The 57,215-nt window shown below is 67.5% G+C and carries 48 protein-coding genes and 3 tRNA genes (1 of these 51 running past the window's edge); 32 read left to right on the plus strand and 19 right to left on the minus strand.

The genetic code is table 11. The features are described from left to right. Positions 1-442 carry the 5' portion of an MmcB family DNA repair protein gene (locus tag EV666_RS12865; RefSeq protein WP_132008565.1) on the minus strand. It extends 47 nt beyond the left edge of the window, so 442 of the gene's 489 nt are visible here — the first part of the coding sequence; the start codon lies at positions 440-442; its stop codon lies off the left edge, out of view. 136 nt (positions 443-578) lie between these two features. Further along, complete coding sequence (locus EV666_RS12870) at positions 579-2,216, minus strand: GMC family oxidoreductase (RefSeq protein WP_132008568.1); 1,638 nt, start codon at positions 2,214-2,216, stop codon at positions 579-581. 331 nt (positions 2,217-2,547) lie between these two features. On the opposite strand from EV666_RS12870, the gene EV666_RS12875 reads away from it, so the two are divergent. The 8 genes from EV666_RS12875 (at position 2,548) to EV666_RS12910 (ending at position 10,761) form a co-directional block, all read left to right on the plus strand. After that, positions 2,548-5,115, plus strand: coding sequence for an ABC transporter ATP-binding protein/permease (locus tag EV666_RS12875; protein WP_132008571.1), 2,568 nt, complete (start codon positions 2,548-2,550; stop codon positions 5,113-5,115). A gap of 74 nt (positions 5,116-5,189) precedes the next feature. Then, positions 5,190-6,047 carry an MBL fold metallo-hydrolase gene (locus tag EV666_RS12880; RefSeq protein WP_245514405.1) on the plus strand — a complete coding sequence of 286 codons (858 nt, stop codon included), beginning with the start codon at positions 5,190-5,192 and terminating at the stop codon, positions 6,045-6,047. 486 nt (positions 6,048-6,533) lie between these two features. After that, positions 6,534-7,547, plus strand: a complete 1,014-nt coding sequence (locus EV666_RS12885; RefSeq protein ID WP_132008574.1) for an MraY family glycosyltransferase — start codon at positions 6,534-6,536, stop codon at positions 7,545-7,547. A gap of 153 nt (positions 7,548-7,700) precedes the next feature. Further along, positions 7,701-8,843: a polyamine ABC transporter substrate-binding protein gene (locus tag EV666_RS12890; RefSeq protein WP_376884996.1), complete on the plus strand. Its 1,143-nt coding sequence runs from the start codon at positions 7,701-7,703 to the stop codon at positions 8,841-8,843. 309 nt (positions 8,844-9,152) lie between these two features. After that, positions 9,153-9,515: a TIGR02300 family protein gene (locus tag EV666_RS12895; protein ID WP_132008577.1), complete on the plus strand. Its 363-nt coding sequence runs from the start codon at positions 9,153-9,155 to the stop codon at positions 9,513-9,515. Positions 9,516-9,606: 91 nt separating this feature from the next. After that, positions 9,607-9,682: transfer RNA gene (locus EV666_RS12900), tRNA-Ala, on the plus strand. Between the two features lie 320 nt (positions 9,683-10,002). Beyond that, positions 10,003-10,078 (plus strand) — tRNA-Ala (locus EV666_RS12905). 176 nt (positions 10,079-10,254) lie between these two features. Continuing rightward, positions 10,255-10,761 (plus strand): CinA family protein, encoded by a 507-nt coding sequence (locus EV666_RS12910; protein ID WP_132008580.1) that lies wholly within the window; start codon positions 10,255-10,257, stop codon positions 10,759-10,761. A gap of 164 nt (positions 10,762-10,925) precedes the next feature. Here the strand turns inward: EV666_RS12910 and EV666_RS12915 are convergent, their stop codons facing one another. The 4 genes from EV666_RS12915 to EV666_RS12930 all read right to left on the minus strand — a co-directional run bounded on the left by EV666_RS12915 (position 10,926) and on the right by EV666_RS12930 (position 16,336). Then, on the minus strand, positions 10,926-12,248 hold the full coding sequence (locus EV666_RS12915; protein WP_132008583.1) for a peptide ABC transporter permease: 1,323 nt from the start codon (positions 12,246-12,248) through the stop codon (positions 10,926-10,928). A 293-nt stretch (positions 12,249-12,541) separates the two neighbouring features. Then, complete coding sequence (mmsB, locus tag EV666_RS12920; RefSeq protein ID WP_280990840.1) at positions 12,542-13,483, minus strand: 3-hydroxyisobutyrate dehydrogenase; 942 nt, start codon at positions 13,481-13,483, stop codon at positions 12,542-12,544. 71 nt (positions 13,484-13,554) lie between these two features. Then, the gene (locus tag EV666_RS12925) at positions 13,555-14,709 is read right to left on the minus strand and encodes an isobutyryl-CoA dehydrogenase (RefSeq protein ID WP_132008589.1); all 1,155 of its coding nucleotides are present in this window, start codon (positions 14,707-14,709) and stop codon (positions 13,555-13,557) included. Positions 14,710-14,839: 130 nt separating this feature from the next. Beyond that, on the minus strand, positions 14,840-16,336 hold the full coding sequence (locus EV666_RS12930) for a CoA-acylating methylmalonate-semialdehyde dehydrogenase (protein ID WP_132008592.1): 1,497 nt from the start codon (positions 16,334-16,336) through the stop codon (positions 14,840-14,842). 368 nt (positions 16,337-16,704) lie between these two features. Between EV666_RS12930 and EV666_RS12935 the strand changes: the two genes are divergently transcribed. The 3 genes from EV666_RS12935 to EV666_RS12945 all read left to right on the plus strand — a co-directional run bounded on the left by EV666_RS12935 (position 16,705) and on the right by EV666_RS12945 (position 19,187). Continuing rightward, on the plus strand, positions 16,705-17,607 hold the full coding sequence (locus tag EV666_RS12935; RefSeq protein WP_132008595.1) for a LysR family transcriptional regulator: 903 nt from the start codon (positions 16,705-16,707) through the stop codon (positions 17,605-17,607). A gap of 145 nt (positions 17,608-17,752) precedes the next feature. Continuing rightward, positions 17,753-18,442 (plus strand): hypothetical protein, encoded by a 690-nt coding sequence (locus EV666_RS12940; protein ID WP_132008598.1) that lies wholly within the window; start codon positions 17,753-17,755, stop codon positions 18,440-18,442. Positions 18,443-18,593: 151 nt separating this feature from the next. Then, complete coding sequence (locus EV666_RS12945; protein WP_132008601.1) at positions 18,594-19,187, plus strand: TIGR00645 family protein; 594 nt, start codon at positions 18,594-18,596, stop codon at positions 19,185-19,187. Between the two features lie 66 nt (positions 19,188-19,253). On the opposite strand, the gene EV666_RS12950 is transcribed toward EV666_RS12945, so the two are convergent. After that, complete coding sequence (locus EV666_RS12950; protein WP_132008604.1) at positions 19,254-20,441, minus strand: CaiB/BaiF CoA transferase family protein; 1,188 nt, start codon at positions 20,439-20,441, stop codon at positions 19,254-19,256. A gap of 139 nt (positions 20,442-20,580) precedes the next feature. Next, the gene (locus tag EV666_RS12955) at positions 20,581-21,774 is read right to left on the minus strand and encodes an acyl-CoA dehydrogenase (RefSeq protein ID WP_132008607.1); all 1,194 of its coding nucleotides are present in this window, start codon (positions 21,772-21,774) and stop codon (positions 20,581-20,583) included. A 407-nt stretch (positions 21,775-22,181) separates the two neighbouring features. Here EV666_RS12955 and EV666_RS12960 point away from each other — a divergent pair, with 407 nt between their 5' ends. Next, positions 22,182-23,855 (plus strand): AMP-binding protein, encoded by a 1,674-nt coding sequence (locus tag EV666_RS12960; protein ID WP_132008610.1) that lies wholly within the window; start codon positions 22,182-22,184, stop codon positions 23,853-23,855. 198 nt (positions 23,856-24,053) lie between these two features. Here EV666_RS12960 and hmpA read toward each other — a convergent pair whose 3' ends face one another. Beyond that, a complete protein-coding gene (gene hmpA, locus EV666_RS12965; protein ID WP_132008613.1) occupies positions 24,054-25,262 on the minus strand; it encodes an NO-inducible flavohemoprotein in 1,209 nt (402 codons plus the stop codon). A gap of 242 nt (positions 25,263-25,504) precedes the next feature. On the opposite strand from hmpA, the gene EV666_RS12970 reads away from it, so the two are divergent. After that, positions 25,505-25,975: an Rrf2 family transcriptional regulator gene (locus EV666_RS12970; RefSeq protein ID WP_132008616.1), complete on the plus strand. Its 471-nt coding sequence runs from the start codon at positions 25,505-25,507 to the stop codon at positions 25,973-25,975. Between the two features lie 130 nt (positions 25,976-26,105). Here the strand turns inward: EV666_RS12970 and EV666_RS12975 are convergent, their stop codons facing one another. Further along, entirely contained in the window at positions 26,106-27,347 is a 1,242-nt protein-coding gene (locus tag EV666_RS12975) for an aspartate kinase (RefSeq protein ID WP_132008619.1), read from the minus strand. Between the two features lie 282 nt (positions 27,348-27,629). Between EV666_RS12975 and rplS the strand changes: the two genes are divergently transcribed. Then, a complete protein-coding gene (gene rplS / locus EV666_RS12980; RefSeq protein ID WP_132008736.1) occupies positions 27,630-28,010 on the plus strand; it encodes a 50S ribosomal protein L19 in 381 nt (126 codons plus the stop codon). Between the two features lie 250 nt (positions 28,011-28,260). Here rplS and EV666_RS12985 read toward each other — a convergent pair whose 3' ends face one another. Then, positions 28,261-28,665: a hypothetical protein gene (locus tag EV666_RS12985; protein WP_132008622.1), complete on the minus strand. Its 405-nt coding sequence runs from the start codon at positions 28,663-28,665 to the stop codon at positions 28,261-28,263. A gap of 330 nt (positions 28,666-28,995) precedes the next feature. Here EV666_RS12985 and EV666_RS18270 point away from each other — a divergent pair, with 330 nt between their 5' ends. From EV666_RS18270 to leuD, 4 genes are all read left to right on the plus strand, one after another. Beyond that, positions 28,996-29,169 (plus strand): hypothetical protein, encoded by a 174-nt coding sequence (locus tag EV666_RS18270; protein ID WP_165910013.1) that lies wholly within the window; start codon positions 28,996-28,998, stop codon positions 29,167-29,169. 221 nt (positions 29,170-29,390) lie between these two features. After that, complete coding sequence (gene leuC, locus EV666_RS12990; RefSeq protein ID WP_132008625.1) at positions 29,391-30,794, plus strand: 3-isopropylmalate dehydratase large subunit; 1,404 nt, start codon at positions 29,391-29,393, stop codon at positions 30,792-30,794. 101 nt (positions 30,795-30,895) lie between these two features. Further along, positions 30,896-31,258, plus strand: coding sequence for a metallopeptidase family protein (locus tag EV666_RS12995; protein ID WP_132008739.1), 363 nt, complete (start codon positions 30,896-30,898; stop codon positions 31,256-31,258). Between the two features lie 95 nt (positions 31,259-31,353). Further along, on the plus strand, positions 31,354-31,962 hold the full coding sequence (gene leuD / locus EV666_RS13000; RefSeq protein ID WP_132008628.1) for a 3-isopropylmalate dehydratase small subunit: 609 nt from the start codon (positions 31,354-31,356) through the stop codon (positions 31,960-31,962). A 103-nt stretch (positions 31,963-32,065) separates the two neighbouring features. On the opposite strand, the gene aroB is transcribed toward leuD, so the two are convergent. Together aroB and EV666_RS13010 are read right to left on the minus strand one after the other, a co-directional pair. Further along, positions 32,066-33,241 carry a 3-dehydroquinate synthase gene (gene aroB, locus EV666_RS13005; RefSeq protein ID WP_132008630.1) on the minus strand — a complete coding sequence of 392 codons (1,176 nt, stop codon included), beginning with the start codon at positions 33,239-33,241 and terminating at the stop codon, positions 32,066-32,068. Then, the gene (locus EV666_RS13010) at positions 33,238-33,858 is read right to left on the minus strand and encodes a shikimate kinase (RefSeq protein WP_132008633.1); all 621 of its coding nucleotides are present in this window, start codon (positions 33,856-33,858) and stop codon (positions 33,238-33,240) included. Before EV666_RS13010 ends, aroB begins: the two co-directional genes overlap by 4 nt. Positions 33,859-34,040: 182 nt before the next feature. Between EV666_RS13010 and EV666_RS13015 the strand changes: the two genes are divergently transcribed. The 6 genes from EV666_RS13015 (at position 34,041) to EV666_RS13040 (ending at position 43,505) form a co-directional block, all read left to right on the plus strand. Continuing rightward, positions 34,041-34,211 carry a histidine kinase gene (locus tag EV666_RS13015; RefSeq protein WP_132008636.1) on the plus strand — a complete coding sequence of 57 codons (171 nt, stop codon included), beginning with the start codon at positions 34,041-34,043 and terminating at the stop codon, positions 34,209-34,211. Further along, positions 34,201-35,235, plus strand: coding sequence for a site-specific tyrosine recombinase XerD (locus EV666_RS13020; RefSeq protein ID WP_132008639.1), 1,035 nt, complete (start codon positions 34,201-34,203; stop codon positions 35,233-35,235). Before EV666_RS13015 ends, EV666_RS13020 begins: the two co-directional genes overlap by 11 nt. A gap of 280 nt (positions 35,236-35,515) precedes the next feature. Next, positions 35,516-36,733, plus strand: a complete 1,218-nt coding sequence (locus EV666_RS13025; RefSeq protein ID WP_132008642.1) for an efflux RND transporter periplasmic adaptor subunit — start codon at positions 35,516-35,518, stop codon at positions 36,731-36,733. 128 nt (positions 36,734-36,861) lie between these two features. Continuing rightward, on the plus strand, positions 36,862-39,981 hold the full coding sequence (locus tag EV666_RS13030) for an efflux RND transporter permease subunit (protein ID WP_132008645.1): 3,120 nt from the start codon (positions 36,862-36,864) through the stop codon (positions 39,979-39,981). A 173-nt stretch (positions 39,982-40,154) separates the two neighbouring features. Then, on the plus strand, positions 40,155-42,842 hold the full coding sequence (locus tag EV666_RS13035; protein WP_132008648.1) for a DUF3772 domain-containing protein: 2,688 nt from the start codon (positions 40,155-40,157) through the stop codon (positions 42,840-42,842). 132 nt (positions 42,843-42,974) lie between these two features. After that, a complete protein-coding gene (locus tag EV666_RS13040; RefSeq protein WP_245514406.1) occupies positions 42,975-43,505 on the plus strand; it encodes a CAP domain-containing protein in 531 nt (176 codons plus the stop codon). Positions 43,506-43,522: 17 nt separating this feature from the next. Here the strand turns inward: EV666_RS13040 and EV666_RS13045 are convergent, their stop codons facing one another. Both EV666_RS13045 and EV666_RS13050 read right to left on the minus strand, forming a co-directional pair. Next, positions 43,523-44,005, minus strand: a complete 483-nt coding sequence (locus EV666_RS13045; protein WP_132008654.1) for a DUF805 domain-containing protein — start codon at positions 44,003-44,005, stop codon at positions 43,523-43,525. Between the two features lie 200 nt (positions 44,006-44,205). Then, complete coding sequence (locus EV666_RS13050; RefSeq protein WP_132008657.1) at positions 44,206-44,508, minus strand: BolA family protein; 303 nt, start codon at positions 44,506-44,508, stop codon at positions 44,206-44,208. A gap of 751 nt (positions 44,509-45,259) precedes the next feature. On the opposite strand from EV666_RS13050, the gene EV666_RS13055 reads away from it, so the two are divergent. The 3 genes from EV666_RS13055 (at position 45,260) to cobT (ending at position 49,555) form a co-directional block, all read left to right on the plus strand. After that, positions 45,260-45,856 (plus strand): J domain-containing protein, encoded by a 597-nt coding sequence (locus EV666_RS13055; protein ID WP_132008659.1) that lies wholly within the window; start codon positions 45,260-45,262, stop codon positions 45,854-45,856. A gap of 563 nt (positions 45,857-46,419) precedes the next feature. Continuing rightward, positions 46,420-47,406: a cobaltochelatase subunit CobS gene (cobS, locus tag EV666_RS13060; protein WP_132008662.1), complete on the plus strand. Its 987-nt coding sequence runs from the start codon at positions 46,420-46,422 to the stop codon at positions 47,404-47,406. 250 nt (positions 47,407-47,656) lie between these two features. Then, positions 47,657-49,555, plus strand: a complete 1,899-nt coding sequence (gene cobT / locus EV666_RS13065; RefSeq protein WP_132008665.1) for a cobaltochelatase subunit CobT — start codon at positions 47,657-47,659, stop codon at positions 49,553-49,555. A 425-nt stretch (positions 49,556-49,980) separates the two neighbouring features. Here cobT and rpmB read toward each other — a convergent pair whose 3' ends face one another. Continuing rightward, positions 49,981-50,271 carry a 50S ribosomal protein L28 gene (rpmB, locus tag EV666_RS13070; RefSeq protein ID WP_132008668.1) on the minus strand — a complete coding sequence of 97 codons (291 nt, stop codon included), beginning with the start codon at positions 50,269-50,271 and terminating at the stop codon, positions 49,981-49,983. 307 nt (positions 50,272-50,578) lie between these two features. Here rpmB and EV666_RS13075 point away from each other — a divergent pair, with 307 nt between their 5' ends. Beyond that, on the plus strand, positions 50,579-52,885 hold the full coding sequence (locus EV666_RS13075; protein WP_132008671.1) for an NADP-dependent malic enzyme: 2,307 nt from the start codon (positions 50,579-50,581) through the stop codon (positions 52,883-52,885). A gap of 56 nt (positions 52,886-52,941) precedes the next feature. Continuing rightward, positions 52,942-53,469: a hypothetical protein gene (locus EV666_RS13080; RefSeq protein WP_132008673.1), complete on the plus strand. Its 528-nt coding sequence runs from the start codon at positions 52,942-52,944 to the stop codon at positions 53,467-53,469. Positions 53,470-53,490: 21 nt separating this feature from the next. Here the strand turns inward: EV666_RS13080 and EV666_RS13085 are convergent, their stop codons facing one another. From EV666_RS13085 to trxA, 3 genes are read right to left on the minus strand one after another with little or no spacing between them, the layout of a single operon-like run. Continuing rightward, positions 53,491-53,709, minus strand: a complete 219-nt coding sequence (locus EV666_RS13085; protein WP_132008676.1) for a Trm112 family protein — start codon at positions 53,707-53,709, stop codon at positions 53,491-53,493. A gap of 43 nt (positions 53,710-53,752) precedes the next feature. Further along, positions 53,753-54,421, minus strand: coding sequence for an LON peptidase substrate-binding domain-containing protein (locus tag EV666_RS13090; RefSeq protein ID WP_132008679.1), 669 nt, complete (start codon positions 54,419-54,421; stop codon positions 53,753-53,755). A gap of 45 nt (positions 54,422-54,466) precedes the next feature. Then, the gene (trxA, locus tag EV666_RS13095) at positions 54,467-55,381 is read right to left on the minus strand and encodes a thioredoxin (protein WP_245514407.1); all 915 of its coding nucleotides are present in this window, start codon (positions 55,379-55,381) and stop codon (positions 54,467-54,469) included. A gap of 479 nt (positions 55,382-55,860) precedes the next feature. Between trxA and EV666_RS13100 the strand changes: the two genes are divergently transcribed. The 3 genes from EV666_RS13100 to EV666_RS13110 all read left to right on the plus strand — a co-directional run bounded on the left by EV666_RS13100 (position 55,861) and on the right by EV666_RS13110 (position 57,193). Further along, positions 55,861-55,935: transfer RNA gene (locus EV666_RS13100), tRNA-Gly, on the plus strand. Between the two features lie 289 nt (positions 55,936-56,224). Then, positions 56,225-56,491 carry a hypothetical protein gene (locus tag EV666_RS18275; RefSeq protein ID WP_164056794.1) on the plus strand — a complete coding sequence of 89 codons (267 nt, stop codon included), beginning with the start codon at positions 56,225-56,227 and terminating at the stop codon, positions 56,489-56,491. Between the two features lie 75 nt (positions 56,492-56,566). Continuing rightward, positions 56,567-57,193, plus strand: a complete 627-nt coding sequence (locus EV666_RS13110; RefSeq protein ID WP_132008686.1) for a peroxiredoxin — start codon at positions 56,567-56,569, stop codon at positions 57,191-57,193. Positions 57,194-57,215 lie beyond the last annotated feature (22 nt).

The raw sequence follows: 57,215 nt of genomic DNA on the forward strand, positions 1-57,215 counted from the left end.
GCCGGCCGGCCGCGGCGCGGGCGAAGCGCAGGGTGACCGCCTTGCGTCGGGCCGGGGCCAGCGGATGGGCCGGCGCGGCGCGCAGCATCTCGGCGCCAAAAGCATCAGCGACAATCAGGCCGGCGTCCTCCGGCAGCACTTCCAGCGGGAAGTCCGGCGCGACGGCGAAGGAAAAGCTGTCGCACCAGTCGCGATACTCATGCCATTTGCCGTCGGCGCGAAAATCCGCCAGCGAGGATTTGACCTCGACGATGGTCAACCGTCCGTCCGGCAGCAGCGCCATCACGTCGGCGCGCCGCCAGGAGGCCAGGGTCAGTTCGCACAGGGTGACGGCGCCAAGGCTGGCGAAATGCCGCCGCACGCCGCGCTGGATCGCCAGGGCCCCCGGCGACTGGCGGCCGTCCGGCGGCAGGATCAGGTCGGCGTCGGATAAACGGTCCATCGCTGTGGTTCCGGCACGTCAGGTTCGTCAATGCAGCCGGCATTGCCATGACATTGGGGCAATATGGAGAACGAACCATGAATTCGCGGAAGCCGCCGACGGCCGGCGGCTTCTTCGCCCACGTCTCCGCCCGGTTTCATTTGCCTCCGGCGTCCAGGATCATCGCCGCGCCCTTCTCGGCGATCATCATCGTTGGCGAATTGGTGTTGCCGGAGGTGATCGCCGGCATGGCGGAGGCGTCGATGACGCGCAGGCCATCGACGCCGCGCACCCGCAGCTGACCGTCGAGCACCGCCATCGGATCGTGATCCGCCCCCATTTTCGCCGTGCCCACCGGGTGGAAAATCGTCGTCCCCACGTCGCCGGCGGCGCGGGCCAGTTCCTCGTCGCTCATCAGGCCGGCGCCGGGCATGTATTCCTCCGGCTGGAAACGGGCCATGGCCGGGGCCTGGACAATGCGGCGGGTCAGGCGGATGGAATCGATGGCGACGCGCACGTCCGCCGGATCGCTGAGGTAGCGCGGGTCGATCGCCGGCGCATCGGCGGCGCTGGCCGAACGGATATGCACGGAGCCGGCGCTGGCCGGGCGCAGATTGGCGACGCTGGCGGTGATGGCCGGGAAGGCGTGCAGCGGCTGGCCAAACGAATCCAGCGACAGGGGCTGCACGTGGAACTGGATGTTGGCGGTGGCGTGCTCCGGCGAGGAGCGGGTGAAAATGCCCAGCTGCGACGGGGCCATGGTCAGCGGGCCGGAGCGCAGCACGGCGTATTTCAGCGCCATCTCCGCCTTGCGCAGCCAGTTGCGATAATCGGCGTTGAGGGTGCGCACGCCTGACACCCTGTAGGTGGGGCGCAGTTGCAGGTGATCCTGCAAATTCTCGCCGACGCCCGGCAGGTCACGGACGACGGGAACGCCTAGGTCCGCCAGCCGCGCCGCCTGGCCGACGCCCGACAGCTCCAGCAGCTGCGGCGAACCGATGGCGCCGGCGGACAGGATCACCTCGCCGCGCGTGGAGGAGAAGAAACTGCGGCCGTCGCGCCGCCACCGCACGCCAACGGCGCGGCCGTTTTCGATGACGACGCGTTCGACCATCACGCCGGTTTCCAGGCGCAGGTTGGGACGCGCCAGGGCGGGCTTCAGGAAGCCGCGCGCCGCGCTCCAGCGCCGGCCGCGCTTCTGGTTGACCTGGAAATAGGACGAGCCCTCATTGTCGCCGCGGTTGAAATCGTCGACCTTGGGAATGCCCACCTGCTCCGCCGCATCACGAAAAGCGTCGAGCACCTGCCAGCGCACGCGGGGATATTCCACCCGCCACTCGCCGCCGGCGCGCTGCAGGTCATTGGAGGGAGCCATGTGGTCCTGCATGCGCAGGAAATGGGGCAGCACGTCCTCCCAGCCCCAGCCAGTGAGGCCGCGCTGGCGCCAGCCGTCGTAATCCGCCGCCTGGCCGCGCATGTAGATCATGGCGTTGATGGCTGAGGAGCCGCCGATCACCTTGCCGCGCGGATAGTTGAGAGCGCGGCCGTTCAGCCCCGGCTGCGGCTCGGTGCGGAACATCCAGTCCGAGCGCGGATTGCCGATGGCGAACAGGTAGCCGACAGGAATATGGAACCAGATCCAGTTGTCGCGTCCGCCCGCCTCCAGCACCAGGACGCGATTGCGCGGATCGGCGGATAACCGGTTGGCGAGCACGCAGCCCGCCGAACCGGCGCCGACGATGATGTAGTCAAAATCCCCCAGGCCGGCGTCATCCGCCTGCGTCTGCGCGTCCATGCTCCAGTTCCTCCCGCGTCCTCTCCGGGCGCCCGATTGTCAGTTCGCCGCAGGTCACCGGACCTGGATCGCGCGCCGCCACGACAGACGGGCGCTGGGCCATTGCGGAGATCGCCGATATAAGCGCAGGGTTGGCGTCAGGGCAAAATTCGATCAAGCTGAAACAGATGACGGATGCAGTTTTCTGACGCATTTTCCCGTGCGGCGTATCCCCGCTTCACAAAAGATCGCTGTCGCCCGCAGGGCGCAAGAGGCCAACGGCCCCTGCCCGGAATGTTCGTTCCGGAAGCCGTGGCGTGTGGGACCCCGTGTCCCGGGAGTTTGACGGTCGATGGAACGCAATCCCATCCGTTTTGTCTGGCAGAACAGCCGTCTGTTGCATGTGGCCGCCCTGCTGGCGCTGCTGGCCATGGCCCCGGTGAACTGGCTGCTGCTTGAATTGCCGCGGATTCTCGTGGACGACGCGGTGCTGGGCGTGGCGTTCCGGGACCGCAGCATCGCCAGCTTCCTGCCGCTGTCGATCCCGCTGCCGGAACGGATGTTCCAGAGCGAGCTTCGCCTGTTCCAGGGGCTGGCGCTGGAGCGCAACGCCTATTTCATCGCCGGCTGCGTCGCCGTTCTCGGCCTGCTGGCAATCCGCAGCCTGCTGATCTCGCTGGTGGCGGCGTTGCGCAGCGTCATCGCCCGGCGCCTCGCCAGCCTGCTGCGGCTGCGACTGTTCCGGCGCATCGCCGGCTCCCGCGGCATGACCCAGGACGACGCCGATGAGGCCGCCCGGCTCTCTGGCGGCGGGCTGTCGGCGATCGCCTGGTTTTTTGGCGACGCGGTCATCGTGCCTGTCATGGCCCTGAGCCAGCTCGCCATCGTGCTGGCGTTCGGCGTGCATGTGGGCGTCCATTCCGGCGCCATGCTGCTTGGCCTGACCATCGCCAACGTCATTGTCATTTTGTGGGTCGCCCGCTCCGAGGCCCTGCTGGCCGAGGAGGCCCGGCGGCGCGAGCGGACGATGACCCGGGCGACGCGCGCCGCCGCCAGCCGCGCCGTCGCCATCCAGTTGCACGGCGCCTTCGATGTCGAGGAAGGTTACTTCCGCAGCCTGCTCACGCGCCTCGACGCCCTGTGGCGGCCCCTGGCCCGCAAGGTCTCCCTCGCCTCCGCCGCCCGCGCCTTCCTGCGCGAATGCGGCCCGCTGCTGATGATCACCTGGGGATGCTGGTGGGTGATGCAGGGCGACCTGACCCTTGGCGGCATGGTTTCCCTGGTGTTCGCGTCCGTGTTGCTGCAACGGCCGGTCAACGCCCTGGTCGCCTGGCGGCGGGAGCGGGACCGGGCGCGCGCCGTGCTCGGCGAGATCGCCCGCGCCAATGGCGCCCTCGCCGCGCGACGGCCGCGCGAGACCCAGCCTCTTACCAGCGACGTGCTCGCCGCGCCGCTGAGCGCCGAAGGGGTGGCGGCGTTCGATCCGGTGAGCGGCCTGCGCGTATCGGGGGTGTCGCTCGACATCCCGCTTCCCGCCCATGTGGCGCTGATTGGCGATTCCGGCTCCGGGGCGGAGGTGTTCGCCGGCCTGCTTGGCGGCGCCTATGACGCCACCGCCGGCTCCATCCGCATCGGCGAGCGCCCGCTGCAAAGCATCGCCGGCCCGACCCGGCCAAAATTCATCGCCTACGCCGGCGGCGCGCCGATCATCCTGGCCGGGACCGTGCTTGAGAACCTGCAATATGGCTGCGCGGAATGGAGCGCGGGCGGGGGCTTCGTGCACGGTCCTGACCGCGCGACGATTGAAGAAGCCGTCCGTGTCGCCGGCCTTGACGACGCGGTCTACGCGCTTGGCCTCGCCGCCACGGTGGAAAATGGCGACGACCCGCAAACCGCCGCCCGCGTGATCGCGGCGCGGCGCGCCGTGCGGGAGGAACTGGAGCGCGCCGGCGCGGCGGCCCTTGTCGATCCGTTCGATCCCGCCGCCTACAACATGCACGCCACGGTGGCGGAAAACCTGATGTTTGGCCTGCCCGTCGGCGATACGTTCGGCGAGGCCAACCTTGCCGCCCATCCGTTCGTGCGGGCGGTTCTGGCCGCCGAGAACCTGGGCCGGCCACTGGAGAACATGGGCCTCGCCATCGCCCGCAGCATGCTGGAGATGTTCGAGGGCGTGCCCGAGGGGCACCCGCTTTTCCGGCAATTTTCGTTCTTCCACTACGGTGAGCGCGGCGCCTACGAAGAATTGCGCGACCGGCACGCGGGCGACCTGCGGCCGCGCGGCGCGGTCGCGGCGCGGGACCGTGACCTGCTGGTCAACCTCGCCTTCCGGTATGTGGAATCCCGGCACCGCCTTGGTCTGCTGGACGACAGCCTGAAGCAGCGCATCGTTCAGGCCCGCGCCGTGTTCCGCGAGCTGTTGCCGCGTGGCCTTGAAGCCGCCGTGGCCTTCTACCGCCCGGATGAGATCTGCCGGGCGGCGAGCCTCGCCGACAATCTGCTGTTCGGCCGCGTCGCCCACAACATCGCCGGGGCCGAGGAAAAGGTCCAGGGCGTCATCGCCGCCACCCTCCGGCAGACCGGGCTGGACGACTTGGTGGTCAGCCTGGGCCTTTCCGCCCGCATCAGCGCCAACGACATGCGCGCCATGGCCGGACGCGAGAACCAGCTCGACCTCGCCCGATGCCTCGCGCGCCGGCCCGACATGCTGGTGGCGGCGGGGGTAACCGAGAATCTTTCACCCTCACAAGCCGCCGCGCTGTTGAACCGTCTGCGTATGTGGCTTGACGGACGCAGCCTGTTCATCACCATGCGCGATGCGGAGCTGGCGGAAAACATGCGAATGGTATGGTTTGCCCGCGGCGGCCTCACGCGCTCGGGCGCCCCAACCGGGGTGGAGAATGGAGAAAATCCGGCATGAACGGTCTGGAGCGCCGCGTGCGCCAGCACACATTGACCCGCGCCCCGCGTCAATAAATTGACATGATGGCTGCTGTGACAAACACCACTGCGGACAAGGGCCTGTCCGTGCGCTTCTGGGGCGTGCGCGGGTCACATCCCGTCTGCGGTCCGCGCTTCGCTTATTTCGGCGGTAATACGCCGTGCGTCGAGGTTTCCGTCGACGGGCAGCGTTTCATTGTCGACGCCGGCGCCGGCCTCATCGAACTGGGCCAGGCGCTGTGCCGCGACGTCGGGTGCGACGGCAGCTTTCCCGCCGATGTCCACCTGCTCCTCAGCCATCTGCATCACGACCACATTTCCGGCCTGCCGTTTTTCAAGCCGGCGTTGCGGGCCGACAGCGTCATTCACACCTGGTGCGGCAACCTTGACGGGGCGAGCGCCGCCGCCGCCCTGGGCGAGATGTACCGGCCGCCGCTGTTTCCCATCAGCCTCGAACAGTTGCCGGCCACCTTTGAGCACCACGGCTTCCATGCTGGCGAGACCCTGCAGATCGCCGGCCGCCAGATCCGCACCTGCCTGCTCAACCACCCTTCCGGCGCCACGGGATACCGTTTCGATCACAATGGCCGCGCCGTCTGCTACATCAGCGACATCGAGCACGACGCCAGCGGCCCCCCGCCCGAACTGAAAGCCTTTGTCGCCGGCGCGGACCTGGTGATCTACGATTCGATGTTTCTGGAAGAAGAATATTGCCGCTGCATCGGCTGGGGCCACTCCACCTGGCGCGAGGGCGTGCGCCTGTGCCGCGAAGGCGGCGCCAGGGCCATGGCGATGTTCCACCTGCACCCCGACAGGGACGATGAGGTTCACCGCAACATCGAGCGGGAACTGGCCCTGGCCCTGCCCGGCTCGTTCGTGGCCCGCGAGGGCCTCACGGTTACCTTCGACTGACTGAAACACGCCCCGGGCGGCGGCCAGGCGCGCCGGTGAGCCGCGCCCCGCCCGTGACCGGACCGTCGCCTGGTCCGCCCGGGCGCCGGTTCGCGCGCGAAGCGCCCGCCGGGGTTGCCGCCTCACCATCGTCACGGCCTCCTCAGTTCTCCCGCCTCACGCGCCCGTATGGCCCGCCCACACGGCCCATCCTGACCCCAGGCGGAAGCGTCGCCCCGTAGCGGAGCGCGCGATACCTTCGCAGGCGTTGCGCATGACCGCCAGAAGGCCGCGGGGATTCGTCTGACAGGCAAACTTTCCACATCATCCTGGGCGCCAAACGGGCGCCTGCCGCGCCGGACGTGGACCTTTTGCAGGCGGTTTCGTGGCGCGCCACGCGCATCACCCAACGCGCCGCGCGCATCACCCGGGCGCCCGCGCTTTCTCAAAACCCCGGGTTGCGGCTATAGGCTGTAGCGCATCGCGCCTTCTTCCTGGAGAACCGGCTTGCTTCCCCTTCTGGTCGTTCTTTTCGCCGCCGCCATCGCCGCCGGCGTCCTGGTGATCGCGCTGCGCCCGCTCCTGCAACGGTATGCCCTGGCCCGTCCCAACGCCCGCTCCAGCCACCGGACGCCCACGCCCCAGGGCGGCGGCATCGCCGTATTGGGCGGCTGCTTTGTCGCCCTGGGCCTGGCGGCCGCGATGGCGTGGCTGCCGCCAGCATCCCGGGACAGCGCCGGCTGGCTGGCGCTGGCGGCGGCTCTGATCGGCCTGATCGGGGCGATTGACGACATCCGGCCGCTGCCCGTGGTGCCACGTCTGGCGGGCCAGGCCCTGACCATCCTGCTGGCGCTGTGGGCTGTTGGCGACGACGCCCGCCTGGCGCCTGCCCTGCCGCTGGCGCTGGAGCGCGCCTTCGAGGTCTTCGCGGGCCTGTGGTTCGTCAATCTCACCAATTTCATGGACGGGCTGGACTGGCTGACCGTCGCCGGCGTCACGCCGCTGCTGCTGGCCCTGGCCCTGTTCGGCGCATTTGGCGGCGCGGGCGGCGACCATGCGACGCTGCTGGCCGTGGTGGCGGCCGCCCTGGCCGGCGGCATGCTGGGTTTCGCGCCGTTCAACAGGCCGCCGGCGCGGCTGTTTCTCGGCGACGTCGGCTCGCTGGCCATTGGCCTGATCGTCGCCTGGCTGCTGTTTCTGCTGGCTTCCGGCGGGGCGCTGGTCGCGGCGCTGCTGCTGCCCATGTACTCTTGCGCCGACGCCACCATCACCCTGTGCCGACGCCTGGCGCGCGGCGAACGGGTGTGGGAGGCGCATCGCCAGCACGTCTACCAGCAGGCGGCGGACCGGGGCTGGAGCGCGGCCCGCGTCGCGGGGACCATCACCGTCGCCAACGTGGCGCTCGCCGGCCTCGCGGCGCTGGCGCTGACCGCCGAAGGGCTCGCCGCGCAACTGGGGCTGCTGGCCTGCGGCGCGGCCGTCACCGGCCTGCTGCTGGCGCGGCTGGGGGGACGGCTGTGAACGACGCTCCCCGGAGCCGGAACAGGCGCGGGCGGCGCATCAGGGGACTGTACGGCGCCGCGCATCGGTGAGAATGTCCCGCGTCCGAGCCGCCGCCAGATCCGCCGCGCGCCAACCATGCGCCAACGATCGCCACGCACCCAGGGATTCGCCATGCTCCGCCTGCGCCCGCCCCGTTTTGCGTCCTTGAGCCGCCGCAAGCTTTTCGCCGCCGCCATGGGCGCGCTGACCCTCGCCGTCGCCGGGACTTCGGGGCCGGCGCGGGCCGATGGGCGCGTCGTCAACATCTACAACTGGTCGGACTACATCGATCCGGCGATGCTGAAGAAGTTCACGGAAGAGACGGGGATTCGCGTCGTCTATGACACCTACGACAATAACGAGATCATCGAGAGCAAACTGCTCGCGGGCAAATCCGGCTATGACGTGGTGGTTCCCACCGGCCCGACCGTACAGCGGCTGATCCGCGCCGGCGTGCTGAAGGAGCTGGACAAGGCGGCCCTGCCCAATCTCAAACACGCCTGGCCAGAAATCGCCGCGCGACTGGCCATCTATGATCCCGGCAACCGCCACGCGGTCAACTACATGTGGGGCACGACCGGCCTTGGCGTGAACGTGGCGAAGGCGCGCCAGGCGCTGGGGCCGGACGTGCAGCTGGACAGCCTCGACCTGCTGATGAAACCGGAGCTGGCCGGCAAGCTGAAATCCTGCGGGATCATGATTCTGGACGCGGCCGAGGACGTGCTGCCCGCGGCGCTGCGTTACATCGGACGCGACCCGGATTCAAAAGCGCCGGCCGACCTGCAGGCGGCGGCGGACGCGCTCGGCAAGGTGCGCGGCGATATCCGCAAGCTGCACTCCTCCGAATATATCGCCGCCCTGGCCAACGGCGACATCTGCATGGCGTTTGGCTACTCCGGCGATATCCTCCAGGCGCGGCGCCGCGCGCAGGAAGCGAAGAACGGCGTCAAGGTGGCCTACGTGCTTCCCAGGGAAGGCGCGCAGATGTGGTTCGACAATTTCGCCATTGCCGCCGATGCGCCGCATCCGGCGGAAGCCCATGCCTTCATCAACTTCATGATGCGGCCTGACGTCGCGGCGGCCAACAGCAATTTCACCGCCTACGCCAGCGGCAATGGCGACGCCCGGGCGCTGGTGACGCCGGCGTTGCTGAACGACCCCAACGTCTATCCGGACGCAGCGACCATGGCCCGCCTGTTCACCACCACGACGCCGGACGACCGCAGCCAGCGCGCCATAACCCGATTGTGGACCCGGCTGCGCAGCGGCCGTTGACCGGGCCGGCGCGCCCATGGGCGCCAGCAACCACACGATGCGTTTTTCCAGATGCGCGGCGCGGCGGATCTTGTCAGGATAAGGATCGCGCGTTGTTCAGGCGGAATCAGGAGCGCCGCCTTGCGCGGAAGCGTCGGGGCGCCCACATCCCGGCCCGACGGCGCGTCGTACTGGCGATGCGTTGTCGTGATGCGCCGTCATCATGCGTGGTCATGGCGACGCGGATCATCAATGAAGCAATCCGTGGATTGACAGCACCGGGCGCCTTTACTAACGGGGACGCTCGCAATTTCCGAAAGAGAGTCTGCTGTGGCAAAGCCGGAACTCGGAACGAAGCGGGTCTGTCCGACCACGGGCCGCAAGTTCTATGATCTGAACAAGGATCCCATCGTGTCGCCGTATACCGGCGAGGCGTTCCCGCGCTCAATGTTCGAGCCGCAGGCAAAGAACACGCGCCCGGCGGATGACGACGCCGACGATGAGAGCGCCGATCCCGCGACCGTGTCCCTCGAAGAGGCCGACAACGACGAGGTCGGCAAGATCGACGTGGACGTCGACGTGGATGTCGATGGCGACAGCGATGACGACGACGCCTTCCTTGAAGAAGAGGAAGACAGCGACGACGTCGCCGGACTTATCGACAGCGACATCGACGACGACGAGGAAATCTGAGCAAAAGCGTTTTGAGCGCTTGTGCTCCGGAGGCGATATGACTATACCGCCTCCATCCACGGCGACCGCCCCAACGGCCGCCGGAAAAAGTGGGGTCATAGCTCAGTTGGGAGAGCGCTTGAATGGCATTCAAGAGGTCGGCGGTTCGATTCCGCCTGGCTCCACCAATCTCCTCCCGCCAGATAGCGGGCGCAGGAGACCCCCCCGAAAGGGAGACGCCGGTCCGCAAGGGCCGGTTTTTTTATGCCATGACGCATGCTGCCCCCCGCGCAGATGGCGCCGGACCTGGCGGTCGCGCCGTGCTTTCCGCCACAGGTTTCGCCCCCCGGGCCGGGGTGGGGGAGCGGGCGGACGGGCCGCGATGGCGGCGTCATCAACAGGCGGGGAAAAAAACGTCGCAGCCCCCATATGACGCTTGTGTATCCGCCCGGCTCTGACTATACCGCGTTCATCCACGGCGTCCGCCCCAACGGCCGCCGGAAAAAGTGGGGTCATAGCTCAGTTGGGAGAGCGCTTGAATGGCATTCAAGAGGTCGGCGGTTCGATTCCGCCTGGCTCCACCAATCATCTCCCGCCATAAAATATGCGCAGGAGAAATCCCGAAAGGGAGACGCCGGTCCGCAAGGGCCGGTTTTTTTATGCGCGCCAGTTTGCGGCTGTCGCCGTTCCCGTGACCGCTTTTCCCGCGGCGCGGTTTTGACGCTGTTCAGGCAGCGAAAAACCCAGCACGCTGGCGCCCATGACCGAGCTGATTCCCCCTTCCCTCACCCGCCTCGCCCATGCCTGCGCCGAACGGCTGTTCGCCCGCAAGGAGACGGTCGGCGTTTCCGAATCCTCCTCCGGCGGCCTGGTGGCGGCGGCGCTGCTCTCCGTGCCAGGCGCATCGGCCTATTTTTATGGCGCGAGCGTCACCTACGCCCGCCCGGCCGCCCGCGCCTTCATGGGCATCGAGCGGTTGCCTCCGGGCATCCGCAGCGCGACCGAGCCCTATGCGCGGATTATGGCCGGCATTGTCAGCGAGCGGCTGGGCGCGACCTGGGGCGTCTCTGAAACCGGCGCGGCGGGCCCTGCCGGCAACAGCTATGGCGATGCGACCGGACACAGCTGCATGGCCGTCGCCGGGCCTGTGAGCCTGTCCCGGGTCATCAGGACGGGCGCGCCCGACCGGGAGGTGAATATGGTGCTGTTCGCCGAAGCCACCCTGCAACTCTTCCTGGAGGCGCTGGAGACGCCGCGGCAAGGTTAGGACAGCTTCCCATCCATCTGGACCGGAAAGCGCGCCAGGGCCTCCTGCCACACGCCGGCGCATCCCTGGCGCGGGCAGATACGGCCGCACAGCAAAAGGCCCCGGACAGGCGTCCGGGGCCAACGTTTTCTGGACCGATGTTTTTCCGGCAGCTGGCGCGGGCGTCAGCCCGCCGCCGGCGGCGGCTTGCGCAACCCGGCCGCCGGGCGGAGATTGCGGAATTCACCGCGCTGAATGGCGACGAAGGTAATGATGGTCGCCCCCAGGGTCGCCAGCCACCAGGACTGGGCGTTGGCGGCGCCAAAGCAGGCGATGGTGAAGGCTGCGCCAAAGCAGGCGACGATGCCGGAGGTCAGGGCCGGATTGTTGTGGCGGCGCGAGGCGAAGATGGCGTAGCCGAGGGCCACGGCCGCCGCCAGCGCGCCGACGACGCCCAGCTCGTACCAGATCTCGAACGGCAGGGTGCGCGGCGCATCCGGCGACAGGAAGCCGGCGACGCGGGCGCGGATGCTGGTGTCAAGGCCATGACCGGTGATCATGCGCAGCGGCTCACGGCCGGTTTCCTCCGCCCAGGCGCGCAAAGCCACGGCGCCGGGATACAGCGGACCGTGAAAGAACTTCAGGAACGGGCGCAGGATCAGGGGAAACAGCGGCGCCAGCGCCAGCAGCGCCGGCATCAGCACCGCGATGACGCGCACGCCGCGATCACCGGTGAGGCGGGTGATTACATACAGCGCCGCGCCGACGGCGACGGCGAGCAGGGCCGCGTTTTCCGGCATCACGCAGGTCGCCACCGCCACGACGCCGAGCAGCACGCAGGCGCCGAGGACGCGGCGGCGCGACACCAGCCACGCCACGGCCGGCCAGACCATCACCGCCAGCACGACAAGGCCGCGCTCCAGCGGGTCGGCGTCCATCAGCTCGGCGTTGACGTCCTGGGCGCGAAACGCCCCCAGCGCCAGGGCGCCCAGCGCGCCAATGGCGACGCCGACAGGAATGAGGTGCAGGTTGGCGGTGCGCACCCGCTCCGGCAGGCTGGCGACGCCAGCGACGCCAATCAGCGTCATCCAGCCGATCTGGATCACCTTGTCGGTGGCGGTCTCGGGAAATGGCGTCCAGCTGATGGACACGATCGCCCAGCCGAGCAACACCAGCGCCGCGACGCCGCCTGGCGTCATGAAGGCGTTACGAATTGCGATGAGGGGCTTTTGGGGGGCGCGATCAATCAGGCTGGCCAGCACCAGCAGGGCCACGGCGATCGGCGTCAGAATGACGGCGGCGCGCCGGGAGACAACGGCGCCGATGGGCAGCAGGAAAACCAGGGTGAAAAAGCCCACGCGACGCAGCAGTTGGGCGGCGTCGACCGTGGGGTCGAAGCGGCCTGTCGCCTGGGCGTGCGCCGGCCGCGCCGACGTCGCGCCCGCCGGCGCTCCGCTGCCCTGAAGGACAGGGCGCGCCGCTGGTTTGGAAGAGCCTGAACCCTGCATGTCCATCCGATTCCGCTACTGGCAAACCAGTCTCGCATAGCGTGGTCTTGATGGCGGCGCCACCTTCATGGCGGGATCATGGCGGTCGCTGTCGGAAGCCCGGGTGAATGATGCACCCGGACATGCAGGATAATTGTTTTATATCAGCAATATAGACACAATCCGCAATCCGCCCGGCTGGAAAATTGTTCCGCGCGTGTTGCAAAAAAACGCACGCCAGATCCCCGCGCCACGAAAAAAGGCCCCGTCAAACGGGGCCTTTCGGGGTTCATCCCGGCGACCGGCGGTCCGGGTCAGTGCTTGCCGTCGCGCAGGAAGTTGATGATGCCGGAGAAGTCAGCGCCGCCGAAGCCCGCCGCCGCGAACCGCTCGTAGAGCGCCGCCGCCGCCGCGCCGAGCGGGGTGGCCGCGCCGCTGGCGCTGGCCGCTTCCTGGGAGAGCTTCAGGTCCTTCAGCATCAGGTCGACAGCGAAGCCTGGCTTGTAGTCGTTGTTGGCCGGAGAGGTCGGCACCGGGCCCGGCACCGGGCAATACGACGTGATCGACCAGCACTGGCCCGAGGAGGTGGATGCCACATCGAACAGCGCCTGATGCGAGAGGCCCAGCTTCTCACCCATGGCGAAGGCTTCGCACACGCCGATCATCGAGACGCCAAGGATCATGTTGTTGCAGATCTTGGCGGCCTGGCCGGCGCCGGCGTCGCCGCAGTGCACGATCTTGCCGCCCATGATGTCGAGCACCGGCCTGCCGGCGTCGAAAGCGTCCTTCGCGCCGCCGACCATGAAGGTGAGCGTGCCGGCCGCGGCGCCGCCGACGCCGCCGGACACCGGCGCGTCGAGGGCGGTCATGCCGGCGGCCGCGGCCATGTCATGGGCCTTGCGGGCGCTGGCCACGTCGATGGTGGAGGAATCGATGAACAGGGCGCCCGGCTTCGCCAGCGGCAGGATCTGCTCCCAAACGCCCAGCACCAGCTTGCCATTCGGCAGCATGGTGATGATGACGTCGGCCTCCGCGACAATGTCGGCGGCGTTTTCAGCGACGCTGACGCCCTGGGCGGCGGCGGCCTCACGCGACGCCGCGGAAAGGTCCGCGCCGCGCACGGCGTGGCCAGCCTTGACCAGATTGGCGGCCATCGGGCCGCCCATGTTGCCGAGACCGATGAAAGCGATGGTGCTCATGGGAATGCTCCAGGAATATGGCGGCGCGCGCGGCCGGAACTGACGGCGGCGCCACATCCGCTTTGACGTGATGCGCCCCTGACGCCAGGCGCCGCCGACGGCGCCCGGGCCTTTGGATGGATGGATTGCTAGCGGCCAACCAGGGCGCGGGCGACGATCACCCGCATGATCTCGTTGGTGCCTTCGAGAATCTGGTGCACGCGCAGGTCGCGGACGATCTTTTCGACGCCATACTCGTGCAGATAGCCATAGCCGCCGTGCAGTTGCAGCGCCTCATTGGCCACGTTGAAGCAGGCGTCGGTGACGAAGCGCTTGGCCATGGCGCACAGCTTCGTCGCCTCCGGCTCCTTGCGGTCGAGAGCGGCGGCGGCGCGCCACAGGAAGCTGCGGGCGGCCTCAAGCTCGATGGCCATGTCGGCGATGCGGAACTGCAGCGCCTGAAACTCGTCGAGGCGCTTACCGAAGGCCTTGCGCTCGTTCATGTAGGCCAGCGACTTCTCCAGCGCCGCCTGGGCGCCGCCGAGCGAACAGGCGGCGATGTTGAGACGGCCGCCGTCGAGGCCGGCCATGGCGATTTTGAAGCCATCCCCCTCGTCGCCGAGCCGGTTGGCCACGGGCACGCGGGCGTTGTCGAAGATGACCTGGCGGGTCGGCTGGGCGTTCCAGCCCATCTTGCGCTCGTTGGCGCCAAACGACAGGCCGGGCGTGTCCTTCGGGATCACCAGGGTGGAGACGCCCTTCGCCCCCTCGGCGCCCGTGCGGACCATGACCACATAGACGTCGGTGTCGCCAGCGCCGGAGATGAACTGCTTGGCGCCGTTCAGCACGTAGTCGTCGCCATCGCGCACGGCCTTCGTAGACAGCGCGGCGGCGTCGGAGCCGGCGCCCGCTTCGGTGAGGCAGTAGCTGGCCATCCACTCCATGGTGGTGAGCTTCGGCAGCCATTGCGTGCGCTGGCTTTCCGAACCCCAGGTGTCGATCATCCACGAGGCCATGTTGTGGATGGAAATGAAGGCGGCGACGGCCGGGCAGCCGGTGGCCATGGCTTCGAAGATCAGCGCGGAATCCAGCCGCGTCAGCCCCGATCCGCCCACGTCCTCACGGATATAGACGCCGCCCATGCCAAGGGCCGCGGCGGCGCGCATCTGCTCAACCGGAAAATGCTTCTTCTCGTCCCATTCCAGGGCGTGCGGCGCGATCTGCTCGCTGGCGAAGGCGCGAGCCATGTCGCGAATGGCGACGTGATCTTCCGAGAGGGCGAAAAATGGCGTGCTCTGGCTCATGCTTCCCCGTTCCCTCTTCCCGTTCCCGCCAACTGTTACTGGCGGCCGGCCCACTGTTCCTGTGGCGCGGGCCAGACCTGATCCGGCCCGCGCATGCCCCTCGCCCGGCGTCGTCCGCCGGGCGAAATGGTCAGCCCATGGTCGGGATGACGAACTCGGCGCCTTCCTTGACGCCGGACGGCCAGCGCGAGGTCACCGTCTTGGTCTTGGTATAGAAGCGGACCGAATCCGGGCCATGCTGGTTCAGGTCGCCGTAGCCCGAGCGCTTCCAGCCGCCGAAGGTGTAATACGCGATCGGAACCGGGATCGGCACGTTAATGCCGACCATGCCGACATTGACCTTCGCCGCGAAATCGCGGGCGGCGTCGCCGTCACGGGTGAAGATGGCGACGCCATTACCGTATTCGTGCTCCGACGGCAGGCGCAGGGCCTCGTCATAGTCCTTCGCGCGCACCACCGACAGCACCGGGCCGAAGATCTCTTCCTTGTAGATCTTCATGTCCGGGGTCACGTGGTCGAACAGGCAGCCGCCCATGTAGAAGCCGTTCTCATAGCCCTGGAGCTTGAAGTCGCGGCCATCGACGACCAGCTTCGCGCCCTCGTCAATGCCCGCCTGCACGTAGCCCTTGACGCGCTCGAGCGCATCACGGGTCACCAGCGGGCCGTAGTCGGCGGTCAGGTCGGTGGACGGGCCGACGCGCAGCGCCTCGACGCGCGGAACCAGCTTTTCCATCAGACGGTCGGCGGTGGCCTGACCAACCGGAACGGCGACCGAGATCGCCATGCAGCGCTCGCCAGCCGAGCCGTAACCGGCGCCGATCAGGGCGTCGACGGTCTGGTCGAGGTCAGCGTCCGGCATGATGATGGCGTGGTTCTTGGCGCCGCCGAAGCACTGGGCGCGCTTGCCGGTGGCGGCGCAGCCCTGGTAGATGTATTCGGCGATCGACGACGAACCGACAAAGCCGACGGCCTTGATGTCCGGGTCCTGGAGGATGGCGTCAACCGACTCCTTGTCGCCATTGACGACATTGAGCACGCCAGCCGGCAGGCCAGCTTCCAGCATCAGCTCGGCGAGGCGCATCGGCACACCCGGATCGCGCTCGGACGGCTTCAGGATGAAGGCGTTGCCGCAGGCGATGGCCGGGGCGAACTTCCACATCGGGATCATCGCCGGGAAGTTGAACGGCGTGATGCCGGCGACGACGCCGAGCGGCTGGCGCATCGAATAGATGTCGATGTTGGGGCCCGCGCCCTCGGTGTACTCGCCCTTCATCAGGTGCGGGATGCCGATGGCGAACTCCACCACTTCCAGGCCGCGCTGGATGTCACCCTTCGCGTCCGGGATGGTCTTGCCGTGCTCGCGGGCGAGCAACTCGGCGAGGCTGTCGTATTCGGCCTGCGCCAGTTCAAGGAACTTCATCAGCACGCGGGCGCGGCGCTGCGGGTTGGTGGCGCCCCAGCCGACCTGGGCCTGGCGGGCGTTCTCCACGGCGGCGCGCAGCTCCGCCTTGCTGGCGAGGGCGACCTTCGCCTTCACTTCGCCGGTCATCGGCTCATAAACGTCAGCGAAACGTCCCGAGGCGCCGGCGACGTGCTTGCCGCCGATAAAATGGCCATAGGTGTGCATGCGACCCTCTCCAGTTGCCGCCCGGCCCGCGGGCGCCCGGTGTCCAGAGCATTTTCCAGCCAAAATGAGCGTTTTGCGCGAAGAAAATGCGTCATGTCAAAATGATGGAGCGAAACGACAGCCAGACCGGCGAAATTCCACTCCAGAGCGCGCCGGGGATTGTTGTCCGGCTTGCGCCCCGATGCAATTTGGCGGCGCCCGGAAACCGCCGTTCCTGCGTGAAAACTGCATGCAGTTTCGCAGCAAAAACGTGACCGGACGCGAAAACCGTCCTTGGGTATCATTAACAATTGCGCACGGCTATATGCGTTTATGAATGATACTGGTGCAAAAATTCACATATGCAGCCACGGAAGAGAGCGGGACCGATGAACAGGTTTGACTGGGACGACCTGCGCTATTTTCTTTCCGTCGCCCGGGCCGGGCGACTGACGGTGGCGGCGCGGCGGCTGGGCGCCGATCACGCCACGGTGTCGCGCCGCATCACCTCGCTGGAAACGGCGCTGAAGGCCAAGCTGTTCGAGCGGCGCCCGCATGGCTACCAGCTCACGGCGCAGGGCGAGCGGCTGCTGGCCAACGCGGAGGCCATCGAAACCCAGGCGCTGGCGGCGCAGAGCGAAATCGGCGGGGCCGACCTGACGCTGTCCGGCGCCGTGCGCATCGGCGCGCCGGACGGCTTCGGCTCGATGTTTCTCGCACCGCGCATCGGCGCCCTGGCCGAGCGCTATCCGGAACTGGACATCCAGCTGGTGGCCATGTCGCGCATTCCCTCGCTGTCGAAGCGCGAGGCGGACATCGCCGTGTCGCTCAACCCGCCGCGCGAGGGCCGGATCGTCGCCCGCAAACTGGCCGATTACGATCTCGCCCTCTACGCCGCCCCCGCCTATCTCGACGCCACGCCGCCGGTGCGAACGCCGCAGGACCTGTTCGAACGCCGCATCGTTGGCTACATCGACGACCTGATCTACACGCCGGAGCTTGATTATCTGGATGAGGTCGCCAAGGGGCTGCGGCCGCGCATCCAGAGCTCCAGCATCCTCGCCCAGCTGGCGGCGACGGAGGCGGGAGCCGGCGTCTGCGTGCTGCCGCGGTTCATGGCCGACGGCGCCCGGCTGCGGCGGGTCCTGCCGGAGACGGTGACCCTCACCCGCTCGTTCTGGCTGATCGTGCACGCTGAATTGCGCGACGTGGCCCGCATCCGCGCCACCATGGATTTTCTGGTGCGCGAAACCCGGGCGGCGCGCGCCGTGCTGCAGCCAGGCGCGACGTGAAACCCGGACGTCAAACCGGCTTCCAGGGCCATTTGACCTTGCCATGATGCTGACGCCGCCCTCCTGGCCAGGTCATGCTGACAGGCGACCGGGACTGAACCTGCCCAGGGATCAGTCGCCCGATCGCCAGCCAGGAGTTCCAGCCTTGCCGTCGCCAGAACCGCCGTTATGGCCGCCGCCCTATTCCAGAGCACCGCGCTGGCGCCGGTGGCTGCCAGGCCGGCTTTCCACGTGGCTCGACCATTCCAGACGCGGTCCCGCCGCGCATGAACAGCAGGAGCAGGTTGATCTTCCGCCTTATCCTGAGGTCCCGTCCTATGCAGAGATCACGCGCAGCGATATGCGACCCTACCTGGAATGGGACACGCGCATCTTCTCCCAGGATGGCGTTAAACAGCTATTTGCCGTCAGCAGCCAGGATCTCCGCGTGCTGGTTGCGGCCTTCAGGGACAGCGATCCGGCCCGGCTGAAGGCGCCGCAGCATCTGGTGCTGCGCGCCGAGGACAGATTGCCCAACATAGCGGAGTACAGCACTTCCTATGGCCGGTTCGCCCGTGCCCACTGGCGGCTGAGGAATGCTCCAGACCGAGCTGGCGATTACCGGCTATTCATTGGCGTCCAGACAAAAGTCGCCGTTCCTGACGCCAGACGCCTTCGCGCCCCACTGGACAGTCTCAAGGTTTACGCCAGTGTGGATAATCTCCACGCCGCTCAGGTCGACACGGACACGGAACGGTATCGCAACCTGTGCGCACAACCCCTTCCAAGCACGATGGAGGACGCCGCCGACATATTCCGGGCGGCCGACGACCTGGTGCGCAGCGGCCTGCTATAGGGCGCGGCGCGGCCAGTGATGGGGCCTGGGGCCGCGGAGAAATGCACGGGCGCCCCCTTGCCGCGCCCGCGCTGCGTTCCCATTTTCCGGCGCATCCCCGCCGCGCCGTCATGGCGGCGGTTTATCCCTTACGTCTGCCCGCGAGACTTTCATGGCCAGTTCTGACGAACCGACCCCTGCCCCCCTGTCGCCGCCGCCCTATTCACCGCTGCGCCCGCTGCCGTTGCTGATCTTCAGCTCGCGCTGGCTGCAATTGCCGCTGTACCTCGGCCTGATTGTCGCGCAGGGCGTTTACGCCTTCCTGTTCCTCAAGGAACTCTGGCATCTCGTGATGCACGCGTTCGATTTCTCCGAACAGCAGATCATGCTGGTGGTGCTCGGCCTGATCGACGTGGTGATGATCTCCAACCTGCTGATGATGGTGATCATCGGCGGCTACGAGACTTTCGTGTCGCGCCTGAAGCTGGAAGGGCATCCAGACCAGCCGGAATGGCTCGACCATGTCAACGCCAGCGTGCTGAAGATCAAGCTGGCCATGGCGATCATCGGCATTTCGTCGATCCACCTGCTGCGCACCTTCATCGAGGCGGGCAATCTCGGCATTCCCGGCAAGACCAATTACACCGAAACCGGCGTCATCCTGCAGACGGTGATCCACGTGGTGTTCATCCTGTCGGCCATCGGCATCGCCTATGTGGATCGCCTCAGCAATCCGCCAGGGGGGCACGGAGAAGGCCATCACTGAGGCGCGCCTGAACAACAAAAGAGCCGGTCCAGGACCGGCCCCCCGCGCATTCATCAGGCTCCCATGTCAGCCGGCGGTCCCGCCCCAGTTGGGGTCGGCGCGCACATCGTCGCCGTCCGCCCCCAGCTCTGGCGAGGCCCGCCGGGCGACGACCGGCTCGCCATCCATGACGATGGGCGAGCGCACGCCAGGCACGCTGCCGCCGGCGACGCCGGGATGCGGCAGGTCCATGCGCAGGCCGCGATGAATAACCTGCGGATCAGCGAACACGTCGTTCAGCCGGTTGATCGGCCCCACCGGCACGCCGGCGGCCGTCAGCCTGGCCAGGATATCGTCGCGGGCGAAGGTCGCCGTGCGGGCCGCCAGCAGCGCGGCCAGTTCCTCGCGGTGGCGGATGCGATCGGCGTTGTGGCGATAGCGCGGGTCTTGCGCCAGCTCTGACAAGCCGAGCACATCGCAGATATGGGCGAACTGAGGATCGGTGCCCGAGGCGATGATGAAATGGCCGTCCTGCGCCGGAAACACCTGATAGGGCGCCACATTGACGTGGGCGTTGCCAACCCGCTGCGGGTTTTCGCCGGACACCAGATAGTTCATCGCCTGGTTGGAGAGCACCGCCACCTGGGTGTCGAGCAGCGCCATGTCGATGTGGCAGCCGACGCCGCTGTCGCGCCGGCCCTGGAGCGCCGCCAGGATCGCCACGGTGGCGTACATGCCGGTGAACAGGTCGGCGATGGCGATGCCCGCCTTCACCGGCTCGCCCTGCGGATCGCCGGTGAGCGACATGACGCCGCCCAGGCCCTGGATCATGAAGTCGTAACCAGGGCGCGGCGCATAGGGGCCGTTCTGGCCGAAGCCGGTGATCGAGCACCAGATCAGCGCCGGATGATCCGCCCGCAGGCTGGCGTGATCGAGGCCATATTTCACCAGACCGCCGACCTTGAAGTTCTCGATCACCACGTCGGCGTGGGCGGCGAGGCGGCGCACCAGCGCCTGCCCTTCCGCATCCTCGAAGTTGACGGCGATGGAGCGCTTGCCGCGATTGGTCGCGTGATAATAGGCGGCTCCCAGGTCGCCGCCGTCAGCGCCGGTGAGGAACGGCGGGCCCCACTGGCGGGTGTCGTCGCCAACGCCGGCGCGCTCCACCTTGACCACGTCGGCGCCCAGATCGGCCAGCAACTGCCCCGACCACGGACCAGCCAGCACGCGGGCGAGCTCCAGAACACGCACGCCCTTCAACGGTTGCGGCGCCATCGACCTCTCCATTCTTTTCCCGGAGGCGCGCGCGAGGCGCGCGGTCATCTCTTTCTGAGCGCGCGCGAGGCGCGCGCGCCATCATCAGTTTGACGTTCTACTGCGAAGCGCCGGCCGCCGCGCGGAAAAACGCCAGGCGTCAGAAGAAAGCCTGCAGGCCGGTCTGGGCGCGGCCGAGGATCAGCGCATGCACGTCGTGCGTGCCCTCGTAGGTGTTGACCGTCTCCAGGTTCTGGGCGTGGCGCATGACGTGGAATTCCTGATGGATGCCGTTGCCGCCATGCATGTCGCGGGCGACGCGGGCGATATCCAGCGCCTTGCCGCAATTGTTGCGCTTGACGATCGAGATCATCTCAGGGGCCATCTCGCCGGCGTCGAACAGCTTGCCGACGCGCCAGGAGGCCAGCAGACCCAGCGAGATTTCCGTCTGCATGTCCGCCAGCTTTTTCTGCACCAGCTGGGTCGCCGCCAGCGGCCGGCCGAACTGTTTGCGGTCCAGCGTATAGGCGCGGGCGCGATGCCAGCAGTCCTCGGCGGCGCCCATGGCGCCCCAGGAGATGCCATAGCGGGCGCGGTTCAGGCAGCCAAACGGTCCCTTGAGGCCGGAAACGTTGGGCAGCAGGGCGTCCTCGCCCACCTCCACATTGTCCAGCACCACCTCGCCGGTGATCGAGGCGCGCAAGGAGAGCTTGCCCTCGATTTTCGGCGCCGAGAGGCCCTTCAGACCTTTTTCCAGCACGAAACCGCGAATCTCGCCGTTATGGGCGGCGGATTTGGCCCAGACCACGAACACGTCGGCGATCGGCGCGTTGGAGATCCACATCTTGGAGCCGTTGAGGCGGTAGCCGCCGTCGATCTTCTCGGCCCGGGTCTTCATGCCGCCCGGATCGGAGCCGGCGTCGGGCTCGGTGAGGCCGAAGCAGCCCACCCACTCGCCACTGGCCAGCTTCGGCAGATACTTCTTGCGCTGCTCTTCCGAGCCGTAGGCGTAGATCGGGTACATCACCAGCGACGACTGCACGCTCATCATCGAGCGGTAGCCGGAATCGATGCGCTCCACCTCACGGGCGACAAGGCCATAGGCGACGTAAGACGCGCCGGCGCAGCCATACTCCTCCGGCAGGGTGACGCCGAGCAGGCCAAGCGCGCCCATTTCGTTGAAGATTTCGCGGTCGGTGCGCTCATGGGCGTAGGCGCCGATGACGCGCGGCGCCAGCTGCTCCTGGGCATAGGCGCGGGCGCTGTCGCGAATCATGCGCTCGTCGTCCGTCAGCAGACCGTCGAGAAGGAACGGGTCCTCCCAGTTGAACGCCGCGCCAGAATTTCCAGCCATCTCTCCGCTCCCGTCACTTGCCCCGCCGTCAGGGAAAGCGGGGGCTCATAGCCTGTTTCGCCCATAGCCATAGACCAACTGCAACGGCAGCGGGAGCCTTGGCGCCGGCGTGGCGGACAAATCGCCGCCCCAACCATTTGATGAGAAAAGGAATGGTTGTCATCCGGCGGCACACGTGGCAGTGCACGTCTGTTACGGAAGCGCAAGGGGCATGCAGCCAGGTCATGCCGCGCCGGCGGCTGGCCCGCATGACGCGCCGTGGACGGCCGCCGCCTCAACGCAAGGCGCCGCCCCAGGCGTCACGGCGATGGCGGATGTCCTGCTGCGGCGATCGTTCGCCCGGCGCGTTGTCCCCGTGACGGCGCCCCGCCGCATGCGCGCGGCGACAAGGCCAACGGGAGAAATTCATGTCTGCAGCCACCAGCCCTGCGACCCAGGTCGATTACCTGGACTTCATGAAGAGCTTCAACGCGGAAGACCTTTGGCGGGACGTGACCGCCGGGGCTGACGTGGTCAACGCCTGCGTCGCCTGCTGCGACCGCTGGGCCGACGGCGACCGCGTCGCCCTGATTCACGACAGGGGCGGGGTGACGACGCAGACCACCTACGCCGACCTGAAGAAGCGCGCCGCCCGCTTCGCCCACCTGCTGACGCGTCAGGGCATTGGCAAGGGCGATCGCATCGCCGCCATGATGCCGCGCACGCCGGACATGCTGGCGGTGCTGCTGGGCGCCTGGCGGGCCGGCGCGGTTTACGTGCCGCTGTTCACCGCGTTCGGCCCGAAGGCCGTCGAAAGCCGCGTCCATGGATCGGAGGCGAAGCTGGTGGTGACCGACGCGGTCAACCGGCCCAAGCTCGACGGCGCCGACAACATGCCGAAGATCGTGGTGATCGGCGGCGGCCAGCAGGCCATCGACGCCGGCGATCTCGACTTCGAGACGGAGATGGCGAAAGGGTCAGATGATTTCGCCCCGGTCCCGCTCGATCGCGACGACCTGATCATGATGCTGTTCACTTCCGGCACCACCGGCTCGCCCAAGGGCGTGCGCGTGCCGATGTTCGCGCTGACCGGCTTCCTCGCCTACATGCGCTATTCGGTGGACCTGCGTCCTGACGACAAATTCTGGAACATCGCCGATCCGGGCTGGGCCTATGGCCTGTACTACGCCGCGACGACGCCGTTGCTGATGGGCCAGACCACCCTGTACAGCGAAGACGCCTTCACGGTGGACAATTTCTACCGGGTGCTGAAGCAGTACGGCATTACCAACCTGGCCGGCGCGCCCACCGCCTACCGGCTGCTGATGGCGGCTGGCGACGCGGCCGCCGCGCCGGTGAAGGGCCAGCTGCGCGCCGTGTCGTCCGCCGGCGAGCCGCTCAACGCCGAGGTGATCCGCTGGTTCGACCGGGCGCTCAATGCGCCGATCCGCGACCACTACGGCCAGACCGAAACCGGCATGGTGCTGTGCAATCACCACGCCCTGACCCATCCGGTGCATGAGGGCGCCGCCGGCTTCGCCCTGCCCGGCTACCGCATCGTGGTGATCGACCAGGATAACAACGAGCTGGGCAGCGAGCAGCAGGGCGAACTGGCCATCGACCGCCAGAACTCGCCGCTGCTGGTGTTCAACGGCTACTGGGGACGTGAGCCGCTGCCGGCCGACCAGCGTTATTACCGCACCGGCGACACGGCCGAGATCAACGCCGACGGCACCATCAGCTTCTTCGGCCGCGCCGACGACGTCATCACCTCCTCGGGATATCGCATCGGTCCGTTCGACGTGGAGAGCGCGCTGATCGAACATCCGGCGGTGGCCGATGTGGCGGTGATCGGCAAGCCCGACCCGGAGCGCACCGAGCTGGTCAAGGCGTTCATCATCCTGAAGCCGGGCGTCGAGGGCACTGACGCCCTGCGCGACGAAATGGCCCAGCACGTGCGCAAGCGCCTGTCGGCCCACTCCTACCCGCGCGAGATCGACTTTGTCACGGAGCTGCCGAAGACGCCGAGCGGCAAGGTGCAGCGCTTCATCCTGCGCGCCGCTGAAGTGGCGAAGCTGACGGACGCCGGCGCGCCGGTGTAAGACGGGAGGTTGGGAGGGTCTTCAGGGCTCTCCCGTCGCCCCCGGGTCCGCAGGGCGCGCCAGACGGCGAGCCATTCGCCCTGAAACAGTTATAGAAACAGCAGAAGGCGCGCTCCCCCCGGAGCGCGCCTTCTTTCCTTGACCCGATCGGGAACCGCCCCCCAAGACGTTCCCTGACCGATCCGGACCGGGCTGCGATTACGCCGCCAGCGCCTCGTCGGCAGGGCCAAAGAATTCATAGTGGATGCGACCGGCCGGCACGCCCGCCGCCACCAAAGCGGCAATGACGTCGCGCAGCATCGGCCGCGGGCCGCAGATGTAATAATCCGCTTCCGCGATCGGCGTCTGGCGCTTCAGCCAGTCGCCCGAAATCACGCCCTCCTCATCGAAGTCACCGCCGGGGACCGACGCGGGGCTCGGCGCTTCGTGGAAGAACACCGCCTTGCCGTTTGGCAGCTTCGCCGCCAGTTCGCGCACATGGGCGGCCATGGCCTGGGCGGAGGCGTCGAAGGCGCCGTGGGCGAACAGCACCTGACGCCGGGCGCCTTCCGCCGCCAGGCTTTCCAGCATCGCCACCATGGGCGTGAGGCCGACGCCGCCGGACAGCAGCACCACCGGGCTGGCGCCGGGCTGCAGGAAGAAGTCGCCCGCCGGCGCGCCCACCTTGAGGCTGTCGCCAATCCTGATGCGGTCGTGCAGCCAGCGCGAGGCGAGGCCGCGCGGCTCACGCTTGACGGTAATGCGGTAGCTGGCGCCGTCCGAGGCGGCGGAGACGGTGTAATTGCGCTTCAGCGGCGGCTGACCGGGAATGCTGAGCCAGAGGGTCAGGTACTGGCCGGGCTTCTGCCGCACGACGGGGCCGCCGTCGGCCGGACGCAGCACGAAGGAATTGATGATATTGCTCTCGCGAATGATGTCGGCGACGACGAAATCGCGCCAGCCGTTCCAGCCACCCGTCGCGTTGGCGATTTCCTTGTAAATCGTCTGCTCGCGCTCGATCAGCACGTCGGCCAGGAACCAGTAGGCTTCCCCCCAGGCGTTCATGACGGCGTCGGTGGCGGCGTCGCCCAGCACGGTCTTGATGGCGGCGAGCAAGGCGTCGGCCACATAGGGGTAATGCTCGGGCAGGATCTGCAGGCCGACATGCTTCTGGGCGATGCGCTCCACGGCGCCGGTCAGGGCCTCCAGATTGTCGATGTTCTGGGCGTAGGCGAGAATTGCCCCGGCGAGCGCCTGCGGCTGGGAGCCATTGTCGCCATGGTGCGACTGGTTGAAGAGATCGCGGATCGCCGGATTGCGGAACATGTTGGCGTACATCTCACGGGTGATGGCGAGACCGTGGGCTGCCAGCGCCGGCGCGGTGGCCTTCACCGTGGCGATGGTCTGTTCACTCAGTGACCGTGGCATTTTGGGGCTCCAGAAACGGTTTGACCGGCAGCGGGGGCCGTTTGGCGGACCTGGCCTCAGGCGGACAGGCGGCCTGCCGGGCGACGGCAAATCATGCGTCGCAAATGCATCTATTCACGAACGTTGAAAATCATGCAACAAAAATGCATCTTTCAAATTGTCGCACGAAATGGCGGCGACGGCCGGCGCAAGCGCGGCGGCCTTGTCCGGCGTGGCGCCGATATGGGAAACGACGGAAAACGATGCGACTGACGCGCTATACGGACTACGCCATGCGCGTGCTGCTCTATCTGGGCGCGCGCCCGGACCGGCTGTGCTCCATCGCCGAGATCGCCGGCGCCTACCGGATTTCCCAGAACCACCTCATGAAAGTGGTCAACGATCTGGGGCGCGCCGGCTATGTGGCCAGCGTGCGGGGGCGCGCTGGCGGCGTGCGGCTGGCCCGCGACCCGTCCGCCATCAATATCGGCGCGGTCGTCCGCCACACCGAAGAGGGCTTTGACCTGGTGGATTGCGGCGGCTGCGTCATTGCCCCCGCCTGTGGCCTCACGGGCGCCCTGCGCGAGGCGCTGGCGGCCTTCCTGGCGGTGCTCGACGGCTATACCCTCGCCGACCTGCTGGCCAAACGGTCCGACATGGCGCGCCTGCTGCTCGGCGCCGATGCGCCGCCAGGGCCGCGAACGAAAACACCCCGGCAAACAGCCGGGGCGTGAGGGAACCGTTTCCGCTTTTCAGACCAGGAGCCCCGGGCGACGCGCCGGTCCGGCCGGAGGGGGATTTGACCCGGTCCCGCCGTGATCGGGCCTTCCCCTGCGAGGCGGCGCCCGCCCCGCAGGAAACGCTTCAGCCTTCTGCCTTGTCCAGCCCGTACAGGGTGTGCAGGGTGCGCACCGCCAGTTCGGTGTAGGCCGCGTCGATCAGCACCGAGAACTTGATCTCCGACGTGGTGATGGCGCGGATGTTGATGCCCTTGTCGGCCAGCGCCCGGAAGGCGCGCGCCGCGACGCCGGCATGGCTGCGCATGCCAACGCCGATGGCCGACACCTTCACCACATCGGTGGCGCCCTCGATCTCGGTGAGGCCAAGGCTGTCCCGGCGCTCGTCAAGGATCTTGCGGGCGCGTTCGTAATCGGCCCCTGGCACCGTGAAGGTGATGTCGGTGTAGGCGTTGTCGCCCGACACGACCTGAATGATCATGTCGACGTTGATATTGGCTTCGGCCAGCGGCACGAAGATATCGGCGGCGACGCCCGGCTTGTCGGCGACGCGACGCAGGGTGATCTGCGCCTCGTCCCGGGAATAGGCGATGCCGGTGACGACCTGCTGTTCCAAGATCTCCTCCTCGTCGCAGATGAGCGTGCCGCTGCCTGGATTGGCCGGATCATCGAAGGACGAACGCACATAGGTGCGCACGCCGTGCACCATGGCCACTTCGACCGAACGCACCTGCAAAACTTTCGCGCCAAGCGACGCCATCTCCAGCATCTCCTCAAAGGAGACGCGGTCAAGCCGGCGCGCCTTGCTGACAATGCGCGGATCGGTCGTGTAGACGCCGTCCACGTCGGTATAGATATCGCAACGGTCGGCGCCGATGGCGGCGGCCACCGCGACGGCGCTGGTGTCGGAGCCGCCACGGCCCAGCGTGGTGACGCGGCCGCTCGCCTCGTGCAGCCCCTGGAAGCCGGCGATCACCGCCACCTCGCCGCGACCGAAGCCCTCAATCAGCCTGGAGCCGTCGATGCCGGTGATGCGGGCGGCGGAATGGGCGCTGTCGGTCAGCACCGGAATCTGCCAGCCCTGCCAGGAGCGGGCGGCGAGCCCCATGCCCTGAAGGGTAATGGCCAGCAGGCCGGCGGTGACCAGCTCGCCGGAGGCGACGACTGCGTCATATTCACGCGGATCGTACAGCGGCGCCGCCTCGCGGCACCAGGCCACCAGTTCATTGGTCTTGCCGGACATGGCGGAAACGACAACCGCGACGTCGTTGCCGGCCTCCACTTCCCGTTTGACGTGGAGAGCGACGTTACGGATGCGCTCGATATTCGCGACGGAGGTACCGCCGAACTTCATTACCAGGCGGGCCATGGCTCTCAATCAATCGGTGGGAGGGCGCGGCGCCTCGCGGCGCGCGACCACGGGTGGAAGAACCGCGCGTATAGGAAGCGGCATTGGCGCTGTCAATGGATGCGCCTCACCCCTGCCGCACCCACTCGACAGGCCGTCGCGCGTGGTGTAAAGGCGCGGCTTCAACTGAAAACAGCGTGGCCGAAACGCTCGCAGTCTTCGTTGGACGTCGCCACGGGCGGCCGGGTCCGCACCCGCGCCCCAATGCAGGCGTCCTGATGGCTGCCACGGCAGGAGCACATGATGAACATTATCGAGCAGATCGATCAGGAACAGATCGCCCGCCTCACCGCCGACCGCAAGTTCCCGGAATTCGAGCCCGGCGACACCGTGCAGGTCAACGTGAAGGTTCGCGAAGGCGAGCGCTCCCGCGTGCAGGCCTATGAAGGCGTCTGCATCGCCCGCGCCGGCGGCGGCATCAACCAGAGCTTCACCGTTCGCAAGATCTCCTACGGCGAAGGCGTCGAGCGCGTGTTCCCGCTGTATTCGCCGATCATCGACTCGATCAAGATCGTGCGTCGCGGCAAGGTGCGTCGCGCCAAGCTGTATTACCTGCGCGACCGTCGCGGCAAGTCGGCCCGTATCGCCGAGCGCGTCGAGCGCGCCCCGAAGGCTGACAAGTAAGCCTTTGAAGACAGGCGCCGGCCTCCGGCGCCCCGCTTTCACCCGCCGCGCGTCCGCACGGCGGGTTTTATTTTGCCGTCATCCTCCTTGCCTCCTTGCCGCCTTGCCGCCATCCCGGCGCCGATCCAGACCGTGGACAGCGCCCCGGCTCCCGGGTCACTTCATCCCCGTGGTGGCGATGGCGGGCGGCGACGGTTTCGCCGCTTCGTCGCCCCGGGAGGCAGATCCGCCTCCGGCCCGTGACTTCGCCCTACTCGGTGGCTTCGTCGGCCAGCGGCCGGAAGCGGGCGGCGCGGATCGAGATGCAATAGCCGGCCAGCACGTCGATGGCGGCGATCAGCGTGATGATGAGGAACGCCGCCTCACCACATTTGGGCACAAACAGGAACTCCACGGCGCAGACGAGAAAAACCATCAGCGACAGGGCGTGATTGACCAGCGACGAGGTGCGCGCCCGGGCGCTGACAATTTCCACGAACAACAGGGCGAACGCCGCAACGACAAAGGCGTCGCCGGTGGTGATCGGCCACAATTGCCCCGACGGCAGCGTCGTCTGGCCGACCACGGTGGTGGCGGTGGCCGAACCAAACACCACAAGGCTGTTCCAGGCCGCCACGACCAGGGCCAGCAACGGAAATGCGCGCAGCACAAACATTCGGAACGCTCCCAGGCAGCCTTTCGCGCGCCATGAACGGCGCGAAGCGCCGCGCCACAGGCGCAAATGCAGTGTTGCTGCGCCGGCGGGCGCCCGTCAATTGGCGCGGCGCAAGGTCATTTCAATCAGGCTCCGGCGGCGGCGGGCGGCGGAAAACCATTGCCACGCGCCCTCCACTGCCATAAGCCGGCGAAGCGGCGGCGTCCCATGGCCACAAGGCGGGCCGGACCGGCCATGCCCGCGTCCCCGTATGGCGGCAGACAAGCGCCTGCGCCGCTTGCCATTGTTTCGACAGACTGGATTTGCTATAAACTGGCCATGGATACCCGGATGACCATGACAGCGACAGCGCCGGACCGCGTGGGGACGCACCGTCCCGTGCGCGCCATGGCGGTTGCGCGGCTCGACGAGCCGGGCAACATCCTGCTGCATGATCACACGCGCCTGCCCGGCCGCTTCTTCGGCCGCATGACCGCATCGGTGCAGGCAGAGCTTACCGGCTGAGGCTCGCGGCGCATCGCCGCCTGCCTCGCGCAGCGGGCCACCCCGCGCAGGCCGGACGCCATGGATCGCCATGGCGCGCATGTCGCCGATGACCGGCGCCGTTTTCCTGCCCACGGACCCGTTGCGCAAGCCCCGCGAATGACACGGCGGCTCCACCATGGATTGGGGGCCGCATTCCGGCGCAGCATCGCGCCAGTTTTTCCGAACCGACGAGGCCTGCCATGGCTCCCCGCACCCTGTACGACAAGATCTGGGACGACCACGTGGTCGACACCCGCGAAGACGGCGCCAGCCTGCTGTATATCGACCGCCACCTGGTCCACGAAGTGACGTCGCCCCAGGCCTTCGAAGGCCTGCGCGTGTCCGGCCGCAAGGTGCGCGCGCCGCAAAAGACCCTGGCCGTCGTCGACCACAACGTGCCGACCTCCGACCGCTCAAAGCCCAACCCGGACCCGGAGAGCGCCACCCAGATCGAGACGCTGGCCCAGAACGCCCGCGACTTCGGCGTTGAGTATTACTCCGAGCACGACGTCCGCCAGGGCGTGGTGCACATCATCGGCCCCGAGCAGGGCTTCACCCTGCCCGGCACGACCATCGTCTGCGGCGACAGCCACACCTCGACCCACGGCGCGTTCGGCGCCCTGGCGCACGGCATCGGCACCTCCGAGGTCGAGCACGTTCTGGCCACCCAGACGCTGATCCAGAAAAAAGCCAAAAACATGCTGGTCCAGGTGGACGGCAGCCTGCCGGAAGGCGTGACCGCCAAGGACATCATCCTGGCGATCATCGGCGAGATCGGCACCGCCGGCGGCACCGGCCATGTGATGGAATACGCCGGCCAGGCCATCCGCGAGCTGTCCATGGAAGGCCGCATGACGGTCTGCAACATGAGCATCGAGGGCGGCGCCCGCGCCGGCCTGATCGCCCCGGACGAGAAGACCTACGCCTATCTGCGCGGCCGGCCGAAAGCGCCGCAGGGCGCGGCCTTCGACGAGGCCGTGCGTTTCTGGGACACGCTGCGCACCGATGACGGCGCGCACTTCGACGAGGTGGTCCGCCTGGACGCCGCCAACCTGCCGCCGATCGTCTCCTGGGGCACCAGCCCCGAGGACGTGATATCGGTGGCCGGCGTGGTGCCGGACCCGGACCAGATTACCGACGAGGCCAAGCGCATCTCCAAGCATCGCGCCCTGGAGTACATGGGCCTGAAGGCCGGCACGAAGATCACCGACATCGGCATCGACCGGGTGTTCATCGGCTCCTGCACCAACGGCCGCATCGAGGACCTGCGCGCCGTCGCCCGCATGGTCGAGGGCAAGAAGGTGCACGCCAACGTCAACGCCATGGTGGTGCCGGGCTCCGGCCTGGTGAAGCAGCAGGCCGAGCAGGAAGGCATTGACAGGATCCTGATCGCCGCCGGCTTCGACTGGCGCGAGCCGGGCTGCTCCATGTGCCTGGCCATGAACCCCGACCGCCTGGCGCCGCATGAGCGCTGCGCCTCGACCTCGAACCGCAATTTCGAGGGCCGTCAGGGCTTCAAGGGCCGCACCCATCTGGTGTCGCCAGCGATGGCGGCTGCGGCGGCGATCGAAGGCCACTTCGTCGACATCCGCAACTGGGGCTGAGAACGGTGAGCGCTTCCGCCGCCGACATTGCCGACGGAAGCGCTGGCGATCCCGCCCGGATCGCCAGCCTGACGGCGCCCACCATCGCCGACTTCGAGCGGATGGCCGACGACGCGTTCGCCGCCCTGCCGCAGGAGTTCCGCGACATGTGCGCCGGCGTGGTGATCCGCGTCATGGATTTTCCTGACGAGGACACCATGCGGACCATGGATTGTGAAACGCCGTTCGACCTGCTCGGGCTGTTTCACGGTCTGGGGCTGGCCCAGGGCGGAGCGTTCCAGCACACCGGGCAGTTCCCCAACCAGGTGTTCCTCTACCGTCGGCCCATCCTCGACTATTGGGCCGAGCATGAGGAAACCCTCGGGGACATCGTCACCCACGTTCTCGTCCACGAGATCGGCCACCATTTCGGCCTCTCGGACGATGACATGGAAGCCATCGAGGCCGCAGCGGACGCGACCTGAACGGTTCTTTTTATTTGACGCATTTTCTTCATGGAAAGTGGCCGCCACTTTTCCTGAAAATGCTTTCAGGCCGCGCTGGCGGCTGGAGAAACAGGATGCAGAAGTTCACCACGCTGACGGGCGTCGCCGCCCCGCTGGAAATCATCAATGTCGACACCGACATGATCATTCCCAAGCAGTATCTGAAAACCATCAAGCGCACCGGCCTCGGCACGGGTCTGTTCTCGGAGATGCGCTACAACGAGGACGGCTCCGACAACCCGGACTTCGTGCTGAACAAGCCGGGCTACAAGGCGGCCACCATCCTTGTCGCCGGCGACAACTTCGGCTGCGGCTCCTCGCGCGAGCACGCCCCGTGGGCGCTGGTCGACTACGGCATCCGCTGCGTGATCTCCACGTCGTTCGCCGACATTTTCTACAACAACTGCTTCAACAACGGTCTGCTGCCGGCGATTGTCTCGCGCGAGGACCTGGACAAGCTGTTCGACGACGCCAATCGCGGCGCCAACGCCACCCTGACCATTGACCTGGAAGCCCAGGAAATCCGTGGCCCCGATGGCGGCGTGGTGAAGTTCGAGATCGACCCGCAGCGCAAGCAAAAGCTGCTGAACGGCCTTGATGACATCGGCGAGACCGTGCATGCGCGCGGCCCCGCCATCGACGCCTACGAACAGCGCATCGCCGGCAACCGCCCCTGGCTGTGAGGCGTTCGCGCCCCTGATACAAAAACGCCCCCGCAAGGGGGCGTTTTCATTTGGGGTCACGCCTGCAACAGGGAGCGGCGGCCCGTTCGCCGGGGCAAACGGGTCAGACGCCGGGGCCGCCCGCCATATCGGCCTCCAGGAAGGCGCGCACGTCATCGCGCGGCATATTTTTGGCGATGAAGCTCTGGCCAATGCCCCGCGCCAGGATGAAGGTCAGGGCGCCGCGCGACACCTTCTTGTCCTGGGCCATGGCCTCGAGCACTTCATCCACCGTCCCGACGCCGCCAGGGATTTGGGCGGGATGCACCGGCAGGCCGGCGGCCGCCAGATGGCGGGCGACGCGATCGGCGTCAGCCGGGGCGCACAGGCCGAGCCGGGCGGAGAAGCGAAAGGCCTGGGCCATGCCGATGGCGACGCCCTCGCCATGAACCAGACGGGCCGAGTCATAGTGCGTCAGCCGCTCCAGGGCGTGGCCGAAGGTGTGGCCGAGGTTGAGCAGGGCCCGGTCGCCGGTTTCGGTTTCATCGCGGGCGACAACGGCGGCCTTGGCGGCGCAACTGGTCGCGACGGCGTATTCGCGGGCGTCGGTTCCATCATACACGCCCTGCCAGTTCTGTTCGCACCAGGCGAAGAACTCCGGCTGGTCGATCAGGCCGTATTTGGCCACCTCGGCGTAGCCGGCGCGGAGTTCGCGCACCGGCAGGGTGTCGAGCACAGCCGTGTCGGCCAGCACCAGCGACGGCTGGTAGAAGGCGCCGATCAGGTTCTTGCCATGGGGCGAGTTGATGCCGGTCTTGCCGCCCACCGAGGAATCGACCTGGGCCAGAAGCGAGGTCGGAACCTGGACGAAACGCACGCCGCGACGCACGATTGCCGCCGCGAAGCCAGCGAGATCACCGATGACGCCCCCGCCCAGGGCGACGACAATATCGCCACGCTCGATTTTCGCCGCCAGCAGCGCCTCGCAGACCTGCCCGACATGGTCCCAGCTCTTGGTGGCCTCCCCCGGCGGCAGCACGATGGTTTCCACCCGCTGGCCGGCCTGGGTGAGGCTGGCGCGGGCGCGTTCGCCCAGCACGCGATTCACATTCTCATCGGTGATGATCGCCACATTGGCGCCAGGCGCCAGCCGGGCGACGGCGCCGCCCAGGCCATCAAGCAGGCCGCGGCCGATGCGAATGTCATAGGAGCGTTCAGCCAGCGCCACGCGGATCACGCGTTCGCCGCCATTGTCCGCCGTTTGCGCCTGCGCCGCCGCCGCGGAGGCCGCCGTCGTCATGCCCGGGTGTCCTTCTCGATAGGCCGGATGCCCGGCAGATAATCCAGCACCGCCGCGATCACGTCATCGACGACGACCTCGTGCGGGCTTTCGTGGGAATGCACGGTGAGGTCGGCCTCGGCGTAAACCGGATAGCGCTCGTCCATCAGCCGGCGCATGGCCCCTTCCGGGTCCGGCGTCTGCAGCAGCGGCCGGTTGCCGCGCTTGCGCACCCGCTTCATCAGCACGTCCAGATCAGCTTTCAGCCAGACGGAGATGCCCCGGGCGCGCACCAGGGCGCGGGTGGTGGTGTCCATGAAGGCGCCGCCGCCGGTGGCCAGAACATGGCCGCCCTCGGCCAGCAGCCGGGCGATCACCCGGCGCTCGCCATCGCGAAAATACGGTTCGCCATGGGCGGCGAAAATCTCGGGAATGGTCTTGCCGGCGGCGCGCTCGATCTCGGCGTCCGCATCGACGAACGGCAGATCGAGCCGGGCGGCCAGCCGGCGGCCAACCGTGCTCTTGCCACAGCCCATCAGGCCAACCAGAACCAGGGAGCGTCCGCGCAGGCCACGGCGCAGCCGCTCGTAATCGGCGGAGGCGTCCGGTCTTTCAGCGGAAGTCTGTTGCAACGTCATGGGCTGTCGATACCATGCCTTCACGAAACTGTCTTGCCGTGACTGGTCCGCGCGCCCGCCCCGAACCGGGAAAATCTGGCGAAAATCGCGGGCGTTAACTGTTTGCTGCCAGACGGGCCGCAATATGGGCCAGGCGCCCGCATGCGCCTGTTTTCCGCCAGGATCGCCGCCCGGGGGGCCGGATGCCGACGCTTTTTCGCCTATTGGCCATTCTCGCCGTCGCCGGCGCGGTGGTCGCGGCCGCCATGACGGCGCTGGCCACCCTGGTCACGCCGACGCCGCGCGAAATCACCACCACGATCCGGTTGCCGGCGGACAACAAAGCCCCCACAGGAGCCGGCCATGCGCGCTGACGCCGCTGTTGACCTGTTTCTCGACATGCTCGCATCGGAGCGCGGCGCCGCCGCCAATACGCTCGACGCCTATCGTCGCGATCTCGACGATTATACGGAATTTCTCGCTGGCGAGGGGCTGTCGCCGGTCGACGCCGACGCCAGCGCCGTGCGCCGCTGGATCGCCGACCTGCATGAACGCGGCCTGAAGGCCTCGTCGGCGGCCCGACGGCTCTCCGCCGCCCGCCAGCTGCACAAGTTTCTGTACAGCGAAGGCGAGCGGGCCGACGACCCCACCATCGCCATCGATGGGCCAAAACTGGGCCGGCCGTTGCCAAAAGTGCTGTCGATCGCCGAGGTGGACAGGCTGCTGGCGACGGCGCGGGAGGGCCTGGGTGATCCCGGGCGGCCGCGCCTGGCGCGGCTGCGCGCCGCGCGCATGAGCTGCCTCCTCGAACTGCTCTACGCCACCGGCATGCGTGTTTCTGAACTGGTGTCGCTGCCGGCCTCGGCCGCGAACACCCGCGAGCGCTTTCTGGTGGTGACGGGCAAGGGCCGCAAGGAGCGGTTGGCGCCCCTCACCGACGCGGCCCGCGCCGCCATGCAACGCTGGCGGGAGGCGGCGCAGGAAGCCGCCGCCCCCCAGGCGTCCGGCGCGCCGCCTGACCCGCCGCAGGCCGCGGAGAACGCGGCGGCGGAAAAACCGGCCCCCAGGCGGGGGCGACCAAGGAAACCGCCGGCGCCGGCGCCGGCCAGTCCCTGGCTGTTCCCGTCCGACAGCGCCAGCGGTCATCTGACCCGCCAGGCCTTCGCCCGCGACCTGAAGGACGTCGCCGCCGCCGCGGGCATTGATCCGGCGCGGATCAGCCCGCATGTGCTTCGCCACGCTTTCGCCAGCCATCTGCTGCACAATGGGGCTGATCTGCGTATTGTGCAGGAACTGCTTGGCCACGCCGACATCGCCACGACCCAAATCTACACCCATATACTGGATGAACGGCTGAAATCCGTGGTGCGTGACCTGCACCCCCTCGCCCGCGGCTGACCGATGCGGGCGCGAACATTACAAAATGCTCATTTGACACGCAATTTGGGCATTTGACATGAAGGCGCCTGATATCAGCGCCAGCGTGGACCCAGGGGAGCCAGGAGACCCCGGGGGCCCCAGGGGACGGCCCGCGCTGGCGAAACCTGCAGCAAAGTTGCTTTTGCGCGCTGGCAAGGTTGTCATGCGCCACAGGGGCTGAAGCGCCGGCTTTTCCGGGCGTCGCCCGATCACACGTGGGGGCCTGACGCCCCATAGCCCCCGAAGGGACCGGAATCCGATGCGCTTGCGCCCTGTTGTCATCGCCCTGGCCATCGCCGCTGTCGCCGGCGGCGGCTGGTATTACGTCCAGCGTCAGGGCGGGGCCGGCAAAACCGCGGAAAACCACCGGCAGGCCGGCAGGTCTGGCGTGGCGGTGATCACGACCGCCGCGACCTCCGAAACCTTCCCCGTGCGCCGCCGCGCCATCGGCGTCATTGAAACGCCAGCCTCGGTCGTCGTGCGTTCGCGCATCGCCAGCCAGATCATCGAGCAGCACATCCAGGACGGACAGATGGTGAAGGCGGGCGATCCGCTGTTCACCCTGGACGACAAGGAAGCCCGCGCCGCCGTGGCGCGCGATGAGGCGGCCGTGGCCCGCGACACCGCCCTGCTCGCCCGCGCCAACGCCGACCAGGATCGCGTCAGGCAGCTGGCGGCGCGCAACGCGGCCGCCCAGTCGCAGGTGGACCTCGCCGTCGCCAACGCCCGCAGCGCCGCCGCCGCGCTCGCCGGCTCGCAGGCGGCGCTGGCCGCGAGCAAGCTTCAGCTTGGCTATACGAAAATCACCGCGCCCATGGCCGGCCGCATTGGCGCCGTGCGCGTTCCACCGGGCAATCTGGTCGGGGCCGGCGACCTCTCGGGCCAGGGACTGGTGACCATCACCCAGATCCAGCCCGTGCGCGTCACCTTCACGCTGCCGGAGCGCGACCTCGCCGCCCTGCGCGCGGTGATGCTCCGGCAGCCGCCGATGGTGCGGGTGATGTCGCCGAACTCCGGGGAGGAGCTGGCGAACAGCGTGGTGGACTTCGTCGACAACGCCGTCGACACCGGCTCCGGCACCATCGTCGCCCGCGCCACCTTCCCCAACAGGGACCTGCGGCTGTGGCCGGGCATGTTCGTCGACGTGGCGCTGGACCTGGACCAGCGACCGGACACGACCGTCGTGCCGACCGTGGCCGTTCAGCAGGGCCAGGACTCACCCTTCGTTTATGTGGTGGGCCGGGACGGCAAGGTTGACTCGCGACCCGTCAAGGTGTTCGCGGCGCTGGAGGGGCGCACCGCCATCAGCAGCGGCGTCAGTCCCGGCGAGCATGTGATCGTCGAGGGCCAGCAGCGGGTCGGGCCCGGCGTGCGGGTGAACGAAACCCTGCGGGCGCCCGACAAGAGCGCGGAAAAGGAAGACCTGGCCCGGACGGGGGCGCCGCGCGCGCCGGCTGACAGGGCCAATCCGACCTGAGCGCAGCGGAACCCGGCGGGAGCCAGGGTTTCGCCCGACGACTTTGATTTAACCGCGACTTCCCCGATGGCGCGACCCGCTCCGTCCGGGACCAGCGCGGCGGCGCGCGGCGCCAGGAGCAAGGCGACGTGAACATTTCAGAATTCTGCATTCGCCGGCCTGTCGCCACCATCCTGATGTGCGCGGCGTTGCTTGTTGGCGGCCTGTTCGCCTACCGGCAGTTGCCGGTGGCGGCGTTGCCGCGCACGGACTTTCCGGTCATTTCCGTAACCGCCACCCTGCCCGGCGCCTCGCCGGACACCATGGCGAACTCGGTGGCGACGCCGCTGATCAAGCAGTTCGCCACCATCGCCGGCATTGACCAGATCACCACCACCAATTCGCTCGGCTCCAGCACGATCAATATCCAGTTCGACCTGAACCGGAATATCGACGCGGCGGCGGCCGACGTTCAGGCGGCGCTCACCGCCGCCCAGCGGCGACTGCCGGTGGAAATGACCACCCTGCCGAGCTTCCGCAAGGTTAACCCGGCCGACGCGCCGGTGCTGCTGCTGGCGCTGACCAGTTCGACGCTGCCGCTGCCGGAGCTGGACCGCTTCGCCCAGCAGGTGATTTCCCCGGCGGTCTCGACGGTGAACGGCGTCGCCCAGTTGCTGGTGTTCGGCTCGCAGAAATTCGCCGTGCGGGTGCAGGTGGACGCCAACGCCCTGGCGGCGCGCGGCATCGGCCTTGACCAGTTGCAGCAGGCCATCGCCGCCGCCAATTCCTCAACGCCGGTCGGCACCATCGACAACGACCAGCAGAGCATCACCATCCAGACCAACACGCAGATGATGCGGGCGGCCCAGTTCCGCGACATCATCGTGTCTTACGCCAACGGCCGGCCGGTGCGGCTGCGCGACGTGGCCAACGTCATCGACTCGGTGGAGAACAACAAGACCGCCAGCACCTATGACGGGGTGCGCTCGATCGTGCTCGCCGTCTACCGCCAGCCCGACGCCAACACGGTGGAGGTGGTGGACCGGGTGAAGGCGATGCTGCCGGCTTTCCAGGCGCAATTGCCGCCGGCGGCGCAACTGCACACGCTGATCGACCGCTCCGTCTCGATCCGCGAGGCGGTCGCCGACGTGCAGTTCACGCTCTATCTGATCATCGCGCTGGTGGTGCTGGTGATCCTGCTGTTCCTGCGCCGGATCTACGCCACCATCATTCCCAGCCTAGCCGTGCCGATCTCGCTGATCGGCGCCTATGGGGCCATGTATCTGTTCGGCTTCTCCATCAACAATATCTCGCTGCTGGCGTTGACGCTTGCGGTGGGCCTTGTCGTCGACGACGCCATCGTGATGGTGGAGAACATCTACCGCCACATGGAGGAATACGGGAAATCCGCGTGGGAGGCGGCGCTCGACGGTTCGCGGGAGATCGGCTTCACCATCGTGTCGATGACCCTGTCGCTGATCGCCGTGTTCATTCCGGTGCTGCTGATGGGCGGCGTGGTCGGGCGGGTGTTCAACGAATTCGCCATCGTGGTGTCGTGCGCCCTTTTGGCCTCGGCTTTCGTGTCGCTGACGCTGACGCCGATGCTGTGCGCCCGCATCCTGCCGCCGCCGCTGACCCATGAGGAGGCGCGCGCCGGCCTCGCCGGCCTGCTGGAGCGCGGCTTCGACGCCATGCTCTCCGCCTATGACCGCACGCTCCAGGCGGCGCTGCGGGCCAAGCCGGTCACCTTTACGGTGTTCATCATCACGGTTATCGCCACCGTGTGGATGTTCATCACCATCCCGAAGGGGTTCTTCCCGACCGAGGACATCAGCCAGCTCAACTTCAACACCGAGGCGCGCCAGGATATCTCGCTGCAGGAGATGGCCGGCCTGCAACGGCGGGTCGAGGATGTGTTCCGCAATTCGCCGCACGTGGCGCACGTGGCTTCGGTGATCGGCGCCACCGGCGGCACCCTCAACCAGGGGCGCGGCTTCGTCGAACTGAAGCCAAAGACCGCGCGTGGCCATCTGGACCAGGTGCTCGCGGACCTGCGCCGCGAACTGGCCAGGATCCCGGGCATCACCACCTTCGTCACGCCAACCCAGAACCTGCGCTTTGGCGCGACGCGTTCGCGCAGCCAGTACCAGTTCGTCATGCAGGGCCTGAACCAGGACGAACTGTATGGCTGGGCGACGAAAATGGCCGACGCGTTGCGGCGCGACCGCCTGTTTCTCGACGTCGCCTCCGATTTGCAGATCAATGCGCTGCAATCAACCCTGACGGTGGACCGCGACAAGGCGCTGGCGCTGGGCGTCGACGCCGACCGGCTGCGCTCCACGCTTTACGGCGGCTTCGGCGCCCGGCAGATATCGACGATCTACAGCACCGGCGACAGCTACCAGGTGATCCTGCAGTTCGACCCCGGCATGCAGTGGAGCGACGAGCTGCTCGACACGGTGCGGGTGCGTTCGGCCAGCGGCAAGCTGGTTCCCGTCGGCGCCTTCGCGCGCATCGACCGCACGGTCGGCGCCCTGTCGGTAAACCAGCTCGGCCAGCTTCCCGCCGTCACCCTGTCGTTCAACCTGCCGGCGGGGGTCTCGCTGGGCGACGCCACCAATCGGATCGACGCCATCAAGCAGGGCATGAACCTGCCGGAGACGATCTCGACCACCTGGTCGGGCGACGCCAGCATCTTCCAGGCGGCGCTGGGCAACCAGGGGCTGCTGCTGCTGGCGGCGGTGCTGACCATCTACATCGTGCTGGGCATGCTCTACGAGAGCTTCATCCATCCCTTCACGATCCTCACCGGCCTGCCCTCGGCGGCCGTGGGGGCGCTGATCTCCCTTGAAATTTTCGGCATGGATCTCAGCGTCATCGCCATGATCGGCATCCTGATGCTGATCGGCATCGTCAAGAAGAACGCCATCATGATGATCGACGTGGCGTTGCAGTTGCAGCGCGGCGGCGAAACGCCGGAACAGGCGATCTACAAGGCGTGTCTGATGCGTTTCCGGCCGATCATGATGACCACGCTGGCGGCGCTGATCGGCACGCTGCCGATCGCCATCGGCCATGGACCCAGCGCCGAGCTGCGCCAGCCGCTGGGCGTCGCCGTGGTCGGCGGCCTGCTGCTGTCCCAGTTGCTGACCCTGTACATCACGCCGGTGCTGTACATCTACATGGAGCGCCTTTCCGACGCGACGGGCGCCGGTTTCGCCCGGCTTCGGCGCAAAAAGCCACCGGCCGCGCGCACGCCGGCGCAATAGCGCCGCCACACAAATTCCGCCATTGTCATGCGTCACAAGGATTTTCCGGGATAACCCCGCCCTTCCGGCCTGACAGTCCGCGTTGGCAGACGGCGCGAGGCTGACGCGATGCCCCCATCGCGGTGGTTCCGGCGGCGCCGGAAGGGATGTCCACGCGTCAGACGGGAGCAGGCATGGCAGGCGCGATAGTGAAGCGGTTTCAGGGCGCGGCGCGGACGAGGCGGCGGCCAGGGCTGGGCGCCCTGGCGTTGCTGGCGCTGTTCGCCGCGATGCTTCCCGGGCAACTGGCGGTGGGCCAGACCAGCCCCACCGCGCCGCAGCAATCCGGCCCACAGCAATCCGGCCCGCAGCAGCCCCGCCCACAGCAACCTGGCCCGCAGCAGCCCGCCGCGCCAGCAACGCCCGCCGCCGAAGCGCCGGCGCCGCCCGCTTCCCCCTCTGTTGATGAGGCGACGCGCATTTCAGCGGAGGCCCGGGCCAGGCTTCTGGCTTCCGCACGCGTGGTTTTCGACCGGGAGAAGGTGCGGCTGGCGGAAATCGAAACCGTGCTGGCCAGACGCAACCACACCGGCGCCCAGCTCGATGACCTGCGCAGCCAGCTGGCCACATCGACAGCGGCGTTGCAGGGCGCCCTCGGCCCGCTGACCCAGCGCGCCAACGCCGCCAAGGCCCTTCTGGACCAGCTTGGACCCAAGCCGGATGAGAAGAAAGATGGGCCGGAAACGGCCGAAGCCGCCGCTGAACGCGAAAACCGCCAGCACAATTACAGCGAGATCAGCGACACGGCCCGGATCGGCCACGCCCTGCTGCTTCAGGCGAACCAGCTGGCGGAAACCGTGTCCGGCGAGCGGCGCAGCCAGTTCACCCACGCCCTGTTCGATCACACCTGGAGTATTTTCAGCCCTGAGCTGTGGTCTTTCGTGGCGACGGCGGCCCCATCCAACCTGAAAGCCCTGGTCACCATCGGTTCGGACTGGCTGTCGGCGCTGCAGGAGCGCATCGCGGACCGGCGCATGTTGCCCTTCGGGCTGTCGCTGGTCGCGCTCGGGCTGGTCTGGCTGGCCCGGCGTTTCCTGCTGCGGCGGCTGCACGCCCGCATCATCAGCTACAACGCGCCCGGGCAGTTGCGGCGCGCTGTCTCCGGCCTTTTCGTCACCGTCAGCGACACGGCCGCCGTGGCGCTGGGCTGCTGGCTGCTTTATCTCGGCCTCGATGGCAGCGGCCTCACCCCGGCCAGCGTCGATCCGCTGATCCGTTCGGTGCTCCAGGCCATCGTCGCCGTCACCCTCATGCGTGGGCTCATCGTCGCCCTGCTGGCGCCGAACACGCCGCAATGGCGCATTCTCGCCATTCCCGACCAGACCGCTGGGCCGGTGGCCAGGGCGCTGACGGCCGCCGTCGGCCTGGTGGTGGCCGGCTGGGCGCTGGGCGAGGTGCTGGAAGCCAGCGGTGGCGACCGGGCCACGGCGACAGCGCTGGACGCCGTCATCAACGCCGGCGTCGCGCTGGTGCTCGTGCGCATGCTGCGGCGGATGCGCGATGGCGTCGACTGCGAGGAGCAAAGCCTCGGCCCCTACATTCCGGCTGGCGGCGCGGCCACGGGCGTGTGGCGGCTCGGGGCGTGGATCCTTGCATTCCTGATCCTGGCGGCGACAGCGGCGGGCTTCATTCCGCTGGCGAATTTTCTGATCAACCAGACCCTGTGGACGCTGACGCTGCTCGCCGTGCTCAAGCTGCTGCTGGTGATGGTCGATGAGGGCATCGACCAGGCGTTTGGCGACAACAGCCGGATGTCGCTGGCGATGCAAACGACCGTCGGCGTGCGCAAGCGCTCGCTGCAACAGCTGGGCGTGGTGCTCGCCGGCGTGCTGCGCATCACGCTCATCGCCTTGGCCGCGCTGCTGGCCCTGGCCCCGTTTGGCATCCAGTCGACTGACTTCATCGGCTCGGTGCGCAACGTGTTTTTCGGGCTGAGCGTGGCCGGCTTCAACATCTCGCCAGTCAGCATCCTGTGGGGCCTCGCGCTGCTGGTTGTCGGCGTTATTGTCACCCGCGCCTTCCAGGGCTGGCTGCAACAGAAATTCCTGCCGGCGACCAATCTCGATTCGGGCCTGCGCAATTCCATCACCACCGCCACGGGCTATCTGGGCGTGTTCATCGTGGTGGCGGCGACGCTGGCCAATTTCGGCCTGAGCCTTGACCGCATCGCCATCGTCGCCGGCGCCCTGTCGGTCGGCATCGGCTTTGGCCTGCAATCGATCGTCAACAATTTCGTTTCCGGCCTCATCCTGCTGTGGGACCGCTCGATCAGCGTCGGCGACTGGATCGTGGTTGGGGCCGAACAGGGCTATGTGAAGCGCATCAGCGTGCGGGCCACGGAAATCCAGACCTTCGAGCGCGCCTCGATCATCGTGCCCAACTCCACCCTGGTCTCGGGAACGGTGAAAAACTGGCTGCGCAACAACCGCACCGGGCGCATCGCCATCACCGTCGGCACGGGCTTCCAGAAAAATCCCCAGGTCGTGGCTGATCTGCTGCTGAAATGCGCCAACGCCCACCCGGATGTGCTGCGCGAGCCGAAACCCACGGTGCTGTTCAGCAATTTCACCACGACGACGCAGGAATACGACCTGCGCTGCTTCTCTGACGTGGAGGCGATGTCGCGAATCCGCAGCGATCTGAACTACCGGATCTTCGCGGCGCTGACCGAGGCCGGGATTTATGCGACGCCCGGGCCGGCGCTCAGCGAGGTGCGCCTGCTGCTGCCAGAGGACCTGCAGCGCGCCATCGGCGAACGCGCCGCGCCAGCGGGACGCACGGCCGGCGCCGCAACGCCCGGGCAGCCGGCAACGGACTCTTGACGATTGGACAGGCAGGGTGCGCGGCGCGCCCGGCGACCGACAGGCCCGGGCCGCGCGCCCATCAATGCGGCGCGTTTATCTGATGAAAAGCCATCGCTTTTCCCGGAAATGCCCCGAACCTGGAGCCGCCCCTTGCCCCCCGTCCCTCCCCGCTCCCTTTTCCGCTCCAGCATCGTGGCGATCCCGGCGCTGGCCGTCGCCGCCGTGCTGGCGGGTTGCGCCAGCCAGCCGCCCGCACCCGCAACGCGCCAGCCGGCGTTTTACGCCAACCTCGGTGAACCGGGCGCGCGCCTTGATGGGGCCGATGCGGCCCAGACCATCAATCTCTTCCGCCAGCGCCATGGCCTCGCGCCACTGGACCTCGACCCGGAACTGACCGCACTGGCCAGCCGTGAGGCAACCGCCATGGCCGGTCGCGACGCGCCGGCCTCCGCCGACGCCCTGCGCCGCGCCCTCGCCAGCCGTGGCGTCAGCGCGCCAATGGTCAACATGTCGGCCGGTTACCGCACCATGGCGGAAGCGTTTTCCGGCTGGCGCGACTCGCCGGCCCACAACGCCGCCATGCTGAACCCGCGCGCCACACGCATGGGCGTCGCCGCCGCCAGCGCCCGGCCGGGCTCGAAATACCGGGTGTACTGGACGCTGGTCACGGCCGGTCCCTGACCCCAGTTCCGGCCTGTTCACGTATCCTGGGGCCCCGCGCCTTGATGGAAACCCGCGTCGGCGGCCACGGCGTCGCGCGGCGGCGTGGCGTACCAGACGAGCACCCCGATAAGGCCGATCGGCGTCAACAGCGACAGCAATTGCAGCCAGCCGCTGCGATTGAGGTCGTGCAAACGGCGCGCCGAGACGGCCAGCATCGGTAGCAAAACCGCCAGGCTCCAGAGCGACTCCATGACGCCCGACCGGTCGATGATCGCAAGGATCAACGAAACACAGATTGACATGAGAACGGGCCACCAGAATTCCGAGCGGCTCGCCCGGCCCGAGAAGGAAGCGTAATTTCTGAAAAAGCTCGCGATCGCCGCCGGGAAATCATGCGGCTGGCCCGGCTCCGCGCCGAACCGGTTGGGGCCCGCCGGCGGCTTGCGCAACACGAAAAACAGCGGCACGACCACCAGAAGAACTAGAATGAGCCAGTGCCAGATCGATAATCCGCCCACGGCGACCTCCTCCAATCTCAAAAGCCTGAACCAACAACAACCGGTGGCGCCGCCATGACCAAAGCCGCCCCGGCCGGCAGCCGGACAGGCGACCTGCCGGATTATGGCGCGCGCGACGGCGTGGCTTGTCCGTTATGTCGCGCCCTCAGGCTCCCGGACCTTTCAGGCGCAAACTTCAAGTGACGGCTCCGGGCGGATTTTCAGGCAGGGTCCCGGGCGCCGCCAGCCTGGCCCGGTTCATCGGGCGTGCGCGCGGTTATCGCCAGGGCGTGGATGCGGTCCGGCGTCAGCTGGTCCGCCAGTTCGGCGTTGACCATACGGTGCCGCTCCAGCCGGGACTTGCCGCTGAAGGCGGCCGACACAATGTATACGGAGTAATGGGTTTCGCCCTCCGGCCGCGCTCCGGCATGGCCAGCGTGCCGGTGGGAATCGTCAACGACCTCCAGCGCCAGCGGTGTGAACGCCGCCTGAAGACGATCGCGGATCAGGTCTGCGCGCGTCATGGTTTGCTCCTTCTGGCGTGAAGCCTTCTGCCCCGCCGGAAACGCGGGGCCGCCGCAACTGTTGCTGAAAACCTGCCGGTACGGCGCGGCGACTATTTTGACCACCGTTTTTCCACCGGCGCCAGACCCCGCGCCATAGTTGGAGCCGAGCCGGCGCGGCCAGTGTTTTCGCCATGTTTTCAGGCGGGAATTGAGGCAGGCGTTCCCATGGCGACAGCCACGGGGGCCCTTGCGGTGATTTTCGTGGCGTGCGCGGGCTGGCCGCGTCTGTTATCATGTGCGCCCGCCAGGACCCGGATTGCACCGGGGTGGAGGGGATTTGCCTGGCGATACTGGCGGCGTTACGCCGCGCGGGATCGTTGATCCCGACAAAAGCCCGCGACGGCGACGGACTGCCCGCCCCGCCGCCACGCCCTTCCCGCGCGCCCGGGGTCGGAGCCGGACAGCTGCGCCCGGCGCAGGCGCGACCCGACGCGAGAACCTGATCGGCATGCCCCGGGGATCTGGCCGGGACCTGACGTCGTTCCGGCTCTGGCGCCGGGGGACCAGAAATGACCGGCCAGAAATTTCGGCGAGAGGTTTCGGGCCGGAATGTTGGGCCAGCCCTTCGGGGACCGGGCCATGTTTCAGGGCGAAGCGCCGTGCGGCCCCCGCCGGAGTTCGCCCTGCCTTTTTGTGTGGACGCATACGTCCGGAACGGAGCGCGCCTTCGCTCCGGGCCATGCGCCGGGATTGCAAGACGCACGGACAAATGGATTTCAATTCACCCCTCTTTGACCGCATCCGCGCCAGTCGCAAGAAGGAAGAAGAGCCGCGGCCGCAGACGGCGGCCTGCGACCATCCGGGCTGCCGCGAACCTGGCCTGCACCGCGCGCCCAAGGGGCGACAGCGGGAGGGGCAGTACTGGCGCTTTTGCCTTGAGCACGTGCGCGCCTACAACCAGTCCTACAACTATTTCAATGGCATGGATGACGACGCCGTCGCCAGCCACCAGAAGGCGGACCAGGTGGGGCATCGCCCGACCTGGAAGATGGGCGTCAAGGGCTCCGCCGGCATGCGCTCGAAAATCGATACGAGCGGCCGGGTCGCCGACCCCTTCAACCTGTTCCGCAGCGCGGCGGCGCAGCGCAACCCGGCGACGGCGCCGCGCGTCGGGCTTGCCGCCCGCAAGGCGCTGGAGACGCTCGGCCTTGACGAGAACGCCGACGCGGCCGCCATCAAGACGCGTTACAAATTGCTGGTGAAACGTTTTCACCCCGACGCCAATGGCGGCGACCGCAGTTTCGAGGCGCGGTTCCAGGAAATCATAAAGGCGCACGGCGTGCTGCGCGCCCAGGGCCTCTGCTGAGTTCACGCAGGCAAAAAGCTGCGCCGGACAATGGGGACGCGGGCGGGCGCGACGACGCGGATTGACCGCCCGTCCCGGAAAATCCCGGCCTCCAGCCTGCCCGCAACGGCGCGCCGCCCCGAATCCCGACAAAAACGCCGCTCGGCGCCCCTGTCATGAGCCCGAAACATTGCCCCCCGGGCAAACGGGTTCTAGAACTGTGAGTGTCGCCTGTGCGTTGGCGGCGCGCCCATATCGGGAGCAGCGCCGGGCCGGCCCTTTATCCGGGCAGGTTCTGGCGTTCACATCCAGATGGCGGACCCGTCTCCGGTCACGGCCGGGGGTCCCCATGTCGTATGGCGGCGTTCCGCCGCCAGATGACCGGACCACGCTCCCGGGCCTGGCGACATGCGTTTGACCTTTGATATCCGGCCCGCCCGGGCGCACTTTCAAAAGCCAAATTCGCAGGCCGCCGGAAACATCATGTGGGTGGTCTTTTGATTCCCGCGTTCGCGCCACCCCCCGGGTCAGGCGGGACGCCGGAATCAAAGGACCACCAGGCCGGCTGCTGATCGAGGAATTACATGCAAGCCCCAAGCGCGTCATCCGGCGTTCCGGATGTGAAAGTCTCCGTCCGCGAGCTCTTCGGCATCGTTTCCGACATGGAGGTTCCCGCCTTCTCCGCCCGCGACGAGCATGTGCCGGAAATCGACCCCGATTACCTGTTCGACCGCGAGACCACGCTCGCGATTCTCGCCGGCTTCGCCTTCAACCGCCGCGTGATGATCACCGGCTACCATGGCACCGGCAAATCCACCCACATCGAGCAGGTGGCGGCGCGCCTCAACTGGCCGTGCGTGCGCGTCAACCTCGACAGCCACGTGTCGCGCGTCGATCTGGTCGGCAAGGACGCCATTGTCCTGCAGGACGGCAAGCAGATTACCGAGTTCCGCGACGGCATCCTGCCGTGGGCGCTGCAGAACAACGTCGCCCTGGTGTTCGACGAATATGACGCCGGCCGCGCCGACGTGATGTTCGTGATCCAGCGCGTGCTGGAAGTCTCCGGCAAGCTGACGCTGCTCGACCAGAACCGCGTCATCCACCCGCACCCGTCGTTCCGCCTGTTCGCCACGGCCAACACGGTTGGCCTCGGCGACACCTCCGGCCTGTACCACGGCACCCAGCAGATCAACCAGGGCCAGATGGACCGCTGGTCGATCGTGGTGACGCTGAACTACCTGCCGCACGAGCGCGAGGTGGACATCGTGCTCTCCAAGGCGCCGCACTATCGCGACAGCGCCACGGGCCGCGACACGGTCGACCGCATGGTGCGGCTGGCCGCCCTGACCCGCAACGCCTTCATGAACGGCGACCTCTCCACGGTGATGAGCCCGCGCACGGTCATCACCTGGGCCGAGAACGCCCGCATCTTTGGCGACGTGGGCATGGCGTTCCGCCTGACCTTCCTCAACAAGTGCGACGAGCTGGAGCGCGCCCTGGTGGCGGAGTTCTACCAGCGCTGCTTCGGCAAGGAGCTGCCGGAAAGCGCCGCCAATCTGGCGCTGGCCTGACAGACCTGGACGACGCGCGCGCCGGAGATGTTCGTAACGCGCGCCGCCCGACCGGATGAACCGGGGCGCCGCCCCCGAAACGCGGCCCGGCGACATCGACGCCTTTCGCGCCCGGCCAGCGGCCCGGCGTGAAAGGCCCGGAGCACGCCGGATCGGGCGGGGCGGCGGCCGGCCATTTTGATCTGATGCGTCCTGCTGGCCAGGCGGCCGCCGCCTCGCCAGCGAACGCTTTGACAGGGAACAGGCGATCGTGACGATCCCGAACACCCGCCCGGCGGGCGCCAGGCCCACCCCCACCGAGCCACTGAAGCGGGCCGTTGGCGACTGCATGCGGGCCATGGCCGGCAATGCGACGCTGGAGGTGACCTTCGGCACGGACAAGCCGAGCCTGGTCGTTGACCGCGCCCGCATTCCCGAACCACCCCGCAAGATGTCGGCGGCGGACGTGGCGGTGATGCGCGGCCACGCCGATTCGATGGCGCTGCGCCTCGCCTGCCATGACGACGCGGTGCACCGCAAATTCGCGCCGGAAAGCCCGCAGGCCCGCGCCGTCTATGACGCGGTGGAGCAGGCCCGCGTCGACGCCATCGGCAGCCGCCGCATGACCGGATCGGCCAGCAATATCGCCGCCATGCTGGAGGACCGCTACGCCCGCGCCAATCTCCAGCACGTCGCCGACCGGGCCGACGCGCCGCTGGCCGATGCGCTGGCGATGCTGGCGCGCGAGCGCCTGACCGGCCTGCCGCCGCCGCCCGCCATCCGCCGCGTGGTGGACCTGTGGCGCGAAGGGGTTGAGCACAAGGCGGCCGCCAGCCTCGACGCCCTGCTCGATTCACTCACCGACCAGAAGAAATTCGCCCGCACGGTGCGTGAACTGCTCTCAAGCCTCGACATCGCCGACGAACTCGACGCCGATGAGAGCGAGGACGATGACGACAGCCAGGAAGACGCCCCCGAATCGGGCGCCGACCAGGAGCAGGGCGAGGGCGACCAGCAGGACACGGGCGAACGCGGCGACGCGGAGCTGTCCGAGGATGTCTCCGAGGAGATGCAGGAAGGCGCCATGGAGGCGGACGACGCCCCGCCTGGCGAACTTCCCGATGAATCGGACCTCGGCGATTCCGAAAGCTCCGGCGAGACGCCGCGACCGCCGCAGACGAAGCCCGGCGACAATCGCGCCACGGATTACAAGGCCTACGCCCCGCGTTTCGACGAGGTGGTGACCGCCGAGGAACTGTGCGATCCCGAAGAGCTGACGCGGCTGCGCGGCTATCTGGACAAGCAGCTGGCCAATCTGCAGGGCGTGGTGGCCCGCCTCGCCAACCGCCTGCAACGCAAGCTGCAGGCGCAGCAGAACCGCGCCTGGGAATTTGACCTCGAAGAGGGCATGCTCGATCCGGCGCGGCTGCCGCGGGTCATCATCGACCCGTTCCAGGCGCTGTCGTTCAAGCAGGAGAAAGACACCAACTTCCGCGATACGGTGGTGACGCTGCTGATCGACAATTCCGGCTCGATGCGCGGCCGGCCGATCACCGTGGCGGCGACCTGCGCCGACGTGCTGGCGCGCACCCTGGAGCGGTGCGGCGTCAAGGCCGAAATCCTGGGCTTCACCACCCGCGCCTGGAAGGGCGGCCAGTCGCGCGAGCTCTGGCTGCAATCGGGCAAGCCCGCCAACCCGGGCCGCCTCAACGATCTGCGCCACATCATCTACAAGGCCGCCGACGCGCCGTGGCGGCGGGCGCGCAAGAATCTGGGCCTGATGATGCGCGAGGGCCTGCTGAAGGAAAACATCGACGGCGAGGCGCTGGACTGGGCCCACAAGCGGCTGCTGGGGCGGCCCGAGCAGCGCAAGATCCTGATGGTGATCTCGGACGGCGCGCCGGTGGACGATTCCACCCTGTCGGTGAATCCCGGCAACTATCTGGAGCGCCACCTGCGCCAGATCATCGCCGAGATCGAGCAGCGCTCGCCGGTGGAGCTGATCGCCATCGGCATTGGCCACGACGTCACCCGCTATTACCGGCGCGCCGTCACCATCGTCGACGCCGAGGAGCTGGGCGGCGCCATGACCGACAAGCTGGCGGAGCTGTTTGATGAGACCCCGGCGCCGCGCGCTGGCCGCGCGCCGCGAACAGCGCGCGGCCGGTAGGGTTTTGCGGCGACAGCCGGCTGACGGAAACTGGATGGCGCGGGCAACCGCGCCGTTTGTTTTGGGCGCGGAGGGCTGGGAGACTGATCGCGCGGCGGCCCCGCATCCGGCGCGACGTCGCATGGACGCCAGCGCGGCGCCGCGCAAGGCAGGCGCAGCCTGGGAAGCCCCAGGCCCAGGCGCAGCCCAGGTCAGGCCCGACGCAGCCCAGGTCAGGCCCGGCGCAGCCTGCAAAATCAGAGCCCGGCGCAGCCTGGGGAGCACGAAAAGCCCGTCCCCCGTAGCGGAGCAATACGACGCCAGACAACAAAAAAGGCGGCCAGGGCCGCCTTTCCTTCGGGCTAATCCAGCTCCGCAACCGGAGCCATGCCCTTGTGTTCACGCACGCCCTGACGTCTGGCGTCGGGTCATGCGACCGTCGCGCCTCAGTTGGCGGCGGCGGCCTTCTTCTCGATCTCGCGCTTCAGGGCGAGCGCGCCCTGCGACAGCTCGGAAGCCGAAGCCTTGGCGAGGAAGCCGTCCAGGCCGCCGCGGTGCTCGACCGTGCGGAGGGCGGCGGCGCTGACGCGGAAGCGAACGGCGCGCTCAAGGGCCTCCGACTGGAGGGTCACATTGCACAGGTTCGGAAGGAACCGGCGCTTGGTCTTACGATTGGAGTGGCTCACGAGATGGCCGGTCAGAACGGCCTTCCCAGTCAGCTCGCAACGGCGGGCCATGATCGTTGTCCTGCTCAACGGCGAAGCGGCGCGGTCCCCAAATGGCGGACAGCTTGCTTGACCGACAATTCCATGAAGTGCCGGAGCTATAATGGCGCGCGGCGGCAGCGTCAAGCCATTGTCCCCACAGGCGCGGACAAATGTCCTCATCCGGCAAGAGCAACCAGCGCTGCGGCCGATAACCGGCGGCGGGGATGCAAAACGTCACCCGGGCTTCACCATACAGAAACCGGAATCATGCCATAAGGCCGCCCACCATCTGACATCTGGCGCGCGCCCCGGGGGCTGCGCATGCGGAGGACATACTGTGGGCGCGAAACTGTCGAGCGATCTGCGATCCGGGGCCCTTGTCTATCACAGCCACCCGAAGCCCGGAAAGCTGGAGATCAAGGCGACCAAGCCGCTCGGCAACCAGCGCGACCTCGCCCTGGCCTACTCGCCAGGCGTCGCCGCCGCCTGCGAGGCCATCGCCGCTGACCCGGCGGAGGCCGCCCGCCTGACCATCCGCCAGAATCTCGTGGCGGTGCTGTCCAACGGCACCGCCGTGCTCGGCCTCGGCGATATCGGGCCGCTGGCCGCCAAGCCGGTGATGGAGGGCAAGGCCGTCCTGTTCAAGAAATTCGCCGGCATCGACGTCTTCGACATCGAGGTGGCGGAGCATGACCCGGAGCGGCTGATCAATGTGGTGGCGGCGCTGGAGCCAACCTTCGGCGGCGTCAATCTTGAGGACATCAAGGCGCCGGAGTGCTTCGAGATCGAGGAGCGGCTGCGCGAGCGCATGTCGATTCCGGTGTTTCACGACGACCAGCACGGCACCGCCATCATCGTCGCGGCGGCGGTGACCAATGGTCTGGCGCTGGCCGGCAAGGACATCGCCAGCGTCAAGATCGTCGCCTCGGGCGCCGGGGCGGCCGCCCTCGCCTGCCTGAACCTGCTGGTGTCGCTCGGCGCGAAGCGGGAAAATATCTGGGTCACGGACCTGGAGGGCGTGGTTTATGAAGGCCGCCCGGTGCTGATGGACCGCTGGAAGGCGGTGTTCGCCCAGAACACCGACAAGCGCACCCTGGCCGAGGTGATCCCCGGCGCCGACATTTTCCTCGGCGTCTCCGCCGGCGGCGTGCTGAAGCCGGAGATGCTGGCCGCCATGGCGCCGCGGCCGCTGATCATGGCGCTGGCCAACCCCTATCCCGAGATCATGCCGGATGAGGCGGAAAAGGCCCGCCCGGACGCGATGATCTGCACCGGGCGCTCCGATTTCCCCAACCAGGTCAATAACGTCCTGTGTTTCCCCTTCATCTTCCGCGGCGCGCTGGACGTCGCGGCCACCACCATCAATGAGGAGATGAAGCTGGCGGCGGCCCACGCCATCGCCGCTCTGGCGCGCGAAGCGCCCTCCGACATGGTGGCGACGGCCGGCGGCGGCGCGCAGCCATTTGGTCCGCGTTCGCTGATTCCCAATCCGTTTGATCCGCGCCTGATCCTGCGCATCGCTCCCGCCGTGGCCAAAGCGGCGATGGACACCGGCGTCGCCACCCGGCCCCTGGCCGACATCGCAGCCTATGCCGACAGCCTGACGCGCTTCGTGTTCCGCTCCGGCTTCGTCATGAAACCGCTGATCAGCCGCGCCCGGGAAAATCCCATGCGCGTCATCTATGCGGAGGGCGAGGATGAGCGCGTGCTGCGCGCCGTTCAGGCGATTGTCGAGGACGGGGTGGCCCATCCCATCCTGGTGGGTCGTCCGGCGGTGGTGGAATCGCGCATCAAGCGTTTCGGCCTCACCATTCGCCAAGGCGTCGATTTCGACCTCACCAACCCGGAGGACGACCCGCGCTACCGGGACTATGTGGCCGCCTATCTCGATGTGGCCGGCCGCAAGGGCATCACGCCGGACGCCGCCCGCACGCTGGTGCGCACCAACAATACGGTGATCGCGGCGCTGGCGGTGCGGCGCGGCGACGCCGACGCCATGATCTGCGGCCTTGAAGGGCGCTTCCAGTCGCGGCTGCGGCACATCGGCGACATCATCGGCCTTGCGCCTGGCATCAAGGAAATGTCCGCCCTGTCGCTGGTCATCACCAGCAAGGGGCCGTTCTTCATCGCCGACACCCATGTGCGCCAGGACCCGAACGCGGAAGAACTCGCCGACATGGCCATCGCCTGCGCCAGCCATGTGGCGCGCTTCGGCATGGAGCCGCAGATGGCGATGCTGTCGCACTCGGATTTCGGCTCCTCCGATTCGCCCTCGGCCCGCAAGATGCGGGCGGCGCTCGAACTGGTGCGCGAGCGGGCGCCAGAGCTGGTGATCGACGGTGAAATGGCCGCCGACACGGCGCTGTCCGAGATGGTGCGCGACAAGGTCTATCCGGGCGCGCGCATCAAGGGCGCGGCCAACGTGCTGATCATGCCGAACCTCGACGCCGCCAATATCGCCTTCCAGATGACGCGGGCGGTGGCCGACGCCCTGCCAGTCGGCCCCATCCTGATCGGCCCGGCGCAGCCGGCGCACATCGTCACCCCCTCGGTGACGGCGCGCGGCATCGTCAACATCACCGCCATCGCCGTGGTCGAGGCGCAGGAGCACGCCCGCAACAGGCTGTCGGGCGGCGCGGCTTGAAAGCAGGCCCGCCTGACGGCAGTGTCGGGGCGTCACAATCAACCAGAGGGAGCGTCATGAGCCTGTCGGGATTGCAGACGTCCGCGCAGGCGCGCACGTGCGGCCCCTGCACCCTGTGCTGCAAGGTGATGGGCATCGCCGCGCTCGACAAGCCGCGCGGGCGCTGGTGCCCGCACTGCAAGCCGGGCAAGGGGTGCGACGCCTATGAGGCGCGCCCGGACGAGTGCCGGACGTTCTCGTGCCTGTGGCTCGGCGAGGGCTTTCTGGGAGAGGAATGGCGGCCGGATCGCAGCAAGCTGGTGCTGTACACGGAGCACGGCGGCGCCCGGCTGGTGGTGCAGACCGATCCCGGAGCGGCCGGCGTCTGGCGGCGCGAACCGTGGTTCAGCCAGATCCGGGCCTGGGCCGCCGCGGCGACGGCCGGCCGCCGCCAGGTGCTGGTGGTGACCGGCGACAGCACCACCATCGTGCTGCCGGATCGCGAGGAAAACCTCGGCCGCCTGCGTGACGGCGACCAGGTGATCGTGCATGAACGCCACGTCAACGGCGCGCCGGCCTGGGACGTGGAAGTCGTGCGGGCCTGAGCGGCGCAAGAACCGCGCCGCTTACAGCGGGCGGGCCTCATCGGGCAGCATGATCGGAATACCGTCGCGGATCGGATAGGCCAGGCGCGCCTGGCGGCTGATCAGCTCCTGGCGCTCCGCGTCATATTCCAGCGTCGCCTTGGTCAGCGGACACACCAGCAATTCGAGCAGGCGCGGGTCAAGCCGGGTGGCGGGATGGGCGGGGTTGTCCTGGTTCTGGGCGTCGGTCTGGCCGGTCATGGGTGCTTCCAGTTGAAATGTCGTGCGTCTCGTCCAGCGCCGCCTATTGCAGCGAGGGGTCTGAGCCGGCGCCGCCGCGCGCCAGCTCGATCTCGGTGATGGCCACCAGCATCTCGGCGCGGGTTTTGAGGTCCGGCGCCTCCAGCAGCGCCTGTTTCTCACGCATGCCGTAGGGGCTCATCATCGACAGGGCGTTGACCAGGGCCTCGTTGGAGGCGGTGCGCACGCCACGCCAGTCGATGCGCAGGCCACGCGCTTTCACGAATGCCTCCAGCGCGGCGATGACGGCGTCGCGGTTGACGTCTTCCTCGCCGGCGCGGGCGCAAAAATCGTTGCAGAACGGGTGGTAGTCGACCCGCGCCTGACGATAGGGCGTCGTCACCGCCAGCTCGTCCGTCAGGCGGAAGCGCGCCACGCCGGTCAGGGTGATGAGATAGCGCCCATCGCCGGTTTCGGCGAAATGGGTGATGCGGCCGGCGCAACCGATGGCGTAAAGCTCCGGCGCGGGCGACGCATCCTCTTCCTTCAACGGCTGGATGATGCCGATGACGCGGCGGCCAGCCAGCGCGTCATCAACCATGGCCATGTAACGCGGCTCGAAGATATTCAGGGGCATCTCGCCACGCGGCAACAGCAACGCTTCCGTCAGCGGAAACAGCGGAATCGTCAGCGGGCAGTCCTGGGGACTGCGATAGACAGCGTTCATAACCACGGCAAGATGCCTCTTTTCTGAACTTTTGCCCGGGCTTTCGGTCGCTCAGGCAAACATCAGCGACGACAGGCGGCGCCGGCCCGCCAGGGTCGCAGGGTCCTTCGGTCCCCACGCTTCGAAAAACTGCACCAGCTGCTTGCGGGCGGCCTCATCGTTCCACGCCCGGTCCTTGCGGAAAAGCGTCAGCAACTCCTCCACGGCGGCCTTGCGATCACCCCGGGCGTTGTGGGCCAGCGCCAGATCGAAACGCGCCTCATGGTCATCGGGATTGGCGGCGAGCCGCGCCTCCAGTTCCGCCGCCGGGCCAAGATCGCCAGCCTGCTCCGCCAGCTCCAGCGCCGAACGGGCCGAGGCGATGGCTGGGTGGTTGGCCTTGTCCGCCGGGGCGAGCGCGAGGAAGCTGCGGGCGCCCTCCAGGTCGTCCAGCTTCACATGCAGCTTCACCAGCGCCGAGATGGCGTCAGGGTTGTCCGGCTCCTGTTGCAGCACGGCGGCGTAAAGCTCCGCGGCGCCCTGGGCGTCGCCGGCCGCGTCAAGCGCCGCCGCATCCGCAAGCAACGCATCAATCGCCGTCGGCCCCAGCGGCCCGACCAGGCGCTCGATGAAAGAGCGGATCTGCCCTTCAGGAACCGCGCCCATGAAGCCATCCACCGGCTGGCCGCGCTTGAAGGCGATCACGGCCGGAATCGACTGGATGCCCATCTGGCCCGCCACTTCCGGGTGATCGTCGATATTCATCTTGACCAGCGACACCTTGCCGCCAGAGGCCGCCACCACCTTCTCCAGCGCCGGCGCCAGCTGCTTGCACGGCCCGCACCAGGGCGCCCAGAAGTCCACCAGCACCGGCGCATTCATCGAGGCGCGGATCACGTCATCGGCGAAGCTTGCCGTCGTCACATCCTTGACGGAGGTCGCGGCGGGGGCTGGCGTGGTCTGGTCGGTCATGGGCAACTCGGTCATGGGCAGCGGGGTTCCTGGCAATGGCTTCTGGCAAATGGCGTCCCTGGCGACAGGCCCCGTTTGCAACGGCGTCCTGCAAAGCCGCGCGCGCCCGGCGGATTTCTCCGGTCACGGCGGCCACATCATTTTCTGCCCGTCAAAATGGGGCCTCCCCGGCCAGAAAACAATTCCAGCGACGCAATTCGCGGCAGACAATTACGCGCCGCCGCCCGGACGCCCGGGCAAGGCGGACCGGTCGCGACGCCGCCAGACTTCGAAAGGCGCCAGCCCTCAAAAGCCGCCGGCACAGGAAAGCAGCCGGCACGCAACCCGTCGACGGCCAGCGACGCGGCTGGCCGCCTGCATGGGGCTGCCCATTCCTGTTGTCCACATCCCGGGCGGCGCGTCACACTTTTTCATGGGGCGCGCGACATCTCCCCTTGCGTCCGCCCGCGTTCCAGGGCACATAGCGGCCATCGGCGGCGACGCTGCTGACGGAAGCGGGTGTAGCTCAGGGGTAGAGCACAACCTTGCCAAGGTTGGGGTCGAGGGTTCGAATCCCTTCGCCCGCTCCAGTTTTCTTCATGAAAATCAAAAGCTTAAGAAGCGCCCTACGGGGCGCTTTTTTGCTGACACAGCTTCGATGACGGCGCGTTGTCAGCAGTTTGTAAGCGCGAGAAATAGCATTCTCGGATATTGTAGCGTGACGCTTCTGCCCCACGATCTGGATGGGGACATAATCCAATGTCGCCAAGACGCAATTTTTTGCTGACGTCTATCAAATTGGCGTTGCGACCTCCGGACAAACCGAAGGTCAGAATTTGGACCGACTGCAAGGCCAATAGAGCGTACTGGAAAGATGAAATGGAAGCTGACAATGAAGCCCAATTGAATTCTTACCGACAGCCGGGCATCAAACATCGCGCTTCTCTTTCCATCGAAGGACGCGCGGATGCCGGGCAAGCAGTGGACTTCCAATATCTCATCATAAGGCCCTCTGTCTGCTCAGGGCTCGAGATCAGATCGGAATGCCAAGATCCTGGACGTTATCGTTCGTTCCCGAACTGCTGCGAACGGACGGCCATACCACCGTCAGGCGATCGCTATTTATCTGTTTATCAAATTGTGTAATTGTGTAATCGTATTGCGTCAACCCGACGGGCGTGTGACAAACTCGGTCATGACGCTTTCGAGACCATGACTTCAATGAACGACGTATCGACCAGTATTTCCTCTCCCGCTTTGCGAATGGGCGACGCCGCCCCTGATTTTGAAGCCCGATCCACCCAGGGCCCGGTTCGGCTTTCCGACTTCAAGGGCCGGTGGCTGGTATTCTTCTCGCACCCGGCCGATTTCACGCCCGTCTGCACGACGGAGTTCGTTGCACTCGCTAAGGCGCATGACCGGTTCGCGGCTCTCGACTGTGCGCTGTTGGGACTATCGGTCGACAGTCTCTATGCGCATCTCGCCTGGAGCCGCGCCATCCGCGAGCTGTTCTCGGTCGACATTCCCTTCCCAGTCATCGAAGATCCCTCGATGCTCGTAGGCCGAGCCTACGGCATGATCGACGAAGCGCCTGAAGACAGCGCGGGCGTTCGGGCGAGCTATTTCATCGACCCGGAAGGCGTGATCCGGGCGATCACCCATTACCCTCTGACGATCGGGCGTTCGGTCGACGAGATGGTGCGGATGGTGGCGGCCTTGCAAGCCACCTATTCGGGCGAGAAGCTGGCGCCGGCCGACTGGCAGCCGGGCCAGCCTGAGAACACCGGGAATAAAGTGCGCCATTTTCTGGCGTGCCTCACCGATATAAAAGTATGCCAGTCCTGCTAGACCTCCGTTTTTTGGCGGAGGC

The sequence above is a fragment of the Camelimonas lactis genome, from assembly GCF_004342915.1.
Lineage (GTDB): Bacteria > Pseudomonadota > Alphaproteobacteria > Rhizobiales > Beijerinckiaceae > Camelimonas > Camelimonas lactis.

Bases quoted from the DNA above. Each gene is read 5' to 3' on its own strand.
- EV666_RS12870 (WP_132008568.1), bottom strand. From the start codon at position 2,216: ATGGACGCGCAGACGCAGGCGGATGACGCCGGCCTGGGGGATTTTGAC.
- EV666_RS12875 (WP_132008571.1), top strand. From the start codon at position 2,548: ATGGAACGCAATCCCATCCGTTTTGTCTGGCAGAACAGCCGTCTGTTG.
- EV666_RS12890 (WP_376884996.1), top strand. From the start codon at position 7,701: ATGCTCCGCCTGCGCCCGCCCCGTTTTGCGTCCTTGAGCCGCCGCAAG.
- EV666_RS12910 (WP_132008580.1), top strand. From the start codon at position 10,255: ATGACCGAGCTGATTCCCCCTTCCCTCACCCGCCTCGCCCATGCCTGC.
- EV666_RS12915 (WP_132008583.1), bottom strand. From the start codon at position 12,248: ATGCAGGGTTCAGGCTCTTCCAAACCAGCGGCGCGCCCTGTCCTTCAG.
- mmsB (WP_280990840.1), bottom strand. From the start codon at position 13,483: ATGTGGCGCCGCCGTCAGTTCCGGCCGCGCGCGCCGCCATATTCCTGG.
- EV666_RS12925 (WP_132008589.1), bottom strand. From the start codon at position 14,709: ATGAGCCAGAGCACGCCATTTTTCGCCCTCTCGGAAGATCACGTCGCC.
- EV666_RS12930 (WP_132008592.1), bottom strand. From the start codon at position 16,336: ATGCACACCTATGGCCATTTTATCGGCGGCAAGCACGTCGCCGGCGCC.
- EV666_RS12935 (WP_132008595.1), top strand. From the start codon at position 16,705: ATGAACAGGTTTGACTGGGACGACCTGCGCTATTTTCTTTCCGTCGCC.
- EV666_RS12945 (WP_132008601.1), top strand. From the start codon at position 18,594: ATGGCCAGTTCTGACGAACCGACCCCTGCCCCCCTGTCGCCGCCGCCC.
- EV666_RS12950 (WP_132008604.1), bottom strand. From the start codon at position 20,441: ATGGCGCCGCAACCGTTGAAGGGCGTGCGTGTTCTGGAGCTCGCCCGC.
- EV666_RS12955 (WP_132008607.1), bottom strand. From the start codon at position 21,774: ATGGCTGGAAATTCTGGCGCGGCGTTCAACTGGGAGGACCCGTTCCTT.
- EV666_RS12960 (WP_132008610.1), top strand. From the start codon at position 22,182: ATGTCTGCAGCCACCAGCCCTGCGACCCAGGTCGATTACCTGGACTTC.
- hmpA (WP_132008613.1), bottom strand. From the start codon at position 25,262: ATGCCACGGTCACTGAGTGAACAGACCATCGCCACGGTGAAGGCCACC.
- EV666_RS12970 (WP_132008616.1), top strand. From the start codon at position 25,505: ATGCGACTGACGCGCTATACGGACTACGCCATGCGCGTGCTGCTCTAT.
- EV666_RS12975 (WP_132008619.1), bottom strand. From the start codon at position 27,347: ATGGCCCGCCTGGTAATGAAGTTCGGCGGTACCTCCGTCGCGAATATC.
- rplS (WP_132008736.1), top strand. From the start codon at position 27,630: ATGAACATTATCGAGCAGATCGATCAGGAACAGATCGCCCGCCTCACC.
- EV666_RS12985 (WP_132008622.1), bottom strand. From the start codon at position 28,665: ATGTTTGTGCTGCGCGCATTTCCGTTGCTGGCCCTGGTCGTGGCGGCC.
- EV666_RS18270 (WP_165910013.1), top strand. From the start codon at position 28,996: ATGACCATGACAGCGACAGCGCCGGACCGCGTGGGGACGCACCGTCCC.
- leuC (WP_132008625.1), top strand. From the start codon at position 29,391: ATGGCTCCCCGCACCCTGTACGACAAGATCTGGGACGACCACGTGGTC.
- EV666_RS12995 (WP_132008739.1), top strand. From the start codon at position 30,896: ATGGCCGACGACGCGTTCGCCGCCCTGCCGCAGGAGTTCCGCGACATG.
- leuD (WP_132008628.1), top strand. From the start codon at position 31,354: ATGCAGAAGTTCACCACGCTGACGGGCGTCGCCGCCCCGCTGGAAATC.
- aroB (WP_132008630.1), bottom strand. From the start codon at position 33,241: ATGACGACGGCGGCCTCCGCGGCGGCGGCGCAGGCGCAAACGGCGGAC.
- EV666_RS13010 (WP_132008633.1), bottom strand. From the start codon at position 33,858: ATGACGTTGCAACAGACTTCCGCTGAAAGACCGGACGCCTCCGCCGAT.
- EV666_RS13015 (WP_132008636.1), top strand. From the start codon at position 34,041: ATGCCGACGCTTTTTCGCCTATTGGCCATTCTCGCCGTCGCCGGCGCG.
- EV666_RS13020 (WP_132008639.1), top strand. From the start codon at position 34,201: ATGCGCGCTGACGCCGCTGTTGACCTGTTTCTCGACATGCTCGCATCG.
- EV666_RS13025 (WP_132008642.1), top strand. From the start codon at position 35,516: ATGCGCTTGCGCCCTGTTGTCATCGCCCTGGCCATCGCCGCTGTCGCC.
- EV666_RS13035 (WP_132008648.1), top strand. From the start codon at position 40,155: ATGGCAGGCGCGATAGTGAAGCGGTTTCAGGGCGCGGCGCGGACGAGG.
- EV666_RS13050 (WP_132008657.1), bottom strand. From the start codon at position 44,508: ATGACGCGCGCAGACCTGATCCGCGATCGTCTTCAGGCGGCGTTCACA.
- EV666_RS13055 (WP_132008659.1), top strand. From the start codon at position 45,260: ATGGATTTCAATTCACCCCTCTTTGACCGCATCCGCGCCAGTCGCAAG.
- cobS (WP_132008662.1), top strand. From the start codon at position 46,420: ATGCAAGCCCCAAGCGCGTCATCCGGCGTTCCGGATGTGAAAGTCTCC.
- rpmB (WP_132008668.1), bottom strand. From the start codon at position 50,271: ATGGCCCGCCGTTGCGAGCTGACTGGGAAGGCCGTTCTGACCGGCCAT.
- EV666_RS13080 (WP_132008673.1), top strand. From the start codon at position 52,942: ATGAGCCTGTCGGGATTGCAGACGTCCGCGCAGGCGCGCACGTGCGGC.
- EV666_RS13085 (WP_132008676.1), bottom strand. From the start codon at position 53,709: ATGACCGGCCAGACCGACGCCCAGAACCAGGACAACCCCGCCCATCCC.
- trxA (WP_245514407.1), bottom strand. From the start codon at position 55,381: ATGACCGAGTTGCCCATGACCGACCAGACCACGCCAGCCCCCGCCGCG.
- EV666_RS18275 (WP_164056794.1), top strand. From the start codon at position 56,225: ATGGAAGCTGACAATGAAGCCCAATTGAATTCTTACCGACAGCCGGGC.
- EV666_RS13110 (WP_132008686.1), top strand. From the start codon at position 56,567: ATGAACGACGTATCGACCAGTATTTCCTCTCCCGCTTTGCGAATGGGC.